General features: G+C 69.6%; 45 protein-coding genes (2 of these 45 running past the window's edge). 17 read left to right on the forward strand and 28 right to left on the reverse strand.

The window, feature by feature from the left end:
- The 9 genes in view from HUA74_RS09475 to HUA74_RS09515 are tightly spaced (at most 45 nt apart) and all read right to left on the reverse strand, a layout consistent with a single transcriptional unit that may run on beyond the window.
- Window positions 1-1,402: the 5' end (the start) of a glycoside hydrolase family 2 TIM barrel-domain containing protein gene (locus tag HUA74_RS09475; RefSeq protein WP_174454245.1), read on the reverse strand. 1,934 nt of this gene lie to the left of the window's left edge; only the first 1,402 of its 3,336 coding nucleotides appear in the window; the start codon lies at window positions 1,400-1,402; the stop codon falls past the left edge of the window.
- Window positions 1,399-2,769 carry a GH1 family beta-glucosidase gene (locus HUA74_RS09480; protein WP_174454246.1) on the reverse strand — a complete coding sequence of 457 codons (1,371 nt, stop codon included), beginning with the start codon at window positions 2,767-2,769 and terminating at the stop codon, window positions 1,399-1,401. The genes HUA74_RS09475 and HUA74_RS09480 overlap by 4 nt, the downstream gene beginning before the upstream one ends.
- Window positions 2,750-3,745, reverse strand: coding sequence for an ABC transporter ATP-binding protein (locus HUA74_RS09485; RefSeq protein WP_141644427.1), 996 nt, complete (start codon window positions 3,743-3,745; stop codon window positions 2,750-2,752). Before HUA74_RS09485 ends, HUA74_RS09480 begins: the two co-directional genes overlap by 20 nt.
- Complete coding sequence (locus HUA74_RS09490; protein ID WP_174454247.1) at window positions 3,742-5,511, reverse strand: dipeptide/oligopeptide/nickel ABC transporter permease/ATP-binding protein; 1,770 nt, start codon at window positions 5,509-5,511, stop codon at window positions 3,742-3,744. Before HUA74_RS09490 ends, HUA74_RS09485 begins: the two co-directional genes overlap by 4 nt.
- Window positions 5,504-6,484 (reverse strand): ABC transporter permease, encoded by a 981-nt coding sequence (locus HUA74_RS09495; RefSeq protein WP_141644429.1) that lies wholly within the window; start codon window positions 6,482-6,484, stop codon window positions 5,504-5,506. The genes HUA74_RS09490 and HUA74_RS09495 overlap by 8 nt, the downstream gene beginning before the upstream one ends.
- A 2-nt stretch (window positions 6,485-6,486) precedes the next feature.
- Window positions 6,487-8,142, reverse strand: coding sequence for an ABC transporter substrate-binding protein (locus HUA74_RS09500; protein WP_174454248.1), 1,656 nt, complete (start codon window positions 8,140-8,142; stop codon window positions 6,487-6,489).
- Complete coding sequence (locus HUA74_RS09505) at window positions 8,139-8,984, reverse strand: family 16 glycosylhydrolase (protein WP_174454249.1); 846 nt, start codon at window positions 8,982-8,984, stop codon at window positions 8,139-8,141. The genes HUA74_RS09500 and HUA74_RS09505 overlap by 4 nt, the downstream gene beginning before the upstream one ends.
- Window positions 8,981-10,207, reverse strand: a complete 1,227-nt coding sequence (locus HUA74_RS09510) for an ROK family transcriptional regulator (RefSeq protein ID WP_141644432.1) — start codon at window positions 10,205-10,207, stop codon at window positions 8,981-8,983. Before HUA74_RS09510 ends, HUA74_RS09505 begins: the two co-directional genes overlap by 4 nt.
- A gap of 45 nt (window positions 10,208-10,252) precedes the next feature.
- Complete coding sequence (locus tag HUA74_RS09515) at window positions 10,253-11,005, reverse strand: hypothetical protein (RefSeq protein ID WP_174454250.1); 753 nt, start codon at window positions 11,003-11,005, stop codon at window positions 10,253-10,255.
- Window positions 11,006-11,857: 852 nt separating this feature from the next.
- Here HUA74_RS09515 and HUA74_RS09520 point away from each other — a divergent pair.
- Window positions 11,858-12,412: an intradiol ring-cleavage dioxygenase gene (locus HUA74_RS09520; protein ID WP_174454251.1), complete on the forward strand. Its 555-nt coding sequence runs from the start codon at window positions 11,858-11,860 to the stop codon at window positions 12,410-12,412.
- Between the two features lie 18 nt (window positions 12,413-12,430).
- Here the strand turns inward: HUA74_RS09520 and HUA74_RS09525 are convergent, their stop codons facing one another.
- The 5 genes from HUA74_RS09525 to HUA74_RS09545 form a co-directional block, all read right to left on the reverse strand.
- Entirely contained in the window at window positions 12,431-13,168 is a 738-nt protein-coding gene (locus tag HUA74_RS09525; RefSeq protein WP_174454252.1) for a hypothetical protein, read from the reverse strand.
- 36 nt (window positions 13,169-13,204) lie between these two features.
- A complete protein-coding gene (locus HUA74_RS09530) occupies window positions 13,205-13,366 on the reverse strand; it encodes a hypothetical protein (RefSeq protein WP_174454253.1) in 162 nt (53 codons plus the stop codon).
- Between the two features lie 86 nt (window positions 13,367-13,452).
- Window positions 13,453-14,181 (reverse strand): hypothetical protein, encoded by a 729-nt coding sequence (locus HUA74_RS09535; protein ID WP_141644436.1) that lies wholly within the window; start codon window positions 14,179-14,181, stop codon window positions 13,453-13,455.
- A complete protein-coding gene (locus HUA74_RS09540; RefSeq protein ID WP_174454254.1) occupies window positions 14,178-19,364 on the reverse strand; it encodes a hypothetical protein in 5,187 nt (1,728 codons plus the stop codon). The genes HUA74_RS09535 and HUA74_RS09540 overlap by 4 nt, the downstream gene beginning before the upstream one ends.
- Window positions 19,361-19,732 (reverse strand): hypothetical protein, encoded by a 372-nt coding sequence (locus HUA74_RS09545; RefSeq protein ID WP_174454255.1) that lies wholly within the window; start codon window positions 19,730-19,732, stop codon window positions 19,361-19,363. Before HUA74_RS09545 ends, HUA74_RS09540 begins: the two co-directional genes overlap by 4 nt.
- Window positions 19,733-20,107: 375 nt before the next feature.
- On the opposite strand from HUA74_RS09545, the gene HUA74_RS09550 reads away from it, so the two are divergent.
- The 3 genes from HUA74_RS09550 to HUA74_RS45145 all read left to right on the forward strand — a co-directional run bounded on the left by HUA74_RS09550 (window position 20,108) and on the right by HUA74_RS45145 (window position 26,551).
- Entirely contained in the window at window positions 20,108-20,539 is a 432-nt protein-coding gene (locus HUA74_RS09550; RefSeq protein ID WP_174454256.1) for a hypothetical protein, read from the forward strand.
- A gap of 72 nt (window positions 20,540-20,611) precedes the next feature.
- Complete coding sequence (locus tag HUA74_RS09555; protein ID WP_217443380.1) at window positions 20,612-21,586, forward strand: peptidoglycan-binding protein; 975 nt, start codon at window positions 20,612-20,614, stop codon at window positions 21,584-21,586.
- Between the two features lie 48 nt (window positions 21,587-21,634).
- The gene (locus HUA74_RS45145; RefSeq protein ID WP_217443381.1) at window positions 21,635-26,551 is read left to right on the forward strand and encodes a hypothetical protein; all 4,917 of its coding nucleotides are present in this window, start codon (window positions 21,635-21,637) and stop codon (window positions 26,549-26,551) included.
- Between the two features lie 232 nt (window positions 26,552-26,783).
- Here HUA74_RS45145 and HUA74_RS09565 read toward each other — a convergent pair whose 3' ends face one another.
- The 5 genes from HUA74_RS09565 to HUA74_RS09585 all read right to left on the reverse strand — a co-directional run bounded on the left by HUA74_RS09565 (window position 26,784) and on the right by HUA74_RS09585 (window position 33,002).
- Window positions 26,784-28,856, reverse strand: coding sequence for a TonB-dependent siderophore receptor (locus HUA74_RS09565; RefSeq protein ID WP_174454257.1), 2,073 nt, complete (start codon window positions 28,854-28,856; stop codon window positions 26,784-26,786).
- Window positions 28,857-28,945: 89 nt separating this feature from the next.
- Window positions 28,946-29,998 carry a PEGA domain-containing protein gene (locus tag HUA74_RS09570; RefSeq protein WP_174454258.1) on the reverse strand — a complete coding sequence of 351 codons (1,053 nt, stop codon included), beginning with the start codon at window positions 29,996-29,998 and terminating at the stop codon, window positions 28,946-28,948.
- 57 nt (window positions 29,999-30,055) lie between these two features.
- Entirely contained in the window at window positions 30,056-31,198 is a 1,143-nt protein-coding gene (locus HUA74_RS09575) for a serine/threonine-protein kinase (protein WP_174454259.1), read from the reverse strand.
- Window positions 31,199-31,406: 208 nt separating this feature from the next.
- A complete protein-coding gene (locus HUA74_RS09580) occupies window positions 31,407-32,201 on the reverse strand; it encodes an imm11 family protein (protein WP_174454260.1) in 795 nt (264 codons plus the stop codon).
- Window positions 32,202-32,294: 93 nt separating this feature from the next.
- A complete protein-coding gene (locus HUA74_RS09585; RefSeq protein ID WP_174454261.1) occupies window positions 32,295-33,002 on the reverse strand; it encodes a metallophosphoesterase family protein in 708 nt (235 codons plus the stop codon).
- A gap of 497 nt (window positions 33,003-33,499) precedes the next feature.
- On the opposite strand from HUA74_RS09585, the gene HUA74_RS09590 reads away from it, so the two are divergent.
- The 3 genes from HUA74_RS09590 to HUA74_RS09600 all read left to right on the forward strand — a co-directional run bounded on the left by HUA74_RS09590 (window position 33,500) and on the right by HUA74_RS09600 (window position 36,634).
- Window positions 33,500-34,510: an SPFH domain-containing protein gene (locus HUA74_RS09590; RefSeq protein WP_174454262.1), complete on the forward strand. Its 1,011-nt coding sequence runs from the start codon at window positions 33,500-33,502 to the stop codon at window positions 34,508-34,510.
- A gap of 25 nt (window positions 34,511-34,535) precedes the next feature.
- Entirely contained in the window at window positions 34,536-35,456 is a 921-nt protein-coding gene (locus tag HUA74_RS09595) for an NAD+ kinase (RefSeq protein WP_141647105.1), read from the forward strand.
- A gap of 89 nt (window positions 35,457-35,545) precedes the next feature.
- Complete coding sequence (locus tag HUA74_RS09600) at window positions 35,546-36,634, forward strand: 6-phosphofructokinase (protein ID WP_141647104.1); 1,089 nt, start codon at window positions 35,546-35,548, stop codon at window positions 36,632-36,634.
- Between the two features lie 39 nt (window positions 36,635-36,673).
- Here the strand turns inward: HUA74_RS09600 and HUA74_RS09605 are convergent, their stop codons facing one another.
- From HUA74_RS09605 to HUA74_RS09615, 3 genes are all read right to left on the reverse strand, one after another.
- Window positions 36,674-37,240, reverse strand: coding sequence for a protease (locus tag HUA74_RS09605; RefSeq protein ID WP_174454263.1), 567 nt, complete (start codon window positions 37,238-37,240; stop codon window positions 36,674-36,676).
- A 121-nt stretch (window positions 37,241-37,361) separates the two neighbouring features.
- Window positions 37,362-38,468 (reverse strand): M35 family metallo-endopeptidase, encoded by a 1,107-nt coding sequence (locus tag HUA74_RS09610; protein ID WP_174454264.1) that lies wholly within the window; start codon window positions 38,466-38,468, stop codon window positions 37,362-37,364.
- A gap of 479 nt (window positions 38,469-38,947) precedes the next feature.
- Window positions 38,948-39,445, reverse strand: coding sequence for a peroxiredoxin (locus tag HUA74_RS09615; protein WP_141647101.1), 498 nt, complete (start codon window positions 39,443-39,445; stop codon window positions 38,948-38,950).
- A 417-nt stretch (window positions 39,446-39,862) separates the two neighbouring features.
- Between HUA74_RS09615 and HUA74_RS09620 the strand changes: the two genes are divergently transcribed.
- From HUA74_RS09620 to HUA74_RS09650, 7 genes are read left to right on the forward strand one after another with little or no spacing between them, the layout of a single operon-like run.
- Window positions 39,863-40,285 (forward strand): PTS sugar transporter subunit IIA, encoded by a 423-nt coding sequence (locus HUA74_RS09620; RefSeq protein WP_141647100.1) that lies wholly within the window; start codon window positions 39,863-39,865, stop codon window positions 40,283-40,285.
- Between the two features lie 33 nt (window positions 40,286-40,318).
- The gene (locus tag HUA74_RS09625) at window positions 40,319-40,804 is read left to right on the forward strand and encodes a PTS sugar transporter subunit IIB (protein WP_141647099.1); all 486 of its coding nucleotides are present in this window, start codon (window positions 40,319-40,321) and stop codon (window positions 40,802-40,804) included.
- A gap of 4 nt (window positions 40,805-40,808) precedes the next feature.
- On the forward strand, window positions 40,809-41,525 hold the full coding sequence (locus HUA74_RS09630; protein WP_174454265.1) for a PTS sugar transporter subunit IIC: 717 nt from the start codon (window positions 40,809-40,811) through the stop codon (window positions 41,523-41,525).
- Window positions 41,522-42,289 carry a PTS system mannose/fructose/sorbose family transporter subunit IID gene (locus tag HUA74_RS09635; protein ID WP_141647097.1) on the forward strand — a complete coding sequence of 256 codons (768 nt, stop codon included), beginning with the start codon at window positions 41,522-41,524 and terminating at the stop codon, window positions 42,287-42,289. The genes HUA74_RS09630 and HUA74_RS09635 overlap by 4 nt, the downstream gene beginning before the upstream one ends.
- Before the next feature lie 20 nt (window positions 42,290-42,309).
- Complete coding sequence (locus HUA74_RS09640) at window positions 42,310-42,588, forward strand: HPr family phosphocarrier protein (protein ID WP_141647096.1); 279 nt, start codon at window positions 42,310-42,312, stop codon at window positions 42,586-42,588.
- A gap of 46 nt (window positions 42,589-42,634) precedes the next feature.
- On the forward strand, window positions 42,635-44,449 hold the full coding sequence (gene ptsP / locus HUA74_RS09645) for a phosphoenolpyruvate--protein phosphotransferase (RefSeq protein WP_141647095.1): 1,815 nt from the start codon (window positions 42,635-42,637) through the stop codon (window positions 44,447-44,449).
- A 37-nt stretch (window positions 44,450-44,486) separates the two neighbouring features.
- Window positions 44,487-44,903, forward strand: coding sequence for a hypothetical protein (locus HUA74_RS09650; RefSeq protein ID WP_174454266.1), 417 nt, complete (start codon window positions 44,487-44,489; stop codon window positions 44,901-44,903).
- A gap of 7 nt (window positions 44,904-44,910) precedes the next feature.
- Here the strand turns inward: HUA74_RS09650 and HUA74_RS09655 are convergent, their stop codons facing one another.
- The 5 genes from HUA74_RS09655 to HUA74_RS09675 form a co-directional block, all read right to left on the reverse strand.
- The gene (locus tag HUA74_RS09655; RefSeq protein ID WP_174454267.1) at window positions 44,911-45,417 is read right to left on the reverse strand and encodes an MgtC/SapB family protein; all 507 of its coding nucleotides are present in this window, start codon (window positions 45,415-45,417) and stop codon (window positions 44,911-44,913) included.
- Window positions 45,418-45,428: 11 nt separating this feature from the next.
- Window positions 45,429-46,028: an MXAN_6521/LA_1396 family lipoprotein gene (locus tag HUA74_RS09660; protein WP_141647093.1), complete on the reverse strand. Its 600-nt coding sequence runs from the start codon at window positions 46,026-46,028 to the stop codon at window positions 45,429-45,431.
- A gap of 75 nt (window positions 46,029-46,103) precedes the next feature.
- Window positions 46,104-48,779 carry an RND family transporter gene (locus tag HUA74_RS09665; protein ID WP_174454268.1) on the reverse strand — a complete coding sequence of 892 codons (2,676 nt, stop codon included), beginning with the start codon at window positions 48,777-48,779 and terminating at the stop codon, window positions 46,104-46,106.
- Window positions 48,780-48,905: 126 nt separating this feature from the next.
- Complete coding sequence (locus HUA74_RS09670) at window positions 48,906-51,056, reverse strand: site-specific recombinase (protein ID WP_174454269.1); 2,151 nt, start codon at window positions 51,054-51,056, stop codon at window positions 48,906-48,908.
- Between the two features lie 106 nt (window positions 51,057-51,162).
- Window positions 51,163-51,738 (reverse strand): ABC transporter substrate-binding protein, encoded by a 576-nt coding sequence (locus HUA74_RS09675; protein ID WP_174454270.1) that lies wholly within the window; start codon window positions 51,736-51,738, stop codon window positions 51,163-51,165.
- Between the two features lie 228 nt (window positions 51,739-51,966).
- Between HUA74_RS09675 and metK the strand changes: the two genes are divergently transcribed.
- The gene (metK, locus tag HUA74_RS09680; protein ID WP_141640487.1) at window positions 51,967-53,148 is read left to right on the forward strand and encodes a methionine adenosyltransferase; all 1,182 of its coding nucleotides are present in this window, start codon (window positions 51,967-51,969) and stop codon (window positions 53,146-53,148) included.
- 84 nt (window positions 53,149-53,232) lie between these two features.
- On the opposite strand, the gene HUA74_RS09685 is transcribed toward metK, so the two are convergent.
- Window positions 53,233-54,051, reverse strand: coding sequence for a class D beta-lactamase (locus HUA74_RS09685; RefSeq protein ID WP_174454271.1), 819 nt, complete (start codon window positions 54,049-54,051; stop codon window positions 53,233-53,235).
- A 452-nt stretch (window positions 54,052-54,503) separates the two neighbouring features.
- Between HUA74_RS09685 and HUA74_RS09690 the strand changes: the two genes are divergently transcribed.
- Both HUA74_RS09690 and HUA74_RS09695 read left to right on the forward strand, forming a co-directional pair.
- Window positions 54,504-57,251 (forward strand): CHAT domain-containing protein, encoded by a 2,748-nt coding sequence (locus tag HUA74_RS09690; RefSeq protein WP_174454272.1) that lies wholly within the window; start codon window positions 54,504-54,506, stop codon window positions 57,249-57,251.
- A gap of 42 nt (window positions 57,252-57,293) precedes the next feature.
- Window positions 57,294-57,671, forward strand: the 5' portion of a protein-coding gene (locus tag HUA74_RS09695) for a hypothetical protein (RefSeq protein WP_141640490.1). The gene runs 261 nt beyond the window's last position; 378 of the gene's 639 nt are visible here — the first part of the coding sequence; it begins with the start codon at window positions 57,294-57,296; its stop codon lies off the right edge, out of view.

The following is a 57,671-nucleotide window of genomic DNA, read 5'->3' on the forward strand; positions in this document are numbered from 1 at the left end:
TGTCCTCCGCGTACGGGTCCAGGCGGAAGGCCGCCTGCAACACGTAGTAGGCCGTGCGCGGCTGGATGCGGGAGATGCCCGCGTCGTCCGGCGTGCCCAGGGCGCAGATGCCGAACCACTCCTCGTTCATGTTGTTCTGACCGGCCACGAAGTCCGCCGCGTAGCCGCCGTTGGGCCACGACGCCGTCGTGTCGTGCAGGGAGAGGTTGGCCTCCTGGCCCACCTTCCACCAGCCATCCACCCACTGGAAGACGAAGCCGCCCAGCGCGTTGCCCACGCGGCCCTGGCCGTACGTCTGCGTGTAGATTTCCTCCCACTGCTGGCGCAGGTACTCGGCCTGCGACAGGTGGTCCTCACGACCGTCCCGCGCGTTGAACGCATCCGCGCCGAACTCCGAGAAGAGCACCGGCTTGTCCACCTTGCGCAGCACCTCTTCGTACAGGTCCCGGACGCTGGGGCCTCGGTAGACGTTGGCGCCGAAGATGTCGATGTCGGTGGCGTGCATGGCGATGAGGTCGATGTACTGGAGGTCGCCGTTGGCCATCGCCACCGGGTGGTTGACGTCGCGGGCCTTGATGGTCCGCGCCGCCTCGCCCATCAGCGTGTAGAGGTGCACCGCGCGCGCGGCGTCCTCCTGGCCCGGCAGCGCCTCGATTTCATAGCTGGTCCAGTGCAGGCCGTAGTTGTTCTCGTTGCCGAGCAGCCACATCAACACGCCCGGAACGCCCCGGTACACCTCCACCTTCTTCGCCAGCTCCTCGAGCAGCGCCTTGCGGTGCGCGGCGTTGGAGTAGTCGATGTTGGGCACGAAGGCGCCGTTGACGGTGGCGCCATAGCGGCCCATCAGCGGGTTCACCACGGTGGTGATGCCGTAGTTCTTGAAGATGAACTCCACCCAGCGCGGGGGGATGTCGTCGAACTGGCGGATGGCGTTGACGCCCATGTCGCGCAGCAGCGTCATCTCCCGCGCCAGCACCGCGCGCACGAAGTCGTCGGGCTGGTTCCAGAGCGAATAGCGGTAGTTCTCTCCAATGGGCGTGTAGCCCCAGTTCATGCCGCGCAACAGGAAGTCGCGGCCGTCCACCTTCAGCTTGAAGCCCCGCTCGTCGCGCTGGAGCTTGACGACGGTGGCCTGCTCCGCGCCCGCGGTGACGTCCACGGGCTGCAGGGTGAGGGGCTGCGGCGCGGGAGACGGCGCCGGGCTCGGAGGACCCGAGGGCGTCGTGGTGGTGGCCGCGGGCGGCGCGCCACCGGGAGGAGCGGCGGCCGGCGGAGTTGCTTCCACCGGCGCCGTTTGAGGTTGCGCGCCGCCGGGTTGGACGGGCTGCGCGTCCTGCCCGGCGTGGACGGGGGCCTGGTACAGCGCCGCCGCGAGGAGGGGTGCGAGGAACAGGGCTCTCATGCGGCCAGCTCCACATCCAGCCCGTTCTGGGCCACCACGGCGCGGTACAGGTGCGCGCTGTCCTTGGGGATGCGCTTCTGGGTCGCGTAGTCCACGTAGACCATGCCGAAGCGCTTCTGATAGCCGTACGCCCACTCGAAGTTGTCCAGCAGCGACCACGCGAAGTAGCCCTTGAGCGGCACGCCCTGCTTGATGGCCTCCAGCGAGGCCTCCAGGTGCGTGCGCAGGTAGTGCACGCGCTTGGTGTCCCGCACGCGGCCGTCCGCGTCCGGCGTGGTGCCGTAGGCGGCCCCGTTCTCCGTGACGTAGAGGCGCCCGGGCTTGTAGTCCTGGTTCAGCCGCACGAGCAGCTGGGTGAGTCCGTGGGGCGACACCTCCCAGTCCATCTCCGTCTTCTCGGGGCTGACGTGGACGGTGCGCGGGGCGTTCTGCGCCTCGGGGATGCGGTCGCTGCGGATGACGCCTCGGTTGTAGTAGTTGACCCCGAGGAAATCGATGGGCGCGGCGATGTCCGTCATGTCCCCCTGTCGCACGAAGGGCAGCGTGTCCGACTTCAGTCGCCCCTCGGCGACATGGTCGTCAATCACGTCGCGCGGGTAGCCCTTCCCGTAGAGCGGGTCCAGGTACCAGCGGTTGAAGCCGCCGTCGAAGGAGCGGCACGCGTCATGGTCCTCCTTGCTGGGCGACGCGGGCTCCGCGGGCACCAGGTTGAGGGTGACGCCGACCTCCGCCCTGGGCACGTTGGCGCGGATGACGGGGACGGCCTGTCCATGCGACAGCAGCACATGGTGGGCCGTGGCCAGCGCCTGGCCCCAGTCCTTGATGCCGGGGGCGTGCTCGCCGTTGGCGTAGCCCAGGATGCTGATGCACCAGGGCTCGTTGTGCGTAATCCACCGCGACACCCGGTCCCCGAGCTTCTGGCTCATCACGTCCGCGTACTCGACGAACGCGCTCACCGTGTCGCGCGAGGCCCAGCCGCCCTTGTCCTGAAGCGCCTGCGGCAAATCCCAGTGGTACAGCGTGACGACAGGCTCGATTCCCACCTCCAGCAGTCCGTCGACCAGCCGCGAGTAGAAGTCGAGGCCAGCGGTGTTCACCTTGCCGCGCCCCATGGGGAACACGCGCGGCCAGGCGACGGAGAAGCGATACGCCTTCAATCCCATCCAGCGCATCAGCTCCACGTCTTCGCGCCAGCGGTGGTAGTGGTCGCAGGCGACGTTGCCGTTGGTTCCGTCGGCGATTTTACCGGGCGTGGCGGCGAACCGGTCCCAGATGGATTCACCGCGCCCGTCGGCGTCGGTGGCTCCTTCAATCTGGTACGAGGAGGTGGCCACACCCCACACGAAGTCATGAGGAAACTGCCGCATCGTCAGGGACTCCTTTCGAGGACTCGAGATGGCAGCGGACGTGGTGCTCCGCCGCGGGAAGGTGAAAGGGAGGAAGCGCCTCGTGGCACCGCACGTCGGCGTGAGGACAGCGGGGCGCGAAGGCACACCCCAGAGGAGGCGCGGGCACGGTCGCCACGCGCGCGGGCAGGGGCGTGCGCAGGAAGTCCACGCCATCCGGAACGGCCGACAACAACAGCCGTGTGTACGGGTGGCGAGGCGCCTGGAGCACGTCGCTGGTGCGGCCCGTCTCCACGACGGAGCCCGCGTAGAGCACCAGCACGCGGTCCGCCAGGTGACGGGCGCTCGCCAGATCATGGGTGATGAAGAGGATGCCGATGCCGCGCTCGCGCGTCAGGCCCTTGAGCAACTGGAGCACCCCCCGGCGCGTGGACACGTCCAGCATGGAGGTGGGTTCGTCCGCGATGATGACGTCGGGCTCCACCGCCAGCGCCCGCGCCACGGCCACGCGCTGACGCTGGCCTCCGGACAGCTCGTGCGGATAGCGCTTCGCCAGCTGCTCCGCCGGCGTCAGTCCCACCGACTCCAGCAGCGCGTGCACCCGTCGCGTCAGCTCCACGCCTCGCGCGCGCCCATGGCGCACCAGCGAGCGCTCCAGGTGATAGGCCACCGTGTGCACCGGATTGAGCGAGGCGAACGGGTCCTGGAACACCATCTGCACGCGGCCCCGGTAGGCCAGTGACGCGGCGCCGCCCTCGCGGGCGAGCACGTTCTCTCCGCCAAGGAGGATGTCGCCCGAGTCCGGGGTGTCCAGCCGCGCCAGCAGGCGGGCCAGCGTGGACTTGCCGCTGCCAGACTCGCCGACGAGCGCGAGGATTTCTCCGCGCTCCAGCGAGAAGGACACATCCGTCAGCACCTTGCGGCGCGCGTGGGACAGGAAGCCGCCCACGGGGAAGCTCCGATTCAGGCGCGAGGCTTCCAGCAGGGGAGGGCTCATCGACGACCTCCGGGGGACGCGGCGAGCGGCGGCTTGAGCGCGCTGGTGGCCTGCTCCAGCACGTCGGGTGACGGCGTCGGTGCGTCGGCCGCGCCCAGGTGAGGGAAGGACGACAGCAACAGGCGCGTGTATGGATGACGCGCGTCGGTGCGCAGTCGCTGCGCGGTGTCCACCTCCACCAGCTTGCCGGCCTGGAGGATGCCCACGCGGTCCGCCAGCGCGAGCAGCAGGGGCAGGTCATGCGTGATGAAGAGGACCGCGAAGCCCAGCCGCTCCTTCAGCTCCACCACGCGCTGGAGCAGCTCCTTCTGCACCACCACGTCGAGCGCGGTGGTGGGCTCGTCCATCACCACCAGCCGGGGCTCCAGGGCCAGGGCCAGGGCGATTCCCACGCGCTGGCGCATGCCACCGGAGAGCTGGTGCGGCCATGCGTCCACCAGCTCGGGCTTCAATCCCACCATGCTCAACAGCTCACGGGCCCGCGCGTACGAGGACGCGCGCGAGTTACCTCCGTGCGCCGCGAGCGTGTCGTGGAACTGCTCGCCCAGCGTGAGCACCGGGTTGAGCGCGCTCATCGCGCTCTGGAACACCATGGACACACGGCTCCACCGGAAGGCGCGCAGCGCCTCCGGCGACAACGCGGTGACGTCCGTTCCGTCGAAGAGGATGCGTCCGTGGGTGATGGCCGCCGACGAGGGCAACAGGCGCAACAGCGCGGAGCCCAGCGTGGACTTGCCGCTGCCGGACTCACCCGCGAGGCCGAACACCTCGCCGGGGGCGATGTCCAGGGACACCTGGTCCACCACGCGGGAGGGGCCCGCCTGCGTCATGTACTCGATGGACAGCTCACGCACGCTCAAGAGCGCGCCGGGCGTGGCGGTCTCCTGCGCAGGCGAGTCAACGGCGTGCACCGCCGCAGCGCTGGGCGCCTTCGGAGGGGCGCGCAGCGAGGGGTTGGTCAGCTCGTCGATGGCGGAGCTGAGCAGCGTGAGCGAGAAGCCCACCAGCGCGATGCAGATGCCCGTGGGGACGAAAATCCACCAGGAGCGCGTCAGGAGCGCCGCGTCGTTGCCGGCCCAGTAGAGGTTGGTGCCCCACGTCACCGAGCCCACGTCACCCAGGCCCAGGAACTCCAGGCCCACCTGCGCGCCCACGGCGTACAGCGTGTTGCCAATGAACGACGAGGCCACGAGCGAGGCCATGTTGGGCAACAGCTCGCGGGTGATGATGCGCAGGTGGCTCTCTCCGGCGACGACGGCCGCCGCGACGAAGTCCCGACCTCGCAGCGACAGCGCCTCCGCGCGGAAGACGCGCGCGTTCCACGCCCAGCCCGCGAAGGTGAGCACCACCACCATGCGGAACGGACCGGAGGGCAGGTAGGCGCCCAGGACGATGGCCAGCGGCAGGCCCGGGATGACCAGGAAGATGTTGGTGGTGAGCGTCAGCGCGTCATCCACGCGGCGGCCCAGGTAGCCGGCGGTGATGCCCACCAGCGCGCCCACCAGCGTGACGAGCGCGCCCACCGCGAAGCCGATGGCCAGCGTCTCCCGCGCGCCCACCACCGTCTGCGCGAGCACGTCCTGACCCTGGCCCGTCGTGCCGAACCAGTGGGCACTCGAAGGCGGCTGGTGGGGCTGGCCCATCAGCTCCGTCGGGTCCATCACGAACCACGGGCCCACCAGCGCGACGAGGAGGAAGCCCAAGAGGAGGGTGCCTCCCACCGCCGCCTTGCGCTGGCGGAGCAAGCGTCGAAGGGTGTCACGCATGGGCGCGGGTCCTCGGGTCCAGCCAGAGGCAGAGCAGGTCCACGGCGAAGTTCGCGGCAAGCACCGCCAGCGTGATGACCAGGAAGAGCCCCTGCATCAGCGGGTAGTCCTGGTTGCGCACCGCGAGGATGAGCAGGTAGCCGGTGCCCGGATACGAGAAGACGATTTCCGTCAGCAGCGAGCCGCTCAGCACGAAGCCCAGCGCCATGCCGAAGCCGGTGACGTTGGGCAAGAGCGCGTTGCGCGCCGCATAGCGCAGCATCACCTGGCGGGGCGGCAGGCCCTTCGCGTGCGCCAGCCGCAGCGTGTCCGTGCCCAGCACCGCCACCATGGTGTTGCGCATGCTCAGCATCCACCCGCCGAGCGTGGCCACGACGATGGACGTCGCCGGCAGCACCGCGTGCCGTCCCACGTCCGCGAGGAAGGTGAGCGTCGCCCCGGGCTCCACGTCGTGCGAGTACGCATGGCGCAGCGGGAACCAGCCCAGCCCGAAGCCGAAGAGGTACAGGGCCAGCATGGCCAGCCAGAAGTAGGGAAAGGCCCCCAGGAAGGCGAGCGCGGGCGCCAGCGCCGAGTCCAGCCAGCCGCCCCGGTTCCACGCGGCCAGCACGCCCAGCATCGTCCCCACCGCGAAGCTGATGATGACCGCGCACCCGGCCAGCCCCAGCGTCCACAACAGGCCCGTGCCGATGACCTCCGACACGGGCGACGGGTAGTACGCGTACGACAGGCCCAAATCCCCGGTCAGCAGGTGCTTCAGGTACGTGAAGTACTGCACGTGCCACGGCGCATCCGTGAAGCCGAACGCCGTCTTCAGGGCTACCAGCGCCTCGGGGGAGATGCGGCCCTCGAAGCGGGCGAACATCGCCGTGGCCGGGTCTCCCGGCGCGAGCCTCGGGATGACGAAGTTCATCGTCAGCGAGGCCCACGCGGCGAGCAGGTAGAAGCCGAGCCTGCGGAGCACGTAGCGCATGGTCAGGGCGCCTCCCTCGGGGCGAGCGCCGTCAGCACCAGCAGGCTGTCGGGCTCGGCGTGGGGCGAAAGCCGGGCGTAGGGGTTCGCCTCGGTGGGAAAGCCCGTGAAGCGCTTGGAGTTGGACTCGCCCCAGGACGGGTTCGGGAACAACGGAATCGCCGGCGCCGTCTCGGAGAAGCGCCGCTGCACCTGCGCCATCAGCACCTGCTGCTCCTCGCGCGAGTCGGTGACTTCGAAGCGCTCCAGCAGCGCGTCCGTCTCCTTGTCGCCGTAGCGCTGCCAGTTGGCGGGAGCCACCTCGCCCACCGGACGCACCGTCGCGGACGACAGCATCCACTTGTAGAAGGTGTACGGCGTGGGTCCGTCCAGCGACCAGGAGATGGCCAGCTGGAACTCCCCCTTCTGGAGTCGCGCCTGCCACGCGCTGAACTCGTACGTGCGCAGCTGCGCCTGGAGGCCCAGCTTGCGCAAGTCCCGCGCGACGACCTGCCCCGCGCGCACCCAGTCCGACCAGCCGCCCACCACCTCGATGTCCAGCGTCAGCGGGCTGCCGTCCGCCTGGCGGCGCAGCCCGTCGGGCCCCCGCGTGAGCCCCGCCTCGTCCAGGAGTCGCGCGGCCTCCTTCGCGTCGTGGCGCACCCACGCGTCGTCCGCGACGTCCGCGTCCCGCCAGCCGGTGTACGCGTCGTTGAGGCCCGTGGCGTCCGCCGGCCGCGTGTAGCCATACATGGCGATTTCGACCAGCCGCTCCCGGTCCAACGCCATGCTCAGCGCCTTGCGCACGCGCACGTCGTTCAGCGGGGGCTGGGTGGTGTTGGGGTAGAGGAAGACGGTGCTGCCGAAGAGCGGGAACCAGCGCGCGTGGTGCTTCGGGTCCCTGGCGACGAAGGTGCGGTCCACCGCGGGGACGAAGTTGCCCGCCCAGTCCACCTCGCCCTCCACCAGCGCCAGGTTCGCCTGGTCATTGGTGGGGAAGGCCAGGAAGCGCAGCGCCCTGACGGCGGGCTTGCCGGGCTGCCAGTAGTACGGGTTGCGGCTCAGTTCGTACACCTGATTGCGGAAGACACTCACCTGCGTGAACGGACCGGTGGCCACGGGGTTGGGATTCGTGAACGTCACCGGGTCCGCCACCCGCTCCCAGATGTGGCGCGGGACGATGGGCTGCGCGGCCAGGTCCCCGAAGCCGGGGATGAACGTGCGCGAGAACTGGAAGGCCACCGTGTGCGGCCCTTCGGCGCGCACGTCCGCCAGGAAGCGCCACACGCCGCCCGCGTCCAGGGCTGCGTGCTTGCGCAGCAACTGGAAGGTGTAGGCCACGTCCTCGGCGGTGAAGGGCTTTCCGTCGGACCAGCGCACGCCCTCGCGCAGCGTGAAGCGCAGGGTGCGGCGGTCCTCGGACCACGCGTGCCCCGTGGCCAGCCACGGCTGGTAGTCACCCTTGGACGGTGTGTAGAGCTCCAGGCACTCGTAGACGCCCGCGCGCGTGGGCCAGCGAGAGCCCGCGCCCGGGAAGAGCGGGTTGAAGTTGCGCACCCACGCGCTCTGCTGCTCCACGGAGACGAACAGGGTCCCCGGCGGACGCGGACGGGGCTCGTTCGAGCACGCCGCGCACAGAAGCAGGAGGAGGGCGGAGGTGACGAGGCCCGCGGGCCTCATTCCACCCTCGAGTAGGCGCGCACATAGTCCACCCGCATCTGCTGGGGGAACTGCGTGGTGCCGTCCACAGGGCCCACGAAGCCGCCTCCCACCGCGACGTTGAGGATGAGGAAGTGCGGATGGTCGAACACCCAGCGGGCGTTGCCCGGCAGGTCCCTGGGTGTCACCTCCATGAAGGCGATGTCATCCACGAACCAGCGGATGCGGTCGGGGTCCCACTCCACCGCGAAGACGTGGAAGTCCTCGTAGAGCCTGCCGCCCGCGACGACGTGCTCCTGGCCCACGTTCTCCCCGCCCGAATACCCTGGCCCGTGCAGCGAGCCCCGGACGATGGCGGGCAGCTGGCCCCGGTGCTCCATGATGTCGATTTCGCCGCACGTGGGCCAACCCACCTGGTTGAAGTTCGCGCCCAGCATCCAGAAGGCGGGCCAGATGCCCTTGCCCGTGGGCAGCTGGATGCGCGCCTCGAAGCGCCCGTACGTCCGCTCGAACTTGCCGCGCGTGGTGAGGCGCGCGGAGGTGTAGTCGTTGCCCTGGTATCGCTCGCGCCGCGCGGTGATGACCAGGCGGCCCTCGCCGTCCAGCGACGCGTTCTCCGGCCGCGCGGTGTTGTGCTCGTACTGGCCGTTGCCCCAGCCGTCTCCTCCGACGTCCGCGCTCCACCGCTCGGTGGAAGGAGGCGTGCCCGCCGGTCCGTCGAACTCGTCCTGCCACACCAGCTTCCAATCCTGATGCGAGGGCTGGACGGTGGTGGGGGGCGGGTCGGTGCGTCCTGAGCGGGCCGGGTCACAGGCCATGCATCCCAGGAGCGCGAACCACGGGAGGAGTCGGCTGGGCGTCATGCGGTTTTTCCGACGTGTTGGAGGGGAAATAACGTGCGGTCCCGGAGGGCCGCCTGGAGCACGAGTGTGGCCGCGCCCACCGCGATGGACTTGTCGCCCAGCGCGGACGTGACGATGCGCGTCTCCGCCATGGACGTGGACAGCGCGCGCTTGCGCACCGACGCCCGCAACGGGTCCAACAAGAGGTCGCCCACGGAGGAGATTTCCCCGCCGAGCACGACGATGGCGGGGTTGAGCAGGTTGAGCAGGCCCGCGACGGCGACGCCCAGGTACTGGCCCAGCCCATCGATGATTTGCCGCGCCGCCGGGTCGCCCGCGCGCGCGCCTTCGACAATCTCGCGAATCGTCGGAGCCTTTCGGCCCTTGGTGCCCATCAGCTCCCGCGCGCGCTCCACCAGCGCCCCGGAGCCGATGAGGGTGACGAGGCAGCCGCGCAGTCCGCACAGGCACGGGGGCCCCGCGGAGTCGACGGCGATGTGGCCAATCTCTCCGGCCGTGCCTCCGGCGCCGCGGTACACGTCGCCGTGGATGATGTGGCCGGAGCCGATGCCCGTGGCCAGCTTGATGTACGTCAGGTCCTCGCCGCTGGTGCCCGCGCCCCAGTAGCACTCCGACAGCGCGCCGAGGTTCGCGTCGTTGTCCACGAACACCGGCAGGTCGAACGTGGTGCTCAAGGCCTCCCGCACGTCGTAGCCGCGCCACGCCGGCAGGATGAGCGGGGACATCTTCCCGGGCGCGGACGGGTGCACCGGGCTGGGCGCGGCCACGCCCAGGCCCACGACGGAGCGCCGGGGAACGCGCTCGGCGTCCAGGCACTCCTGCACCAATGTCCGCACCGTCTTCAGTGTGCCCTCCGGGTCGTTGCGAACCTGCTGTGCGGCGCTGCGGTGGGTGCGCACCCGGCCCCGCAGGTCCGTGAGCACCACGGAGACGTGGGTGGCGCCCATCTCCACGCCGAGGATGCTGAAGGCGTCATCCCGGAAGCCGATGAGGGTGGGGCGACGGCCGCCTCGGGAGACGCCGGCGCCGATGCTGCGCACCAGCCCCGAGTGCTCCAGGTCCGCGACGATGGCCGACACGGTGGACGGGCTCAGCTCCGTCCTCCGGGCAATCTCCGCCCGGGAAATCTGGCGCTCGCGCCAGATCATGTTGAGCAGCAGGCTGCTGTTCTGCGCCCGCATGCCCGCCGCGTCGACCGTCAGTGCCGCCGTTCCCACTTTCATCGTCCCCTTACGCTCCATTCCGCCGCGCGGAAGGCGCGGTGGGTGTCATCTCCACTGGATGTCGTCGACGTAGAAGACGACCGGGGTCGGCTTGCCCCCCGCTACCCAGCCGAAACCACCCACCACCTTCCGGTATCGGACGCGGCTGACGTCGATTGTGTACTCCTTTGGCTCCGCCGTGAGCGTCTGGTCTCCGGTATCGAGGCTGAAGCCGTCGGCCGTAGTACTCAGACCCACCAGGAACTTGACGACCTCGCCTCCCGTGGCTCCCCACGCATAGAAGGACAGGACGGACGCGCCCTCGGGGACCTCGAAGCCGGGCAGGTCACCCCAATTGCTCTCGGGGTACTGCCACCACACGCCACCCCAGTTGCCGCCGCCCGCCGTATAGGTGAACTTGTGGCAGTCGCCCTTGCCCGTGCCCGGCCGCGTCGCGGCGCACTCGGGCGCGGAGACGATGCCGCCCGACGCGCCGTCGCCCATGTAGCCGCTGGGCGCCCACGTTCCGTCCACCGTCAGGGGAAGCGCCGTGGTGGGGCCCGCGTCAGGAGGCCCCGCGTCCGGCTCGCCCGCGTCGGGAGTCCCGGAGTCTGGCGGACCCGCGTCCGGCACCCCCGAGTCCACGGGCCCCGCGTCCGGCTGTCCTGCGTCTGGAGTTCCCGAGTCGGGCTTCGTCCCCGCGTCAGTCTGGGGGTCGGGCGTCTTGTCGTCCTCCTCCGGGTCACACGCACCGAGCAGGCTCATCGCGGCGAGCAACCCCGCCGCGGCACACGTCCAGGCGAAACGCTTGTGTTGCATGGGCTTCCCCTCCCTGCTGGAAAACTTCGTTCGCACTGCGAAGAAACCAGACGACGCAAGGAACCGACGCTCGCGTGGTGCGATGCGTCAAGAAAGGCGCTCTGCTTCAGAGGAGAGTGAGGTGAATCACGCCGTGCCCATCCGCCCACACCCCCGGGGCTCACCGTCACTCCGTCACGAACCGTGCTTCATTCGTTCGAGTGACGAAGAAAGTACCAGCGACGTTGGTTGGATTGCAAGCCGCCGCGTGACAGGGCCTTGACGCCAAACCCAGACACGGCGCCGCACGCGGCCCGTCCCATTGCCTGACGCGTCGCGGCGACGGTGACGTGAGAGGGATAAGGGGGCACGAGGGGCGCCTCGAGCCCGCCGAGTGTGGCCACGCGCGGCGAGAACGCCGCCTGGAGGGGCGCTCGAAACTTTGTTCGGACGGCGAACAAAGTTCAGGGTGGGAGGTGCCGGGTCACCCAGGTGGGGCGCTGGACGGGGTGAGGCTCACGTCCGGCTCCGAGTGGAATGACGACAGCGGCTGCCACCATAGCGTGGGCCCGCCGCCTTGAACAGTTTCATCCAGCGCGAGAAGGAAGGGCTCCGCGCCCTCGGCTGGCGGGCGCGTCATGGAGAGGGCCAGGAGCGCGCCGGCCCGCGTCACCAGGCTGGTCGTGTCGATGCACCGGGTTGAACGGAGCCAGGTCCGCGCGGGACGTCCGAGGGGATTGGAATCCGGAGGTGCGCCGCCTGTTGTGAGGCTTCATGCGAGAGCTGAGTCGGCGTTCCGTCGTGCTGGGGCTGGGGTCCTGCGCCGTGAGTGTGGTGGCTTGCACCTGCGCGGTCCCAGCGGAAGCCGTCCCCGTGGCGCCCCGCGTCAGGGCCCAGCTCTACGCCTGCGAGGGATGTGAAGCCGTCGCGGAGCGGGTACCAGAGCGGCTGGTTCCCACCGTTCGGCTGGCGAGCGCCGAGGAGGCCGGAGAGCGGATGACGCTGACGGGACGGGTGTTGAGCGCTCAGTCACGCGAGCCCGTCGCGGGTGTCGTCATCTACGCGCATCACACCAACGCGGCCGGGCTCTATGCGAATGGTACGCGGGAGTCCGAGTGGAGCCGTCGCCATGGTCGGTTGCGCGGGTGGGCGAGGACGGGTGGGGACGGCGTCTATGCGTTCGAAACCATCAAGCCCGCGCCCTATCCGAACGACACCCTGCCGGCGCACGTACACCTGTTCATTGGCGAGCCGGGGCGGCCCGCGTACCACGTCGATGACGTCGTGTTCGACGGCGAGTTTGGCGTGACGCCGCGCTACCGCGAGAAGCAGGAGCTTCGCGGTGGAAGTGGCATCGTGAAGCTGTCGCGCACGGCCTCTGGCGTGTGGCTCGCGCGCCGGGACATCGTCCTGGAGCGTCACCCTTGAGTCGCGTGCGCGGGGTGCTCAGAACGGCGCCAGGCGGAAGGCTTCCATGAGGAGCGGCAAGGGGCGCGCGCTCCACAGCACGGCCCACTGTCGTTCGTTCACGCCTCGCATGTAGACGTCGCCCAGGTACAGCGCGACGGCGGCGCGGGCCTCCAGGTCGATGAGGAGCGCGCCCGGCTCACCCGATATCGAGAAGGGCCGGTCATCCGTGGCCGTGACGAGCACTTCTTGTCCGTCCTCGCCCACGGAGATGATGCGGCCGCGATGCAGGCCTCCCCGGGAGGTGTACTTCATCACGGTGCTGCCCACGCGGGGCGCCGCCACCCGGGGCACCCAGGACACGGGTGGGTACTCGCCCGTGCCACGCTCCGCCGGGTCCAGGGGCGCGGCGATGCAGGCGTCGAGCAGGCCCGAGGGGCTCCACTGCCTGGCTTCCGTGGCCATCACCTGGGCGACCCGGGTCTGGGTGATGACGTGGCGGAGCCAGCGCCCCTCGGGACGGCGGTCCACGATGCCGTCCTCTCTCCGCGAATCCGGTGGAGGTTGTGGCACCAGTCCTCCTCCCATCGTGAGGCCGCCGGGCGCCGGTGGGAGGACGGGTGGTCCCAGCCGGTGCTCCACGGTGAGCAGCACGGGGTCGCCGGATTCACGCAGGCGGAACCAGCCTCCGAGGGAGGTCTCGTAGGGGCTGCCCTCCTCACTCAGCGGCTCTCCGGCGATGAGCCGGGGGCCTTTGCCGTGGCCGTGCGTGCTCATGGTCGGGCGAGACTCCAGAGGGAAGACCTGGCGTGGCTACAGCTCGCTCAGGCCAGGGTCGAACAGGGCGGTGAGCGTGACGAGGAACTCGTGGGAGAACACGGGCATGGGCGCGTGGCCGCCATTGTACGGCTGGGCGCTGCGGAAGTTCTCGCCGAGCAGGCTGTCCCTGCCACCCCACCGCGACCCTCGGGCCACGGACGTGGGTGGGGCAGGACGGCGCAGGCACCTTGAAGCCCGTGTGTCCTTCGCGACGGAGTCCCCGGTGCGCGTGTAAGGGCTGTTCAGTAGGGCCGCAGGTGAAAGGCCTTCATCAGGAGCGGCAGTGGACGGGCCCGCCACAACACGGCCCACTGACGCTCCTTTACGTAGCGCATGTAGACCTCACCCACGTGCAGCCCGATGGCGGCACGGGCCTCCACGTCGATGAGGAGCGCGCCCGAGTCGCCTTCCACCGCGAAGGGCTGCTCACTGGTGGAGGTGACGAGCACCTCGTCTCCAGACTCGCTCACGCAGAGGATGCGGCCGTGACGCAGTCCGCCCCGCCGGGTGAACTTGAGCACGGTGCTGCCCTCGCGAGGCTCCGCGACGCGGGGCACCCAGGGCAGCGGCGGGTACTCGTCCGAGCCGAGCGACGGGGCCACGGGCGCGGCGATGCAGGCGTCGAGCGGACCCTGGTGTCCCGTCTCGGGTCGGACTCCCGAGGCCAGCACCCGGGCGACGCGCTCGCCCGACGTGGCGTGGCACAGCCAGCGCCCCTCGGGACGGCGGTTCACGATGGCGTCTTCCCCCTGCCAGCGCAGGCGCGGCGGCGGGCCTCCTACCGCGAGGCACGCGGACGCGGCCCTGATGGGGTCCGGCGTCAACAGGTGCTCCACGGTGAGCAGCACGGGGGCGCCGGACTCGCTCAGGCGGAACCACCCGCCGAGCGTCGCCTGGAGGTAGCTGCCCTCTTCACATAACGGCTCGCCGGAGAGCAGCCGTCGGCCTTCGTTGTCCGCGTGGGTGCTCATGCCTGGGTGAGATTGGTGAAGTCGCAGGCGGCGGGAAGGCATGAGACCGGCGCGGCGTTCGCGGGGGCCAGGTGGATGACGCGCTCGTGGGGATTCGAGTGCTCCAGGGTGCCCACCCCCGCGCCGTCGTCCGCGAGGTAGGCGGTGCGCCCATTGGCCTTCAGCTTGACGGTCCTCACCACCCCCGACACCGGGAGGGTGATGTCGTAGGAGTCGTCGTCGGTGACGCCCGCAACGGCATACAGGCCATTATAGGCATACGTGCCTCCGACGTGGTTGCCGTCGGTGATGGTGACCGTGCCCGCGCCCAGGTCGTGGTTCACCGCGTGGGTCACCGTGCAGGAGGTGCCGTCATCATCCAGGGTGATGGCCACGGGGCCCGCCCCCATGCCGGTGTCCGCCATTCCGGCGACGCCGAGGTGGACGGCGCCGGTGGTGATGGCCAACTCGTAGCTCGTCTCATCGATGACCTGAGCGGTCTGGTGGTGCCCGTTCAGCGCCGCGATTCCCATCACGCTGAGGGTGACGCCATGCCTGGGGGTTCCCTGGGCGGGAGCCGCCGGTCCGGCGATGGCCAGCGGGGTTCGCGTCACCTGCGAGGTGATGTTCTGGACTGCGGCGGCGGGAGCGCCCAGGGGCAGGGCATAGTGGTTGGAGTCCACCACGGTGGCGGCATGCGCCGCGTTCAGCGCGATGACCGCGGCGCCGTTGATGGTGACGATGGGCGCGCCCTTGAGGCCATGGTTGGGGTGACGCGCCACCGCCTGGTTGCCCATGTGGTCCACCACCGTCACCGGGACGAAGAGGTCCACCTCATCCTTGCGATAGACCTTCTCGTTGCGCGGAAGCGTGCGCAGCGAGGGGGTGCCGCCCACGTTCGCGAGCGTGCGCTCGCCGTCGTGGAAGTGGCCGGTGGAGCCCACCAACTCCACCTGGGCCGTGCCCCAGAAGCCGTCGGCTTGCGTCTGGCGCAGGAGGCTTTCGGTGGGGGCCTTGTCCAGCAGCGTGACGTTGTTGCCGGCGACCTGCCCGGTGACTTCCGCCGCCGCACCCTGGGACACGTCCAGGAGGGACCAGTCCGCGTCCAGGTTCCGGGCGACAGGGTGGGCGCCGTCGTAGGCGGGCACGCTGGCGCCCTGGAGCTTCACCATTCGCAGCCCTCGTCCATGGTTCGCGTGGGTGACGACACTTCCCGTGAGGTCCGCGTCCAGGACGACATCCACCCCGCCCAGCTTCGCCGTCGCATGCACGTTCACCGGGCTCGTCTTGTCCGTGCGGTAGGTGTTCGCGTCGACAATCTCGACGACCCGCTGAGGCCCGTCGAGTGATGGGTCCGTGCTCTCCGTGACGACCACCGGACCCAGCCCGCGTCCATGGGCCAGGTGGGTGACGATGGTGTCGGTGCCGTCATCGTCCAGCGTCACCGCCGTGCCGTCCACCTGGGCGGCCTCGCCGTTGGCCACCGCGCTGGTGAAGCGCAGCTTGTAGTGGTCCACGTCGATGATTTCCGTCACCTCGTGGTCGCCATCCCACGCGCCGGCCGAGGAGCCGTCGACGTGGACGCAGCCCAGCGTGGCGCCCTGGCCGGGGTGGTGAAGCAGGCACTGGCCCTCGGGGAAGTCCATCAGCGTCACGCGCACGCCCACGCTCGGCAGCGTGTGCACGTGGTTCGCTCCCGCGCTGGCATCCAGCCGGTAGTGATGGGCGTCGACGACGGTGGCGTTGCGCGCGCCATCCAGGAGTGCCACGCCCGTGCCACGCAGCCTCACCTGCTTCGTCCCCACGAGCCCATGGGCCGGGTGGTGCACCAGGCATTCGCCCGCGGGGAAGGTGAGCAACTCGGTGGCCTCGACGACGGGAGCGCCGCCGCCCGGGGGCATGGAGGTCCCCGTGGCGCGTGGCCCCACGCCGAGCACGGGCTCCGGGACGGGCTTCGCGGCCACGGGATGTTGGGACGCGGGCGGCTTCTGGCAATGCACGAGTTGGAGCGGCAGCGGGCCTCCGTTCGTGTGGACCACCTGCACGGACGCGCGGGCCTGTCGCTCCGCTTCCTGGCTGGCCAGGATGGCGGGCTGCCGCAGCCGCTGCACGATGCCGTTGATGAGGCGAGAGGCCGCGCTGCGATTGGGCTCGCCGCGCGCCGCGAGAATCGCGTCGCGGAGGGCCGTCTTGGTCGCCGCCGTGGGATGGAGGTTCACGAAGGCCGCGCCCGTCATTTCCGTCTCGGCCTCGTCCGCCACGTCGGCCGCGGAGTTGCCGGTCACCTTGCTCGCGGCCTCCGCCGCGCCCCCGACGAGCGTCGCCGCCTGGGCCTGGGCGTAGCAGTGGGAGACACGCGCGGCGGCCTGCTCATACGCCGTGGTGGCCGCCTGGATGTTCGTCGCGGCGAGCCCTACGGGCGGCGTCCCGGGTCCCCTCCAGCCCAGCAGGCAGTGGCGACGCTGGCCCACCACGCCGTTGAGCTCCATGCGCATGGGGGAGGAGTCATTCTTGTGATGGCATTGATTGACGGTGTAGTAGCCGGTGACGCCAGGGACGGGCTGCAGCGGCATCTGCGTCAGCGCCGCGGGGAAGCCGCCACCGTCGTACTTGCGCAGGCGGACCTGGATGCCGGGTGTGCGCGCGGGGCCCGGGTCCACGACCAGCGCGTCGCCGGTGGGCACCGCGATGAGCGTCACGGTGACGCCCGCGGTGGCGACCTTGTTCACGGTGGGCGTCGCCGTGGCGTTGGTGGACAGGGGCCAGATGTAGTGGTCCTCGTCCAGCACGGTGACAGGGTTCAGGCCCACGCCGTTCAGGTTGACCTGGGGCGCGCCGTGGGCGTCCAGGCCGTGCCGCTCGTGGCGGACGAGGCAGTGGTTGGCGGGCAGGTGGTAGACGGCGGCTGGCGCTCCATTCAGGGTGCCATCCGCGTCCAACTGGCTGGCCAGGACGGAGAGCGGCGCCGCGACGTAGTTCTTGTCACACCGGTGGATGGCGATGGCCGGGTTGTCGTTGGACGTCCCGGCGATGGCCACGATGTCTCCATCCGAGAGGCCGTGCCCGGGCTTGCGAATGAAGCACCAGGTGTTCGGACCCGCGTCGAAGACGCGCACGGCGCAGGTGGACAGGATGCCCGCTTCGACCCTCGGCGTGCCGTCGCGAGGCACCGGGAAGGTGTAGTGGTCCTCGTCCAGCTTGTGGATGGGGTGCGGCCCCGCGTTGTAGACCGCATGCGCGGCCCCGCTCAGGGTGACGTTGTCGTTGTGTTCCTTTCCATGGCGGGGGTGGACCACGAGGACGTTCGTGTTCGTGTTGATGAGGGTGACGTCGATGTCCTCCGCCGTCTTCTGGACGTAGTGGTAGCCGCGCACGCGGTACATGTCGACGGCTTCGGGGAAGGGGTGTCCCGCGCCGCCGTTCTTCGCGTAGCCGTGCTTGCCGACCTTGTTCTTGAGGCTCCCCGTGAAGAAGATGCCGTAGGAGTACACCACCGTGGGCGGCAGGCCGTGCAGCGGCGGCGCGGCGAGCGGGATGTACTTCTCCTCCAGGCCGTCCTTGGCGCCATGGTGGGCCGCGAGGATGCCGACCACCTTGCCGTCCAGGTCTCCCGCGCGACACGAGGCGATGTGCTGGAACATCGCATCGCCAGTGAGCAGGACGTAGCGCTCTTCCGGGAACAGCTCTGGCCGCGTGCCGCCCGCGTCGAGCGCCCGGCGCTGGCCGATGGGCGGCGCGTTGCTGTCGTCCTGCACGCGCACCAGCGCCGCGAGGCCAATCTCGTTCTTGTCGATCTCCCTGTTGTGGTGGCCCGGCCAGTCCGCGCGCAGCACGAAGCCCCAGGGGTATTCCTCGAAGCAGAGCTGGTTGTTGGAGATGACGCGGACGTGGGTCAGCGCGTTGAAGAAGTTCCTGTCACTGGTGACGGGCTTGTTCTCGATGACCAGCCAGGGCAGGTGCATGGCCTGCGGCTTCTCCACCGCGAGCTGCCGGTGGTCCGTGTCGAAGTGCGACAGGATGACCACGGGGTTGCCGGCCATGCAGGGCTGGTAGTTCGTCGGGCGCGTGTACTTGTGGGACTTGTCGTCCCCCAGGCCGAAGTCGAAGTAGGCGAACGGGTGGCCATTCGCGTCGAAGAGGGCGTTGCAGTTGCCCTGACCGATGTCGAACACGCCGACATAGGACACGTGCTGGTTGAGGCTGGTGCTCTGCTGGCCCGTGCTGTCCTCGGGGCGGATGGAATAGATGCGCGCCAGCTCCTTGCCCTGGTCCCCAATCGCCTCCAGCTCCAGCACCCACCGGGTCTGCTCGGGCCCGAACTTCAGCGAGGGGAACTGCCGGTAGCACGACACCTCCAGGGGGCCGTTGTCGACGTCCATGGTGGGACGGGTGGACGAAACCCTGACCCGGAACCAGATGCCTTCCTGGATGTGGAACTTGCTGTTCCCCACGACGACGGTGACGGTGGGGACTCCCGCCTCATGGCGGTAGCCGTCCGCCTGGAACTCCAGCTCCCAGAGGGGCGTCCACCGGTTCTGGCGATGGAAATCCTGTCGCTCCAGCTCCGCGCGCTCGTCGAACCACTCCTCCTCGACGAGGTCCAACCACACCAGGGCGCGCTCCCCTGTGTCATCGGGTTCATACTTGCTGGCGGTGGCATAGAACCAGCCCTCCGTCTCCTCGGGGCCCTCGTCCTCCTCCATCTCAGGGACGAAGGGGGGCGGTGAAGGGGGGTCGCAGGGGAGGACCACCAGGTCGACGTCCATCGAGGACGACGCCCGCGGAGGGAAGAATGGGTACTCGGGCTCTCCTGTCCGCGCGTACCTGTACCGAGTGCGTTTCTTGTCGTGGATGATGGGGGACTGGGAGTCGTCCCCACTGTCGTCATCACTGTCGTCGTCGCTGTCGTCGCTTTCCGAGCCCGAAGGCGGATCCCAGTTCCCGTGAACGCGCTTCTGTCCACCGTCCAGGGCCTTGGGCCCCTTCAGTCGGGTGGAGGGGCGCCACTCTCCTGGGACGACGGCCTCGGTCTCGGAGTCGCTGTCGTCCGTCAGGTTCGGCTCGTCCTCCAACGGGGGCGGGAAGGTGCCACTCGCGGGGGTCCTCTGCTTGTGGGGCGGCTCTCCATGGGGGGGCTTCGAGGACGAAGGGGCGGGACGAAACGGGGGTCTGGAGCGCGGGTCATCGTCGAAGGTGTCGCTCATCGTCCGGCCCCCTCTCCGGCGGGCACGCCCGCGCCCAACTCGTGGAGCAGGTCCTCGAGCATCGCCTCGCGCTCAGAGGGGAACGTGTCGCGGCCGAAGATGGGCCGCTTTCCTCCGCGCAACCGCAGGTCGAAGCCGTCACCCAGATGCCAGGCGGCCGCCACGAACAGCGCCGCGCCGCGCCGGCTCACCAGCCCATAGGGCCCGGCCTTGCTGACCTGCGTGTGGACGAACCCGGAGAGCAGCTCGGGTGCCATGCGGCGGGCCGCGGGGTAGTGCTCTCGCAGGAAGTCGGCGAGGAGGACCTCGAACCGTCGACGCGACTCCTGTTGGAAGACCTGCTTCTGCTCGTCACGGATGATCAACAAAGGGGTGCCTTATCGAGCCTGAATTCCTGGCCCCCCGCGCAACCGTGCTTCCAGGACTGAGGCGAAACGATAAAGCGTCCCTCACGAGTCCCGCAACGGAGGCGGCGCGTCCTTCCGCCTCGTGTTCCGGTGAAACCCACGAGGTCAGATTGCTCGACCGCTCGTGGGCAACTCCTCCACCGCCGAGGCGGCGTTCCGGTGAAGGCGTTGGCGTGCCCGGGCACCTGGTCGTCCGCCACGCGGAGGCCTGTCTTCACCTGCCCCGTCGCGGAGGACTCGTCGCCGGATGAATCCGTCCGAGACGCCTCCGTACCTTGCTTTCCTCTGATGTCCTGGAAATAATCCTGCGTCACTTCACCGGCGTGGGTGTCTCCGTTGTTGCGGATTCGTGAGTCGCAGATCACCACGTTGCGGCTCTCCGCGGAGGATGCGCGGGTCGAGCAGCGGGTCGGGGACCTTCTCGCGGAGCAGGCTCTTGTCGTGCCCGGGCCTGCTCGTGTGGAGCCGACGTGGACGCGGGAGCGGCTGCGGCCCGTGGTTCGCCGGGCGGTGGACCGGGGCATCCTCGCGCTCGAGGACGTGCGGCTCTACGTCAGCCTCGCCGAGTCGCTGGGCGCGGACTTCGAGGAGCAACGCCCTCATGCCTGGATGCGAACCTGGTTGGATGACGCGGGCGTCTCGGACCCTGTCGCGCGCCTTCGCAGGGTGGTGAACGAGCGCCGCCGCCGCGAGGACGTGGTCCTCCAGAACCGACGGAAGGAAGAGGCATTTCGCCTCCTCCATGCTCCGCCTGGGACCGACACCTGACCGGAGTCGCACGGGCATGTCGCCGCCGCCCAGGCCGACCCGACACGCACGCCTGAGCGAGGACCCACTGCCATGCCACTCCCCACGTCCGGGACGGATGCCGCCATTGCCCCCTGTCCACTCGAGTCCAGGAAGGGCCAGGTGGAGGTGGTCGTCGTCGATGACCGGGAGGCGCCGCTGTCGGGCGTGGCGCTCGAGCTGACGCGGCTGACAGGGGATGAAGCCCTGCGCACGCGCACGGATGAGCAGGGCGTCGCGCTGTTCGAGGGGTTGGAGGAAGGCCGCTATCGCCTGCGGTTGCTCGACGTGGAGCCCGCGCTGTGGCGGGTGCTCGGCGCGTTGGAGCTGCCACCTCGCGAGGCGGGGGCCAGCGCGCGATGGGGGCCGGCGTCCCGGCCCAAGGCGCTCACCTGGACGTGCGAGGGGACCGAGTCTCTCACGGTCCTCGCCGCGAGGTGGGGAGTGCGCCCATCGCGCCTCGTGGATGCGCGAACGGGACAAGCGCTCGCGTCCGACGTGGCACCCGCGCCGGGGACTCGCGTCGTGGCGCGGCCCTTCGCCCGGGAGTGGGTCACCGTGGAGACAGGTTACCGGCAGGTGGTGCACCGGATTGGCATTCCCCTGGCCCTGGTGCTGGTGCTGCGCGACGGCGCGCACCAACCCCGCGCGCACCAGCCCTATCTGCTGAAGGTGTGGCTGGATGACGAGGAGGAGCTGCCCGCGCAGGAGGGCGTGACGGATGACGAGGGGCGCGTCGTGCAGGTGCTGCCGGAGCGCGCGGTGAGGGGCGAGGTGACGGTGGCGCCCGGTCGCCCCGATGAGCGCCGCCTGACGCTGCGCTTCGTCGCGCTGCGGTCGACGAGCGCGCCGGAGGGGCTGCGGGAGCGCCTGGAGAACCTGGGGTTCTCCTGCGGAGGCGAGCAGGGGGAGTTGGGGCCCAAGACGCGTCTGGCCGTCGAGTGGTTTCAGTACGCGCTCGGGCTGCCTCCGAGCGGTGACGTGGACGAGGCGACCCGCGCCGCGCTGGGCCTGCTTCACCGTTCGTAATCCAGGGAGCCTTTCGCGATGCGATGCCCGAACTGCCGCGCTGAAGTCATGGACGACGGAGCGGAGGCCGCTCCCCGGTGCGCCGCCTGTGGCACTCCCCTGCCTGTCGTCCCCGCCGAGGGGAATGACAACGACTGGGCCGCCGCCGACGGTGACGATTGGGATGATGTGGACGATGAGGTCCAGCCGGTCGACGACGATGACGACGCGGACCTCCAGCCGCTCGGCGATGATGACGAACTCCCACCCATCGACGTGGAGGCCCAGGCGGTCTCCGATGACGATGAAACCCTCGCTTCGCTCATGGGGGATGAGTACGACAAGGTGCTGGAGAGCCTTGACTCAACGGACTCGCACCGGCTGTCGAACGAGCAGATGCATGCGCAGATGCTCGATGTGTCCTCCTCCGAAGTCGTCATCCCGCCCCTGGAGTCGCCACCCGAAGCGCTGAGGGACGCGCGGTCCGAGGTCCGGAGTGTCCCGCTCGGCGCGGAGACCACCGTGGCTGACGCGCCCGTGCTCGACCGGAGCTTCCCGCTCCGGGTGCTCCTGTGGAACATCGCGGACCTGGGAGGAGGGCCGAGCGGAACCCCCGCGGTCCGCAAGCAGTGGACCATCGACGCCCTGGCGCACGTCATCCGGGCGGCGAACCCGGACCTCGTCACCATCCTGGAGCTGAAGAAGAAGGGGGGCCAGCGTCTGGTTGAGCCCAAGCCACCGGTGCCGCCACCGCCGAATCGCGTGCGCGGCGATTCGTTGACCGCGCTGTGGGAGCGCTTCCCGGTGCCCAAGCGCTATAGAAAGAAGGCCGCCGCGAGCGCCGTCAGGAACGTCGCCCCCCAGGATGCCGAGGATGCCGCTGTCCGGGAGTGGCAATCGGAGTTCGCCAATGACCTGGCGAAAATCTTCGCCACGAGAGTGCGCAGAGCCATCTGGCCGGGCGTCACGGCCGAATCAGCACCTGACCCGGATTGGAGCGAAACGACGCAAGAACTCGATGCCGAGAGGCTCGACGAACTCAATGAGAGCATCGAAACCGCATGGGAGGCTTGCGAGCCCCTGCTCATCGATCGCTTCGGTGGGCCGGATGATGATGATGATGATGATGCCCCTGCCGCGCGGCTCGTCGCGACCGAAATCGATGTGAAGCGCAAGACCCCGAAGCTCATCGCGGAGTTTCACCCGTACTGTGTGCGGTTGCTCGTGGAAGAGGAGTACTACGATTGGCTCCAGCCCTTCGCGCCGCGCTACTCAACCACCGAGAGAGAGGATGCGGAACTCGGAGCTGAGCGGACTGCCCGCGACAAGCTCGCGAAGTTCGCCGTCGAACAGCTCCTCGCGTACTGCGGAGAACTCTTCAAGGGGTTCATCTTCAGCATCGCGAAGGAGGAGGTGCCGCGTTCCAGGAAGCAGGGGCGCGAGTTCGAGTTCGAACAAATCCTGTCTCGTTCAAATACCGAGCATCTCAATCGGCTCTATCAGTCGAAGCTCGCGGCCTATGCCCGGCGCAAGAACGAGACCGAAGACGGGCCGTCGACCCATGCGGGGTTGCGCGAGTTCTTGCGCATCCGTGATGCGCTGAACGCCCAGTGCCGGGCCCGTCATGTGGAGGTCTACGAGTCGTGGCCCCGAGAGGTGCCCGAAGGGGCCGTCAAGGGGCTCTATACGCAGGATGAGGCGTACGGTGTCCTGTGGCGCGCCTCCAAGGTGAGCATCGACCAGGAGGCCGTCTCCTACGTCAGCACCTATCTGGCGCGTGGAGAGAAGGAGGCCGGGAGCCTCTTCAGCAAGCGAGAGCCCCTGCGGATTCCGGTGCGGCTCGCCAAGGTGAAAGCGGCTCCGGAGATAGGCGTCATCGCGTGGCATCCGCCCTCGCCCAAGGCTGACAATGGGCCTGCCCGGGGCAAGGACTTTTCAGCCTTCCTCGAGTACTGCAAGGCCGAGCGCCAGGCCAAGGCCCTGGGCATCGTCCTGTCCGACTTGAACATCGACACCGCGAGGCCCAAAAAAGGCCTCGCGCCCGATGGCACCCCGTACATCGCCGACTGCAAGCCGAAGCTCTCGTTCCACCGGTTCTTCGATACGCTGCTGGGGCCCGGCGCGAATGCCAGTCATCTCTACGCACTGGCCGATGAGCGCTCCACCCTCGCGGTGAGTGATTTCACGGCCTGGGCGTCCGATGCGGACCACGACTTTGGCAGTGGCTCCAAGCAGTCCCTGCGCGCGCTGCTGAACACGGCGGTGAAGGCCCTTCCGTTCAACCCCTCCACGACGGAGCGCGGCGAGCCGGTATCGTTGCTCAACTCCGTCGAGGATGTGTTGGGGCTCATCGAGTCGTTCGCGACTTCGCCCCAGCAACGTTATGGCGCGAGTGGCTATGACAAGATTCTCGTGTACTCGCCGCGCACGGATGGCTGGAGGCTGGAGCAGGCCTCGGTCTTCGTCATCCCGTTCCCGATGGTCCTCGCCACTGACAAGGAGCGAAAGCTCTTTCGCATCCACGGCGAGCTCCTGCCCGAGCACCTGAGACCTTTCTGGCAGCTCATCCAGAGGGAGGATGCGCGGCTGGAGGAGGAGGAGCGCATCTTCGGGCAGCTGCGCGGCGCGGGTGTCACGCTGAAGGGCAGCGACGACGCGCGTTGGGTCGACCTGATGGCGGACGCGAAGAAGATGAGCGACCACATGCCGCTCGTCTCTGATTTGAGGCTGGTCTACGACGGGCGCGAAAAGCTGGTCGTCGAGGAGACCGCCCTGCCCCCCGAGGTCCCGGAGGCGCCCAGGGGCTCCGAGGAGATGCGGAGGCTGGAGGCGTTGTGTCTCGCCTACCAGAAGTCCACGGAGTCCGACGAGGTGGCGGCCAGGGCGCTCGACCAGATTCTGGAGGCGGCGGCCCAGGTCGGTGAGGCCGAGCACGAGCGTTCCGGCAGCCTGGTGGCGGATGCCATGCAAGTGCGTCTGACGCTCGTCGCGCTCCGGGCGGAGGGCTTCGACACGGCGGCCTATTGGGGCAAGCGGCCGACCCTGGAGTCGGATGGAGGGCGCAGGAGCGCCGTCCGGACCATCTCGATGGATGAACACCTGACGTCCCTCCATCAGCGGCGCGAGCCGAACGCAGGGGGAGGTGACTGCCTCTTCCGCTCACTGGCTCAGCTTCTCTTCGGCGACGAGCGGCACCACGGCACGGTGCGCCAGTTGGCGGTCAATCACCTGGACGACCTGCTCGCCGGGCGGGGAGGGGGCGGTGGAGCACGGGTGGGGCCCGTGTCGGTGGAGACGTTCCGGCGGGACATGGGTTTGCTGCTCGACTGGCATCGGGCGGGCTGGCCGAACGAGCCGGCATACCGGCGCGTCAACGGGGTGGATGCCTGGAGTCAGTACCTGCGGGCGATGAGCCGGGACGGTGTGTGGGGAGACCATGTGGTGCTGGCGGCGGTCTCCAACCTGTTCCGCGTGCGTTTCCAGACCTTCGCCAGGACGAGCGCCCGCGCATATTGGAGCGACGAGGTGGACTTCGTGCCCCGTGAGGAGGGGCATGAGGCGGCGCCCCTGCTGCGGCTCGCCAACCTGAGGAACGCGCACTACGAGGCGGTATGCCCGGAGGAGGGGTTGGGGCCCGCGGTGGCGGGGTCGCCCGAGCGGTACGCCGCCCTCGCCGTGCGGCGCCGCCGAGGTGGAGAAGGGGCGCTGAGGGCCCTCGCGCAGTCAGCGGCCACGTCTTCGTCCAGCACGGCTTCGAGCGCGGGGGGCTCCTCGACGGACCCGGCGATGACCGGTCCCGTGTGCCTCTGGCCGAGCACGAACCACTTCAAGCACGACACGCCGACCCGACATCCACGGGGGCTCTTTCTCTTCGGTGAGAACGACGCGTCGAAGAAGAACAAACACTTCCAGAGCAGTACGCAGGCCATCATCCGCATGAACCCGAACGCGCTCGGGGTGCGCACGTGCTGGGTGCCCGGCGTGGGCATGGTCGACACGGACTTCGCCAGGAACCAGCAGGCCATCGACGACGACTGCGCAGAGGCACTCCGGCTCCTGACGCAGGGCCTGTACACGACGCTCGTCGTGCCGTGGAACCTCGCGTCCAACACGCTGGATATCGGCACGGGGGTCGCCAACCTGCCGAAGGGCGCGCCCAGGACGTGGGCTCATTTGCAGAAGAAGGTCCAGGAACTCATCGACTGGGCGAACGCCCAGCTGGGGAAGGTGCGGGTCGTCCCCCGGTTGACCCTGCTCGTGCCGTCGGTGGTGACGCGCAATCAGGAGGACCTCTACGTGCAGGAGGTTTCGGAGGCGATGCAGCGGGCTCCGTCCGTCCTTGAGGACTCCAGCACGAGCGTCGTGGGTGTTCCCAATGTCGTCCCCCTGCGGACGCTGCGCATCTCGGGCGGGACGTCACCGGCGATGGGGCGCTGGTCCGATGCCACCTATGCGCAGAACACGGCGATTCTCGACGAGGACCTGCGGGCGCTGATTGACCGCGTGGAGAGTCGCCAGTTCCGCAGGGTCGTGCTCCCGCGGAACAGCGACGGCGAGATTCTCCTGGGAACAGAGCTGGGCCAACTGGACGTGTACGCGCCGAAGACGTTGGCCTATCTGCGCGGGCGGCTCGAGGGGCTGTGTCAGCGCTGCAAGGAGGTGCAAGTCGCCAGCTCCTCGAGTTCCCTGTCCTCTTCCACCACCGCTGGAGAGGGCGTGGCCCGGGGGCGCGCGCGCACCAAGCGCAGGCGCGACGTGAACCACGACGAAGCCCCTGTCGAAGACGGCACGGCCCCTGTCGAAGACGACGCGGCGCCTGTCGAAGACGACGCGGCTCCTGTCGAAGACGACGCGGCGCCTGTCGAAGACGACGCGGCTCCTGTCGAAGACGACGCGAGTCAAGACGAGCAGGAGAGGGAGTCCGCTCCCGTCGCGAGGCGCCCCCACAAGTTCCCGAGAATGGGACCGAAGAGACCCGATCAATGACGATGAACTGGCGTCGCGATGGTGTGGGCGCCCTCGCGAGTCCGGCCCCTCTCGCGAGGTGTTCATGCCTGTGTTCTCCCGTGAGTTCCCGAGACGCTGACGCCCACCGTTCAACAGGCCAGCGGCTCGGAGTCTGGGGAGCGACATGCCTGACGGCCTCGCGCGGGCTGCTTCCGAGCTCGGGGCGGCGTCCGGGGGCCGGGCCCGCGTGGGACCCGGCTCGGGGGCGTGACTACAGCTCGCTCAGGCCCGGGTCGAACAGGTAGCTGAGCTTGACGAGGAACTCGCGGGAGAACACGGGCAGCGGTGCGTGGCCGCCATTGTACGGCTGGGCGATGCGGAAGTTCGTGCCGAGCAGGTTGTAGACGCCCGCGCCAATCTCCAGCCCCTTCGTGCCCACGTCCTCCGCGCGCACGTAGAGGTTGAGCAAGAGCTGCGTGGGCAGCTCCTCCACCGCCGAGTCGCCGTTGTCGTCGGGCACGTCCACCGCGAAGCGCCGGCCCACGAGCACCGCCGTGGGATTCACGGACAGCCATGGCTGCACCTTGAGACTGCCCGACAGCGAGGCCTTGTGCGTGGGCATGCCGGTGAAGGCGTTGGAGTGCCCGGGCACCTGGTAGTCCGCCACGTCGTTGCGGCCCGACGGCGCGTAGAACGAGTAGTTGAGCGCGACGCGGCCCCAGCTCCCCTTGACGTGGTAGTCCAGCTCGACGCCCCGGCTGCCCAGCCGTCCCAGGTTGCGGTACGCCTCCTCGTTCGTCGCCGCGTCGTACGAGTAGATGATGGGGTCCGACACGCCCACGTCGAAGGCGTTGGCGCTCAGCGCGTGGCCGTCACCGAAGCGCAGCGTGCCCTCCAACTCGTACACCGTGGTGCGCTCGGGCTTCACGTCCGCGCCCAGGCTGATGTTCTCGATGCCCGGCGCGCGGAACGCGCGGCTGAAGAGCGCCTTGGCGCTGAACGGACCGAAGCCGCGCAAGAGCACCAGCCGGGGGACGAACGAGCTGCCGAAGTCGCTGTGGTTCTCATACCGCGCGCCCGCCACCACCGTGACGATGGGGTTCTCCGAGAACGCCTCCACGAAGCCCGCGACGTTGAGGTACGAGACGCTGGTGGCGCCGTCCTCGCCGAAGGCCGTCTGGAGCCCCACGTCCGCGGGACCCCTGAGCTTGCCCTGGTCCGACGCCACGTCCACGCCGCCGGTGAGCTGCAGGACGTCCAGCGCCGCCCAGCGCGCCATCGTCCGGCCGCGCAGCCGCATCACCTGCTTCTCGTAATAGAACTCGGAGGCCTGGTCCGCGTCGCGGAACGGCTCGGAGAGTGTCAGGTTGAGGCGGGGGATGATTTCCACCCGCTCACTCGGACGGAACCGGTTGCTCAGCTCCGCGTGGAAGGACTCGAAGTCGGTGGCCGCGGGGGCGTCCAGCACCTCGTCGAAGGCGATGATGGCCGACGTGGCGAAGCGCTGGTACAGCACGCTCAGTTGGAGGTCCCGGTAGCCCACGCCCGCCTGCACCGTCGTCGGGTTGAGCTTGGTGTTGCCGCCCATCTCCGCCGTGTTGCCGAAGAAGTCCTGGAACAGGGCATCGCTGCGCTGGCCCTGGCCCAGCGACGCGGACGCGAAGACGCTCAGGCCTGGCGCGGACTCGAAGACCTTGCGTCCCGACAGCGTCAGGCTCCGTCGTCCGTTGACCTTCTCCATCTGCCCGTACGTGCCGGACACCATCAAGTCGGTGCTGCCCTGCACGCCCCGGGTGATGACGTTGATGACGGCCAGCTCCGCGTTGCCGCCGTAGATGACCGAGCCGGGGCCGCGTACGACTTCGATGCGCTCAATCAGCTCGATGGGCAGTTCGTTGCCCAACTGCATCGTCGAGTAGAGCTGTTCGTTGAGCTCCTTGCCATCGACGACGAGCAGCACCTTGCCCTCGTAGCCCCACAGCCCTCGGAAGCCCGGGCCGACGGCGCCCTGCACGTCCACGCCGAAGAAGAAGCCCGGCACCTGGAGCAGCAGGTCCATCAAGTCGCGCGCGCCCGAGTTGCGAATCTCCTCCGTCGTCATCGACGTCACCACGGCGGGCGAGTCGCGCAGCTTGGTTATCGCGAACGAGGCCACCTGGCTGTGCACGTCCGACTCTTCGTCGAGCGGCAGCTCCTCTTGTCCCGACGCGGGCGGCGGGGGAGCGACTTCGGCCTCGGTGGTGGGCTCGGAGGTCTCCGGCTCCCACTGGGCGAGGGCGGAGGGCGTGGCGGAGAGCAGCAGCGAGAGCAGGACGGGGCGGGGCCAGCGAGGGCGGAACGGCATGGGGGGCGGACCTCTGGGCAAGGACGGGGCGTGGGCGGCCAGGGCCCGCGTCTGAAAAGGAATGGGAGACAGCGGTGCGCGGCGGGGCTTCAGCGCACCCGGACGGCCGTGCGACGACCCGGCTCGACCTCGACGCTCATGCGACGCTTCACCTCGCCGTTGACGCGGACCTCCACGCGGGCGGGGCCTGCGGGGAGGTTCTGGGCGACGAGCGGGGGAAAGCCATAGGGACGGTTGTTGACCCAGACCTCGCCGTAGAGGGACGGAGAGGTGATGTCGAGCTCACCCCTGCCCGTCGCGGCGCTCTTCGCGACCGCGGCGGTGGCCACGGACGTGGGCGGAGGCTCCACGGCGGCGGCGGGCGCGGCGACGGGGGGAGCGGGCGCTGCGGGCTTCGCGGCGACGGGCGGTGGTGGGGCCAGCTGCTCGCTGAGGTCGCGGTTGATGGAGCGCACACCGTCCTCCTCCAGCTCCACCGTCTCCTCCACCAGCCGGCGGTCGCCCTGTGCGAGCGCCACGCGGTACGTCCCCGCGCGCAGGGGCAGTCGCGCGGGCGTCAGGTCCACGGCTTTCCCATCCACCTGCACCACGAGGCCCGGCGGCGTGGACGTCACCAGCAGAAGACCGCCGCGAGGCTCCTCCAGCACGGTGGTTTCTTCCCTGGGTTGCTGCTGCTGCGCGCGAGCGGCGGCGGCCCTGGAGGCGCGCGAGCGGGCGGTCTGCCGCGTCGGGGGCTCCCGGGTCGCCTTGGCCTGCTCTCCGCGTCCCCGGCTGCGCTCGCGCGACTGGAGGTCGGTGGCGATGCGCAACAGCTCGACCAGGTCTCCGCCGGGCGTCTTGCGCAGGCTCAGCGCCTCGGTGAACTCGCTGACGGCGGTGTCGTAGTCGCGGTCTTCCAGGGCGGCGAGTCCGGCGGCCCGGCGCGCGCGGGCCAGTCCCTCGCTCGCGTCATCCACCGGCGGGGCGGTGACGGGGTCGGGCGGTGGCGGCGCGGTCGTCGCTGACGGAGGCCGGGGCGGCGTGACAGAGGCGGTGGCGGGAATGGCCTCCGTCGCGCGGCGTTTGCGCATCACGACGTACGCCATGGCGTTGACGGCGAGTGTTCCGACGACGATGACGGCAATCCAGGTCTTCTGTTTCATCCGCTTCTCGGTCTCACCGCATGCGCCACGTCAGCCCGGGCACGAAGGCCGTCATTCTCAGGCGACGAAGTACCAGAACAAGGCGCTGGCGCAGGCCGCGGCTCCCGCGGTCAACACGATGGGCCAGGGGAACGGCGGCTCTGCCAGGTCCACGGGGATGGCCAGCGCGGCGTCCGCGACCGGGCCGCGCGTGGTGGGAGAGGTCCGCTCCTCCACGGGAGGTCCAAGCCGCACGCTGGGGTTCGGCGTGCGCTCCAATGGCACGCCGCCGCTGGACATGCCGCTGGTGGATGACGAGCCGAACGCGGACAGCGCGGTGTTGTGGTGGCCCGTCTTGTCGGCGGGGAACAGCGACGTCACCAGCGTGGCCAGCTCGCGCCCGCCCGACGTCCAGTTCTGCGCGGCGCGGAAGCGCTCCAGGTCCATGGCCAGCTCCCGGGCGCTCTGGTATCGCGCGTCGGGTTCCTTCTCGAGCAGGCGCAGGATGATGCGCTCCAGCTCCGGCATGAAACCCGGTGACACCTGTGAAGGCGGTGTCACCTGCACCTGGGTGGCGGCGATGATGGTCTGCTCCACGGTCTCGCGCTTGAACAGCCGGCGTCCGGTGGACGCTTCGTAGAGGACGATGCCCAGGGAGTAGAGGTCCGAGCGGTGGTCCAACTCCCGGTTGGTGATTTGCTCCGGGGACATGTACGCGTACTTGCCCTTCACCACGCCCACGCTGGTGCGCTCGACGTTCACCGCGCTCTTCACGATGCCGAAGTCGGCCAGCTTGACGATGCCGTCGCGCGACACCAGCACGTTGCCCGGCGTGACGTCGCGGTGCACCAGCTTCAGGGGCGTGCCGTCCGGCAGCGTCTTCGAGTGCGCATACGCCAGCGCGTCCGCCACGGCGATGCCCACGTCCACCGCCACCCGCTGGCCCAGCGGGAAGTGCGACTTCCACGCGTGCCGCAGCACCCGGTCCAACGCCTGGCCCTGAATCCACTCCATGGCCAGGTAGTACTGGCCATCAATCTTCCCGAAGTCGAAGACCTGCACGATGTTCGGATGGGTCAGCAGCGCGGCGACCTTCGCCTCGTCCGCGAACATCCGGCTGAACGCCTCCAGGTTCGCGTACTCCGGCAGCACCCGCTTGATGACGCACGGCTTGGAGAAGCCGTCCGGCCCGTCGATGGAGGCCAGGAAGATGTGCGCCATCCCACCCGCCGCGAGCCGTTGCAGAATTCTGTATTTCCCGAAGTAAACGTCCTCTGCGGGAACCGGCACTGGCGCGTCGAGCCTGTCCAACTTTCGCCTCAGGAATTAGCTGTAAGGCGAGAAAGATACAGTTGGTTTACCTACCCCACAAGTTCACGACCCCTCGGTGTCAAGCACTTTGGGCATCAAACTCTGGAAGTCGGGTGGGTCAGCCCCGGCGCGGCTTGCTCCGGGACTTGCGGCGGCGTTTGCGGGGGGCGGCTGGAGGGGTGACTTCGGCGAAGCGGACGCCGGAGACGCCGGCGTGCTCCAGGGCCTCCTTGATTCCCTCGGAGACGATGAGGCTGACGGGCCAGCCCCACGTGCGCAGCACCCGGGCGCCCTCGGTCTTCACGGGGTCGATGCGCAGGCCGCGAACGGTGCGGTAGTGACCCACGCGCTCGGGGGGGCCGTCCTCGGCGGTGTAGTGGGAGACCTCCGCGCAGGCGGTCTCGTCCAGGCAGCGGACCAGGCGGGTGGCGACGAGGATGAAGAACGACTCCGGCTCGCGCTCGACTTCCACGGGGATGAGCTGCACGTCGTCGGGGGCGAGCTCCCTGAAGATGGCGGCCACGGAGGCGTGGACGACGGGGGTGAGGCCCGCGCCCGCCAGGGAGAAGTCGAGGGGGCGGCCGGGGGGCTCGGCGGTCAGCTTCAGCCGGCCCCGGTGCGGCACGGCGGCGCCGGAGGTGAAGAACCAGACGGAGTTCATCTTCCGCCCGTCCAGGGACACCGGGTCGCTCAGCTCGCGCCGGTCCGGGGGGCGGAAGTCGTCGTGCAGGTCGAAGTAGCGGGCCGCGCGGTCCGGAGCTTGCGAGGCGCGGCGGGCGGCGGGTGCTCGGCGGGCGCGGTCCGGAGCCTCCTCGGAAGGTACCTCGCCGCCGCGTGGAGACCCTTCGTCGGAGCTCGGACCCGGGATGCTCCGCGCGAGAAGCCGGAGCGCTTGGGTGAGCCGCCTGAACATCCGGCGATGTTACTTCGCCCGTCCCGGGTGGGAGCGAGCGGAACGTGAGGGGGCCCGGCCCGTCGCCCCCTCCGCGTCCGGCCGGCCTGTGCACTACCAGGTGGTGTGCAGCGCGTACTGGCCGGCGCGGGTGTCCAGGCTGAGGAAGGAGAACTGGCCCTCCGAGCAGGTTCCGCTGTTGAGAAACAGCCGGCTGCCGTGCTCCACGCGCATGCCCAGGTGGGTGTGCCCGGTGACGACGATGTCCGCGGCGCTGTCGCTGGCGCGAGCCAGGGCCCACTGCTGGAAGGTGCAGCGCGCCGGGTCCGGCACCGCGTGCATCAGGCGCGCGTCCATGGCCTGGAACATGCGGAACATCGCGCGCAGGTGCATGCGCCGCAGCCACGCGCCCGTCCACACCGCGGCCTCCGAGAACCAGCGCGCCTTGCGGATGACCCAGTCGTGGTGGTGCCCATGGGTGAACAACATCCTGACGCCGTCGGCCTCGAGCACCAGCTGCTCGGGCGCGCCGAGCACCGCGCCGGCCACCAGGTCATGGTTGCCGTGGATGTAGTGGTACCTCGGCTCGGCGAAGCGGCGCACCAGCTCCGGATGGGCGGCGCGCGCGGCGGCCAGCTCGGCCGCATGGTGGCCAGGAGCCCGGGACGTGAGCGTCTCGAAGATGTCGCCCAGCAGGACGATGCGCTCGAAGTTGCCTTCCAGCACGCGCAGGAAGCGGGCGAAGGCGGAGTCCTCGTGGCCGAAATGGTCCGCCACGTCGCGCCTGCCCAGGTGGAGGTCCGAAATCACCGCGATGTGCATGGCATGTCCCCTCCCGTGGATTTGCAAGGGCGGGGCCGGGGGCGGCGGGCCGCGAGCGGCATGATTCGCCCGAGCGGGTGTGTCGCGTGGCTTCCCAGCCTGGGGCGTCGAGTCGTCCCTTGGTGTCGAGGCATGCTGCTCCTGGCGATTTCACCGCCGACTTCGTCCCGAAGGAACCGGACCAGGGCTTCCCCGCAACCCTGCGCACGCGCGCCCCATTCGTCCACGACTGAAGACCTTCTTTTGTCGCCCCCGGATTTTCAGCGGCTCGGGAATCGACCCTGACGCGGTGATGACGTGCCGGGCCGGGAGTGGGGTGGCCGAGCAGCGCATCCTCGCCCTGGACCCCTGTCGAGGCGACGCACGGCCTCCCGCTTCGCGGTGACGGGCGCCGACCGCGCGTGGGCCGGTGGACCGCTCCGTCGCTTTGATTTGATTTTGTGTTAATTGGACACTAAGTATGTGTCGAAGGTACACGAAGCAGCGAGGGCGGGCGCATGGTCATCGGGTACATGAAGGCGGCACCGACGTCGTATGTGATGCAGTTCGAGGGGGGACAGGTGGTGCGAGAGGGGGCGGGGCTCTCGTTCTTCTACTGGAAGCCGTCCGCGACGCTGGTGAGCGTGCCGCTGTCGAGCGTGGACGTGCCCTTCGCGTTCAACGAAATCACGCGGGACTTCCAGGCGGTGACGCTGCAGGGGCAGCTCACGTACCGGGTGGCGGACGCGCGCAAGCTGTCGTCGCTCCTGGACTACTCGCTGGGGCCGTCGGGGCGGTATCGCTCGGAGGACCCGGAGAAGTTGCCGGAGCGGCTGGTGCAGGTGGCGCAGGTGCGGGCGCGCACGGTGGTGCAGGGGATGGCGCTGCGCGAGGTGCTGGTGGGGGCGCAGACGATTGAAGCCCAGGTGCTGGCGTCGCTTTCGGCGGCGGAGCCCATCCGGGCGCTGGGGGTGGAGGTGATGGCGTTCTCGCTCCTGTCCGCGAAGCCGACGCCGGAGATGGCGCGGGCGCTGGAGGCCGATGCGCGCGAGGGCCTGCAGCGCCAGGCGGACGAGGCCATCTACGCGCGGCGCAACGCGGCGGTGGAGCAGGAGCGCCGCATCAAGGAAAGCGAGCTGGCGACGGAGCTGGCCGTGCAGGAGCGGCAGCGGCAGATTCGCGAGGCGAAGATGGCGGGGGACATCGCGGTGGAGGAGCAGCGCTCGGCGCTGATGGAGCGCTGGGCGCAGAACGAGAAGCAGGCCGCCGACGCGCGGGCCTACGCGCTGGAGAAGACGCTGGCGCCGGTGCGCGGGGTGGACTGGAAGACGTTGATGGCCACGTCCGCGAGCGGCGGGGACCCTGCGCTGAACATCGCGCTCGCCTTCCGGGAGATGGCGGAGAACGCGCACCGCATCGGCGAGCTGAACGTGTCTCCGGACCTCTTGAACTCGCTGATGAACGCGGGTGCGAAGCCGCCGAGGGACACCCCTCGGAATGCCACGCAGGGGCCTGCCCGCGAGCGCTGAGTCACCACGAGGGGAGGGCCGGGCCATGTTCGAGAAAATCCTGCTCGTCACCCGCCGCACACGGCTGGCGGGGCTGGTGGAGCGCTTCAACACGAAGAAGCAGGCGAAGTTCTACGTGGAGCACGCCGGGCAGGACTTCGAGGAGTTCGAGCGCGAGGACGAAGCCTACGTGCGCGCGGTGGACCGGCTCCGCGACTCGCTGGACGTGGGGCTTCCCGTGCAGCACGTGGACCGGGGCCTGGTGCCCACCTTCCTCTTCAGCGGGAAGGAAATCGTGGTGGTCGCCGGGCAGGACGGGCTGGTGGCGAACGTGGCCAAGTACGTGGGGGAGCAGCCGCTGGTGGGCGTGAATCCGGACCCGGAGCGCTTCGACGGCGTGCTCCTGCCCTACGAAGTCGCGGGGGCGCGTGGCGCGGTGCGCAAGGTGCTCGAGGGCAAGGCCCGGCTGCGCGGCGTCACGCTGGCGGAGGCCCGGCTGGAGGATGGGCAGCGGCTGTTGGCCTTCAATGACTTGTTCATCGGCGCCCGGACGCACGTGTCGGCGCGCTACAGGTTGAGCCATGGCGGACAGGAGGAGTCGCAGTCGTCCAGTGGCGTGCTGGTGTCCACGGGGGCGGGCTCCAGCGGGTGGCTGTCCTCAATCTTCACCCTGGCCCGGAGCCTCACCGCGCAGACGGGCGGCGTGCCGGGCGCGCCGTGGCGGCTGGGGTGGGAGGAGCCCCGGCTGGCCTTCGTGGTGCGCGAGCCCTTCGTGAGTCGTCACTCGGGCGCGGAGGTGGTGGGCGGCTTCGTGACGGAGGAGCAGGAGCTGGTGCTGGAGTCGAGGATGCCGTCGGGGGGCGTCATCTTCAGTGACGGGATGGAAGAGGACTTCCTGGTTTTCGGCGCGGGGGCGCGGGCGCACATCCGTCCGGCGCGGCAGCGCGCGCGGCTGGTGGTGGGCTGAGCTTCACGGGGGCCGTGTTCCTCGCGCTATGGTGAGGCCTCACGGACGCTCGCGGCGTCCCGCGCTGGAACACGCACGAGGAGAGGCTCATGGCCAGGACACTCGCGGTGATGACGTCTGGCGGGGATTCGCCGGGGATGAACACGGCGCTGCGCGCCCTGGTGCGCGTGGCGGCGGTGCGCGGCGTGCGCGTGCTGGGCGTGGAGTTCGGCTACGAGGGGTTGATGGAGGGCCGCTTCCGAGAGCTGACCCGGCCCGACGGCGAGGGTGGCCCGCTGGTGCCGGAGCCGGAGCTGGATGCGAGCGGCCAGTTGGGCGGGACCATCCTGGGCAGCGCCCGCAGCCAGCGCTTCATGACGCCGGAGGGACGCGCGGACGCGGCTCGGAGGCTGGAGGATTTGTCGGGCCTCGTCGTCATCGGCGGCAACGGCAGCCTCACCGGCGCGCACCTGCTGGCGCGCGAGTGCAAGACGCCCATCGTCGGAATCCCCGCCTCCATCGACAACGACATCGGCTGCAGCGCGTCCGCCATCGGCGTGGACACCGCGCTCAACACGATTGTGGAGGCGTGCGACCGCATCTCCGACACCGCGCGCGCCCACCGTCGGGCCTTCATCGTCGAGGTGATGGGCAGGCACTGCGGCTACCTGGCGATGGCGGCGGCCGTCTCCGCGGGCGCCGACGCGGTGCTGTTCCGGGAGCAGGGCAGGGGCGAGGCGGACATCCTCCAGGCGCTGGAGGACCTGGTGCGGCGCAACCTCGCGGAGGGGCGCACCAAGCGCCGGGTGCTCGTGCTGAAGGCGGAGGGCGTGGAGCTGCCCACGCCGCTGCTCGTCTCGCGGCTCCAGGAGCGCTTGAAGGACCTGAAGGGCGTGGAGGCGCGCGGCATGGTGCTGGGCCACCTGGTGCGCGGCGGCAGTCCCACCCACCATGACCGGATGATTGCGGGCCGGCTCGCGTTCGCCGCCGTGGAGGCCGCGCTGGAGGGCGCCACTGACTTGATGGTGGGCTGGCAGTCCACGGTGCCCGGCGGCCAGACGACGCCGGACCCGTACGTGAAGCGCTATCCGCTGGAGCAGGTGCTGGCGGAGACGGCGGCGCTGCTGGATGGCAGCAGCCCCGTCACCCAGCGGCGCGTGCGGATGATGGAGTCCGTGCAGGGCGTGCTCGCGCTGTAGCCCGCGCGCGAGCGCCCCGTCGCGCCTCCACCTCGCGACCTACGTGACAGTCACGACGACCTCGGGGCACTTCAGCGCCACGTCGTGGTATTCGCCCGCGAGGGCGGGGACCTTCGCCTGGTCGGAGGTGACGTCCATCAGCGGTCCCCGGAAGGTGATGCGGTAGGTGCCCGGCTCCTGGAGCCCGTATGCGAGCGCCGCGTCCACCGTGCCCTCCACCGACTCCCCGGGGGCGATGGTCGCGTAGGAGGACGCATCCGGTGGCCCGCGCTTCATCATCGGACCTCCGTAGGAGAACTCCGCCGCCGAGTCCGCGCGTGTCACCGTGAAGATGTCGTTGCGGATGCCTTCCAGTGGCGTGTGCCACTTGAGCACGTACAGGGGCTCTTTCGTGGGGTTGGTGAGCTTGAACACCAGCTCCACCGGCTCACCCGCCTTCACCTGCGCGGGGCCGCTCAGCGAGCACTCCAGCGTCTTCGCCACGGCTGCCTCCTCCTGTTGCCGCGCGTCCGCTGGCGGCGCTGTCTCTTCCTTGCGCGACGCACAGCCCGCCCCGGTGATGGCCAGGGTCAGCAGCGCGATGCGGCCCACATGTCCACGCGTCATGGTTTGCTCCGCCCTCGGAAGACGGCGTGGGGCACAAGGCCTCGCGCCGCCCGGAAAACAAAACGGGGGCGCCCGGCCGCGCCCCCGCTTCGCGTCACATCATGTCACTGGAGGCCCGTCACTACTGCGCGGGCGTGTTCTCCGCGAAGTACTCGTGGCTGTCCGCGTTGTCGCGCGCGTTCGTCGGGCTGGAGTTCGCCAGGTTCTTGCAGGCGCTCTGTCCGTAGGCGTGGTCGTCCGTGTCCGCCACCACGGTGAAGTGGCTGATTTCGTGAATCAGCGTGCCGGCCTTGGAGTCCGTGCCCGTCGCGGGCGCGGGCCAGAAGGCGTTGCACACGTAGATGCGGTAGGGACGGTTCTTGTAGACGTACGCGTAGGCGCTGTCCGTGCAGCCACAATCGACGATGACCGACTGGTTGTTGAAGCCGCTCAGGATGGCGTTGAAGTGGTTCTGGACGATGGTCTTGTTGGCCGCGCTGTACGTCCCGAACCACGTGGTGTACCGGAGGTACGGCGGCACTCCATTGACGAGGTAGTTGATGGAGTTCGTGGACATCGTCTTCGCGTTGGCGAACGCCGTCGTCACCTGGGTCGTCCGCGCGGCCGTGCAGTTCGCGGTGGACAGCGCCATGGAGGAGACGGTGCCGTCCTGGTCGGCGCCCAGGTCGACGAAGGGGCGGCCCTCGACGAAGAGGTTCAGGCTGTCCGAGCGCAGCTGGGAGATGCCCTCGTGGCCCACGGTGGAGTCGTGCGCGTCCGAGTCGTAGCGCAGGCTGTAGTTGCCCGTGCGCGAGAAGTCATACGTCTCGCCCAGGTCCACCGTGTACGAGACGCTCTCGCCCGCGGCCATGCGCAGGAAGTCGCTCTCCACCGGCGTGGCCCACTTGTAGTGCCGGCCCTGGTACTCCACCGCCGCGCCGTCCACGGTGATGGCGAACAGGTCCTCCTTCAGCCCCTCCGTGGGCGTGTGCCACTTGAGCAGGCGCACCGTGTCCTTCGACACGTTGGTGAGCGTCACCGTCACGCTCACGCCCTCACGCGCGGCCAGCGACTGGCGCGGCGTGGACAACTTCACGGCGACATCTCCGGCGACCGCGTCTCGCGCCGTCTCGCCCTCGACGGGAACCTCTCCCGCCCGCTCCTCTGGCGAACCACAGGCACCCAGCAGCGAGACACTGACAACTGCACCCATCCACCAATTGAGGCGACCACCTGAGCTGAAGCTCATGTCGGACTTCCTTTCGGGGAATGCTTGGGAGTGACTTCGCGGAGTGCGCGGCGGCCCTCATTCAGAGAATGCGGTCCTGTCGCGGTATTCTGCTTATATCTCTTCCCAAGGAATCCCGTCCAGGCCCCGACACGTGGGCGTGGTTAGGGGCGCGCGTACGACACGAGCAGCGCCACCATGCACGCGGCGTAGCCGAGGACGACGGGGCCGAGCGCGAAGAGGACCGTGTCGTAGAAGCTTTCGGGTTGGGTGTTCATGGCCGTGTTCCTTGCGTCGTGCCGCGCGGTCATCGCGTGGCATCCGGACACAAGAGCAAGGCATGGGCCACGGGCTTTACGCGGGCGGAAACCCAGGCGCTTCGCGGGGTTGGCGCGGTGGAGCGGGGGTGCGCTGCCCCGGGGGCCGCGCAACGTGTTCGCGCATGGGACGCGCCCGTGCGGCCGCGACATTCCGAGGCGCGCACCCGCGCATCCACCCCATCACTTCCCTGTGGCGGGAGCGGCTTCACCGGCGAGCGAGCGGACGAGCTCCAGGGAGCGCCGCACGTGTTCGCCCACGCGAATCTGGGATTCGAAGCTGTCGCGAATGACTCCGGCGCGGTCCACGACGAACGTCACGCGGCCGGGGAGCATGCCCAGGAAGGAGGTGCCAACGCCGAAGGCCTGGCGCGCCTCGCCCTTCTCGTCGCTGAGCAGCACGAAGGGCAGGCGGTGCTTGGCGGCGAAGCCCTGGTGGGACGCGGAGGAGTCACCGCTGATGCCCACCACTTCCGCGCCCGCCGCGACGAAGTCCTCGTACTGGTCTCTCAAGCCGCACGCCTGCACCGTGCAACCCGGCGAGTCGTCCCTCGGATAGAAGTAGACGACGAGCACCTTCTGCCCGGCCAGGTCGCGCAGGCGCACCGGCTGGTTGCCCGCTCCCGGCAGCGTCACGTCCGGCAGCGCATCCCCGGCCTTCAGCAGCTTCTGGTTCGCCACGCAGTCCTCCCGCATCGCCGGAGGTGGGGCCCGGCGTGCCCCAGGTGTGGCAGTCAACCATGCCCCGAGGGGAGGGGCGAGCTTGCGGACGAGCCCTCCCACTGAGTGGGGTGCCTGCACCCTCGCTGCCCGAGGGTGTGGGGGGCGTGGGCGCGCGCTTGTTGGCGCGAAGCATCTCCACCACCCCCTCCGCATCTCATGAACGTGGGGGATGCGACGGCGCTCCCCCGTCCGGCAGGCGACAGCCCTGCGCGAGGCCGGACCCGAAATTTCGGGCACGGGAGGCAATGGCGTCTTACCTTTCGAGACAAGACGTGAGAGCTTATCTAGGGTACAGGGCGGAAACTTTCGCCGGAGTTGCGCAACGTCGTGTTCAGGCGTAGGACGCGATCTCCGGGGGGTTGGTCAGGAGTGAACATGGTCGGCCTCGTCGTCGCATCGCACGGGCGTTTGGCGGAGGAGCTGGTCTCCACCGCGGAACAGATCGTGGGGAAACTCCCCGCGGTGGCAACCTGCAACATCGAGCCGGGGACTCCTGTCGAGGACATCCGCGCGAAGATGAAGCAGGCAGTGTCGCGCGTGGACACCGGTGACGGTGTCATCATCCTCGCGGACCTGTTCGGAGGTACGCCTTGTAAGGAGTCGCTGATGATGTGTCAGCGCATGAACCTGGAGGTCCTGGCGGGCGTCAACCTGCCCATGCTCCTCAAGGCCAACTCGCTTCGTTCCGAGCAGCTCACCCTCCCTGAGATGGCCAACCAGCTGGCATCCCATGGTCAGCGCAACATCACCTGTGCATCCGCCCTGCTTCGCGAGGCCCAGCAGCAACCGCGAACTTGACGGACCCGCGCGGGTCGGCGATTCGAGACTGCCGTGATCACCCTGGTCCGCGTCGACAACCGCCTCATCCACGGCCAGGTCGTCGAGGCCTGGCTGCCCCACCTCAAGGTGTCCCGCGTCGTGGTCGCGGATGACGAGGCTGCTTCCAGCCCGCTCATCCGCGCCGCCATGGCGCTGGCGGTGCAGAGCGCCATCGAGGTGCAGATTCTCCCCCTGTCCCAGGTGGACTTCGCGGCCCTGTCCAAGGACGGGGTGCGCACGCTGGTGCTCCTGCGCGACGTGGCCTCCGTTCCCTTCGCGTACGCGCACGGGCTGAACCTGGGAGAGCTCAACCTGGGCAACGTCCACTTCGGCACCGGCCGGCGGCAGGTGTCCCCGTCCGTGTTCCTGGCGGAGGCGGAGCTGCGCACCCTCCAGCAGCTGGCGGAGCAGGGCGTGCGCGTGGAAGCGCGCGCGGTGCCGGCGGAGAAGCCGGTGGAGCTGCCGGACCTGTCCGAGCGGTGGGCGAAGGCCGGGTGAGCGCGTGAGCGTCGTCTGGACCCAGGTGGCGCTGGCGGGAGTGTGGGGCGGACTGGTGGCCGTGGAGCGCAAGGCGTTCCTCCAGGCCATGCTGTCCCGGCCGCTCGTGGCCGCCACCGTCATGGGGCTGCTCCTCAATGACGTGCCCTCCGGGCTGGGCGTGGGCCTCTTGCTGGAGCTGTTCTTCCTGGGCACCGCCAACCTGGGCGCGGCGCTGCCGGAGAACGACACGCTGGCGGCCACCGCCACCAGCGCCGCCGCGGGCACCATCACCCTGGCCTCCGGCGCGGGCTCCACGCCGGCCATCTGGTCCCTGGCGGTGCTGCTCTTCATCGGCATGGGCCGGGTGGGGCGGCGCGCGGACCGGCTGCTGGAGGGGTATACGGCGAGGCTCGCGCGCGTGGCCCTGTCGTCCGCGGAGGCCGGCGACCTCACGCGCGCCATGCGGCAGAACCTGTGGGGCATGTGGCCGCACTTCGTGGTGTACGGCGTGCTGACGTCGCTGTGCGCGCTCGCCGGCTTCTTCGTGGAGCCGCTGCTCCAGGCGATGCCCCCCATGCTCGTGCGCGGGCTGGCGTGGGCGTGGCCCGCCATGGCCTCCGTGGCGGCGGCCATCGCCGCGCAGGGCAGCCACGCCAGGCGCGCTCCGCTCTACGCGGCGCTGGGCGCGGCGGCCGTGACGGTGACGGTCGTCTTCTTCCTGCTCCAGGAGCGCACGTGAGCGCTCCCGACGCCCCGCTGCCCTGGACGGTGCTGCTGCGCGTCTTCATGCGCTCGCTCTTCCTCCAGGCCTCGTGGAACCCCAAGGGCATGCAGAACCTGGGGTTGGCCTACGCCGTCTTCCCCGCACTGGAGCGGCTGTACGCGTCCGGCGCCGCGCGCGAGGAGGCCGTCCGCCGGCACCTGGTCTTCTTCAACACCCACCCCTACGTGGCCGCGGCCATCGTCGGCGGAGTCGTCTTCCACGAGGAGCGAATCGCCCGGGGCGAGGAGACCCCGGACAAGGTCGTGGCCTTCAAGGCGGCGCTGATGGGGCCGCTGGCCGCGCTGGGGGACGGCTTCTTCTGGCTGTCGCTCAAGCCCGCGGCCGGGGCGGTGGGCGCCGCGCTGGTGCCGCTCATGGGGCTGTGGGCGGTGCCGGTGTTCCTGGTGTTCTACAATCTGGTGCACCTGCTCCTGCGGGTGCGGCTGTACTGGCTGGGGCTCACCCTGGGAGACCGGCTGGTGGAGGCGGTGGCGCGGGCGAACCTGCCAGCCCGGGGGGCGCGGCTCAGGACGGTGGCGGCGCTGTGCGCTGGCGGGCTCGCGGCCTGGCTGGCGGTGTCCTTTGGGGCCAACGCGGGTGGGGCGCATGCGCCCCTGCTGGCGGCCGGGTGCCTGGCCCTGGGGGTTGCATCCTACGTGCTGGTCAGCCGTCGGGTGCCCAACTACGTGGTGCTCTACCTCGCGGCGATATTGGCCGGCGCGGCGGGTGCCTTCCTTTAAGACGAGAGGTAGGAGTCGCGATGGCAACCGAGGCTGTAGGAACATACGAGATCATCAACGAGCTGGGGCTCCATGCCCGGGCGGCGGCGCAGATGGTCAAGGTGGCCAACCGCTTCAAGAGCGACGTCCTCATCGAGGCCCAGGGTCAGCGGGCCAACGCCAAGTCCATCATGGGCGTGCTGATGCTGGCGGCGGCCCAGGGGGTCCAGGTGAAGCTGACGTGTAAGGGAGACGACGCCGAGGCGTGTCTCCAGGAGCTGGCAAAGCTCATCGCCGACCGTTTTGGCGAGTCGAAGTGACGGGTGAGAATGAAAATGCGGTAGGACTCGGAGGGAAGAAAGACACGTGAGCAGCCAGGCCACTCCCACACTGAGGTTGATGGGCATCGGCGCCTCACCCGGCGTGGCGGTAGGCCACGCCTTCATCCTGGACCGCAAACGCATCCGCACGCCGAAGCTGAGGCTGGCGGAGGCGGAAGTCGAGCCCGAGCGGATGCGGATGAAGACGGCGGTGGACTTGTCCGACCGCCAGCTCGCCGAGCTCAAGGATCAAATCACGCGCACCGAGGGCTCCGACCACGCCCTCATCCTGGAGGCGCATCGGCTGATGCTCCACGACCCGATGCTGGTGGACGCCGTCAACCAGCTCATCGTCGAGGACCGCATCAACGCCGAGTGGGCCGTCCGCCGCGTGGCCCGCAAAATCAAGCACCTCTTCGACAACATCCCGGACGAGTACTTCCGCGAGCGGCGCTCCGACGTGGACTACGTCGCCGACCGCATCATCCGCAACCTGATGGGCCAGGTGGTGGACGAGGAAGTGGAAGTCCCCGCGGAGGCCATCGTCGTCGCACATGACCTGCCCCCGGCCGACGCCGCCATGATGGCGCGCAGCGGTCGGGTGGCGGGTTTCGTGACGGACCTGGGCGGCCAGACGAGCCACACGGCCATCGTCGCCCGTGCGCGCGAGACGCCCGCGGTGGTGGGCGCTGGAAGGGCCAGCGAGCAGATCTCCCCCGGGGACCTGGTGGCCATGGATGGCACCCGGGGCATCATCCTGGTCAACCCCACGGAGGAGCAGCTCCAGAGCTTCCGCGAGGAGCAGCGCCGTCACCAGGAAGCCGAGCAGGTCGCGCTGGCGACGAAGGATTTGGAGGCCATCAGCACCGACAGCTTCCGCATCCGGCTCAACGGGAACATGGAGTTCCTGGAGGAGATTCCGTCGCTCCTGGCGCACGGCGCGGAGGGCATTGGCCTGTACCGCACCGAGTTCATGTTCCTGGACCGGAAGACGGCGCCGACGGAGGAGGAGCACTACCGCGCCTACCGTCAGGTGCTGGAGGCCATGGGCGGGCGCCCCGTCACCATCCGCACGCTGGATTTGGGCGGCGACAAGGTGCCGGGCAAGACGAAGCACGAGAAGGAGCCCAACCCGGCGATGGGCCTGAGGGCCATCCGCTACTGCCTGTCCAACCGCGAGCTGTTCCGCACGCAGTTGCGCGCGCTCCTGCGCGCCAGCGTGCACGGCAACCTGCGGCTGATGTTCCCCCTCATCTGCGGGGTGAGCGAGCTGCGCGAGGCCCGGAGCGAGCTGGAGGCGTGCCGCACCGAGCTGGGCCGCGCGGGGTTGCCCGTGGGCAAGCGCTTCCCGGTGGGCATCATGGTGGAGACGCCGAGCGCGGCCATCATCGCGGACCGGCTCGCGCAGGAGGCCGACTTCTTCTCGGTGGGGACCAACGACCTCATCCAGTACTCGCTGGCCATCGACCGCCAGAACCGGGAGGTCGCCTACCTCTACCGGCCGCTGCACCTGTCCGTGTTGCGCATGCTGGAGACCATCGTCGGCGCGGCGAAGGCCGCCAACATCCCCGTGTCCATGTGCGGGGAGATGGCGGGAGACCCGCTCTACACGCTGGTGCTGCTGGCGCTCGGCTTCGACGAGCTGTCGATGACGTCCGGGCAGATTCCGGCCGTGAAGCGCTTCATCCGCCGGGTGAGCCGCGTGGACGCGGCGGAGCTGCTGCGCGAGGCGATGGAGCTGACCACCGCCGAGGAAATCGAGCGCTTCATGCGCACGGAGATGGACCGGCGCTTCGTCGACACGCCGGACCGCGCGCCGGAGCTGACCGGTGACGCGCCTTCCGGGCGCACCACGGGCTGAAACCCCCACGCCCTCGGCCGGGGCGTGGTGCGGGGGCTTGCCCGTCTGGCTGCCCGGCGGGTGGCCCATGCCGGAGCGCGCGGGCCATGCCCAGCTTTCAAGTCAGCAGGTCGAACACCTGACCTGGGAGGCGGGCGTGTTCAATCCAGCGGACATCCAGAAGGGCATGACGGCGCGGGACAGGGACGGGGAGAACCTGGGCCTCATCGTCTCCGTCGACGAGATGGGCTTCCTCATCGAGAAAGGCAGCTACTTCCCGAGAGATCACCGGGTGGCCTTCTCGGACGTGTCGGACATCGACCGGGACGACGTGTACCTGCGCGAGGACCTGGCGAGCCTGCCAGGGGTCCGCCCGGACGTGCTGGAGGCGCGCGGAGAGGCGGCCCGCCACGCCGTCCTCCACCATGACGCGACGGGCGCGCTGGGCGTCATACCCGGAGACCTGGACCGGTAACCGCGCTTCAGTCCGGGCCCTCCTCGTCGGGGCGGTCGGAAATCCCGCCCTCCACCTTCAGCCCCTTGCGGACACGATGTCGTCGGATGGCGCGCTCCAGGGGGCGCAGGCCCGCGAGCGCCAGGAACGCGATGACCACCGTGGTGCCGGCCGCCCAGTGGAAGCCCATGCCGGTGGCCAGCCCCACGGACGCGGTGAGCCACAGGTTCGCCGCCGTCGTCAGGCCCTTCACCTGGCCCTGGTCGCGGATGATGGCGCCCGCGCCCAGAAAGCCGATGCCCACCACCACCTGGCTGGCGATGCGGCTGACGTCCGCGCGCGAGCCGTCCGGGGAGTCGCCGCCCAGCGTCCACTCGACGAAGACGCTGGCCAGCGTGAAGAGACAGGCGCCCAGGGAGACGAGGATGTGCGTGCGCAGCCCGGCGGCCTGCCCCCGCAGCTCCCGCTCCAGGCCGAGCACGGCGCCGAGCAGCGCCGCGACGCAGAGCCGCAGGGCGATGAGTGTCTCGTCCACGAGGGACGAGCCTACTCACCCAGCTCGATTTTCTCGTCCTTGTCCGCTTCCGTCAGTTCGGGATTGGGCAGCGTCTCCAGCGTGGCCGCCAACAGCTTCGTGGTGGGCACGACGTAGGGGGCCACTTCCTCGCCCAGCTCCTCGCTGAACTTCGTCACGCGCGCCGCGTAGTCCTCGTCGCGAGAGCTCCAGCTCCCCGCCGCCTCCGCCGCCCAGACCTCCTGGCCGTCGGTGCACCGCAACAGCTGGGCCTTCACCTCGGCCTCCGCGCCGTCGCCCTTGAGGCTGACACTCGGGTCCAGCCAGAGCACGCCCTCCACGCCCTCCACGCACAGCCCCTTGAACGTGGTGTCCGAGGGCCGGCCCGGCAGCGCGACGTTGTCCTTCACGATGAAGTCGCGGTTCTGGTTCACCCATTGGCGGGCGATGAGGCTCCACAGCTCACCCACCGCGGGCTTTTCGTCCGGGAGCGGCTGCGCCACCACCACCAGTCGCTTTGTCGCCTTGCGGTCCACCTGCGCGTAGTCGCCTCGTACGCGGTGCGTCTTCACCGCGGAGCAACCCGCCAACAGCCCCAGCCCGAGCAGGGGCGCCCATCGCATCATCCTCATGATGTCCCTCTCCCGGCCCCCTTCGGGTGAAGGGGGCCTCGTTACCGCGCCGTTGCGTGACGCGTACCGCGTGCTTCAGGCCGCCCGCGTCGAGCTGTCCTCGCCGCCGCCGGCCTGGGGCGCATCTCCCCCCGGGGCCGACTCGCGCCGCCGCCGGTCATGCATGAGCTGCATCACCGCGGCCAGCACCGTGAAGGACACCACCAGCGTGGTGATGAGGCCGATGCAGGCCACCATGCCCATGGAGCGCAGGCCGTTGTGCTTGGCGGCCAGCAGCGCCGCGAAGCCCGCCACCGCCGTCAGCGTGGAGGACGCCACCGCCGCGCCCACGCTGCGCAGGGCGACGAGCGGCGAGGTGCCTTCCAGGAAGCGATGCAGGAGGTACAGGCCGTGACTCACCCCGAAGCCCAGGAGGATGGGCAGGATGATGATGTTCATGAAGTTCAGCCGCAGGCCCGTCAGAGACATGATGCCGAGCATCATCGCCACGCCCACGCCCAGCGGAATCACCGACGCCAGCGCCAGCTTCGCGTTGCGGAAGTCCAGGAAGTGCATGGCCAGAATCCACAGCGCCGTGAGCACCACCGTCACCTTGCCGTCCCAGAGGACGATGCGCGCCAGCTTCGCGTAGAGCTGGGTGGCGCCCGCGGCGCGGAACTCCTTCTGCGCGGTGGGGCCCGGCGGGTCGAAGTCGTCCTTGTCGAAGCGGCCCGGGTTGTACGTGACGGGGATGCCGCGCGTCTCGTCCGCGAACTGCATCATCTTCTGGCCGTCGAACAGGTCCACGCTCGAGTAGATGAACGTGAGGTAGCCCTTGTTCTGCGCGGTGGGCAGGTTCTTGAACTGGGCCTTGTAGTTGTCCGGCACGCCGTGCACGTCGAAGGGCTTCGCATCCAGCACCTTCATGAAGAAGGTGGCCTTGTCCTGCATGTCCGGCGGGAGCGCGGAGATGGAGAAGCCGCGCGCCTCCAGGTTGGCCATGTCCTGCTTCCACTCCTGGAGCACCTTCTCGTTCGCCTTCGCCGTCGCCTCGGGCGGCACGAAGGTGAAGATGCTCACCACCTGGTCGATGGACGGGTACTTGTGCGCGTTCTGCGTCAGCTCCCGGTACACGCCCTCCGCCTCGTCCAGGTCCTTCGTATAGACGGCCATCGGGTCGCTGGAGATGTTGAAGCGGACGTTGATTTCGTCCTGCAGCAGCACCGACGACATGCCGTCCGGGATGAGCGCGCGGGTGTTGTAGTTGAAGCCCACGCCGTGCTTCACGCGGTCGAAGAAGCTCAGTGCGCCCTCGGGCGGCTCGCCCGTGCCCGCCCAGGGGACGGCGGCGGCGCAGATGAGCGCGACGATGGCGGTGCTCACGCCCAGCACCAGGCCGGGACGGGGGATGCGCAGCTCCTGGCCGCTGATGGAGGAGTTGACCGGCGGCGGCTTCATCTCGCCGATGAGCTTCTTGGGCCACTCCGGGTTGATGCGGCCGACCAGCGCCAGCAGCGACGCGCTCCACACGAAGAGCGTCAGACCCAGGATGAGCGTGCCGCAGCCGGCCAGGAAGCCGAACTGGGAGAAGCCGCGGAACTCGCTCACCATCAGCACGAAGAAGGAGCCACCCGTCACGATGGCGGCCACCGCCGCGGGGCGGCCCGCGTTGACGAAGGCGTCGATGATGGCCACGTCGTACGGCTTGCCCGCGCCCAGCTCCAACCTCGTGCGGAAGGTGAAGTGGATGCCGTAGTCGATGCCGAACCCCATCAGGATGCCGCCCAGGATGGACGTAATCATGTTGAGTTCGCCAATCGTCGCGTAGGTGAAGCCCAGCGTATAAATCGTCCCAATCACCGTGCCGCTGACGACGATGAAGGTCGGCGCCAGCTTGCGGAAGAAGAGGATGGTGATGGCGAAGATGGTCACCAGCGCGATGACGGTGACGGGCTGCAGCGACTCCTCAATGGCGAAGGAGTCGTCCACCGTCGTCTTGTACGAGCCGGTGTAGCCGTAGGCGATGAGGTTCGAGTCGCCCATCAGCTTGTAGTCTTCGACCAGCTTCACCTTGCCCGCCTGCGTGGAGTACGCGGCCAGGTCCTTGTTGAGCTTGTCGAGGTAGTCCTTCGTCTTGCCAATCTCCGTGGTGTCCCACATCGGCTTGACGAGGATGAGCACCATCTTCTTGTCGCTGGAGATGTTGTAGTCGTCGCGGATGCTCTTCTTTCCGACGGACGAGTACTTGTCGACCAGGTCCTGCATGTTCAGCTCCACCGGCTTGGTGGCGCCCATGTCGATGTAGAAGGGGTTGCTGCGTCGCAGCTTGTCCTCGAGGAAGGCCATGATGCGGCGCTTGCCCTCGACCAGGTCCTCCGTCTTCACGAAGAGGACCATGTTCTGCTGGATGAACTCGACGGGCAGCTTGTAGGAGACGGTGCGGACGTTCTCCTTGTCGGCCTCGAGCATGCCGGCGATGTCGTCGGCGGTCCGCTTCATCGCGGCCTCGTCCGTCGAGCGCAGGGCGAGCATCAAGAAGCCGCTGCCCCCCACCATGTCGATGACCTGCTTGACGTCCTTCACCTCCGGCAAATCCTGGGAGATGAGGTCGAGCTGGTTGGAGTTGATGCGCAGCTTCAGCGTGGCCCACGTGGACACGGCGAGCAGGGTCAGCAGTACGGCCAGGATGGTGCCTGGACGACGGACCAGCAGCTCGGCGAAGGCGTAGGCGAAGCGAGAATGCGAGTTCGGGTTTCGAGGAGCGCCGCTCATTCGCGGGCGACCCTACCGACAAACGCGCTGCCCCGGAAGCACGGCCCACCTGCCCGGCTGGCTTCCTGGCCACGGGGAAGCCCGCCAGGCGGCTTCGGGAATATTTGACAGGGTGCCGACGAGCCCTCAGCGCCCCTCTTCCACGGGGAGGGCGGCGGGCAGCGGCTCGGGCGGGGCGCGGGGGGGCAGGAAGAACGAGCGGGGGTCGGCGAGGAAGCGGACCCCCACCGCCCGCAGGAAGGGCAGGGCCTCTCCCAGGGGGACGTCACGGGCCCGGACGGCCACGCCCAGGGCCAGCGAGAACGACACGGTGAAGTTCATGACCCCGATGAGCCCCACGCCCACCAGGGCCATGAGGAAGTCGGGTTGGAGCACCGCCTGGGGGCCGAGCGCGCCCCCGGCCATGGCCAGCGAGCCGAGCGCGAAGGTGACGTGGCGGACGTCCAGGGGCAGCCCGAAGAAGCGCCCGAGCACGCTCATCAGCGCCAGCAGGAAGCCCAGCGTCACGTTGACGCCCAGGCCCGACGCCGCGTGGACCAGCCCGTCCGCGAGCCGCTGCGCGCCGCCCACCCCCAGGACGCGGCGCAGCATGCGGTGGTGGGCCAGGGCCTCCGGCAGCCGCCGGTACACCACGAAGTTCTCCATCCACCCGCCCGCCACGCTGGACAGCCAGAGCAGCACGCCGGTGAGGGCCGCGTATGGGAGCGCGCCGCTGCGCCAGGGGTGCATGGAGGCCACCGTGGCCTGGGCCTTGGCGGGGGAGAGGAAGGGCGTGCCCCGCGCGGCCTGCCACGCCAGGGCCAGGGCCACCGCGGCGGGCAGCACGCAGCCCAGGTTGCCGGTGAAGGCGGCGAGCTGCGAGCGGGTGATGCGGGGGATGATGTCCACCAGGCTCGACAGCCGGTCTCCCCGGGCGCCCTCGCCCACCGCGCCCGCCAGCGTGGCCGCCGTGACGGAGGGCTGCTTGGTGGCCAGCGTGAAGCCCAGGGCCTGGATGAGCAGGAAGGCCACCGCGTAGTTGAGGCCCACGGCCAGAAACGAGAAGAACGGCGCGAGCGCCAGCGCGGTGAGGGCGAACTTGAGGGCCACGGCGATGGCCGTCACCAGCCCGCCGCCCGCCGCCGAGTGCACCATGGCGTGGAATTCCGAGCGGGTGCTGGTGATGTAGTGCTCGCCGGAGTGACCCGCGCGCTCGATGATTTTACGCGCCAGCATCCGCACGTTGCGCCGCACCAGCTCGCCCACGGAGCGGTCCGCGTGCGCGCGCCGCAAGAGGTCCGACAGGAGCCCCAGCGCCTCGCGCCAGCGCGGCTCACCCCGGGGCGCGCCCAGCACGCGGGCGATGGCCTCCATGCGCTCCAGGCTCCGGCGGATGCGCTCCAGCCGGTACACCAGGTCCACGCTGACGCCCGAGGCCTCCAGGTGCCGTGACACGCTGCCCACCACGAGGCGGCAGTCGTCCACGCACGTGGCCAGGTCCCTCATCGTGTCCGCCGCCGCGTCGCGCGCCAGCACCGCGTCGCACACCATCCGCAGCCGCAGGAAGGGCGAGGCGCGGAAGGCCGTCTCCGGGGCGCGCTCCCTCACGTCCTCCATGGTCCCCAGCGCCGCCGTCTGCACCGCCAGCAACATCAGGGCGTCCAGCAGGTCCGCGCGCACGCGGGCGGCGGGCATCGGGTCCGGCGGCCGGGGCTCGCCCACCAGTGACGCGAGCTTCGCCAGCAGTGCGGGCGACAGCAGCGCCAGCCACACCGCGTCCTCCGGTACGGGGAACAGCCGCAGCAGGAGCTCCGACAGCTTGCCGGGCTCCGGCGGGGAGGGGAGCAGCGTGCGGGCCAGCCGGTCGGACGCCTCCGACAAGAAGCCCTGGCCCGCGGGCAGGCCCACCTGCGCGAAGAGCTTCAGGCCCCGGCTGCCATCGCAGACTGCGGAGACCAGGTGCGTCACCGCGGCCCGCATGGCCGGCTCGCCCTCCATGATGCGCACCATCAGCGTCAGGCGGGTGTCGGTGGGGGGCGCTTCCGGCTCGGTGGCGTCCACCAGCCCGTGGGCGGGGATGCGCTCGCGCAGCCACGCCATCCAGCGCTCCACCCAGTCCAGCCGCGACTCCAGGCCGTCCTCGGGCACGTCGCGCAGGAGCCGGTACAAGTCCCTCACCGCGGGGTGCCCGGGCGCGCGCGGCGCGTACTGCACGCAGAACGCGTCCACCTCCCGCTCGGAAGGAGCGTGGGAGGTGCGGCTCACGGAGAGCTGAGCGGAGGAGGAGGTGGTGGTCATCGACCCGACGAGAGGGGAGGGCGAGACTACGCCATGCGTCGCCCCCTCGGAACCCCTCCGACGGCCGAGGGCCTGGTGGCCCGGCCGTCGGGAGTGGGCGCGGCGACTACTTCTTCGCCAGCTCCTGCCGCATGCGCCCCAGCAGCAGGTCCCATCCGCCCTGGGCCAGCAGCGGCTGCACCTGCGTGTCGCGGATGTCCTGGAGCATGGAGGAGCCGAGCACCGTCACGTCCACGACCTTCCACGCGGCCGCGTCCTTCACCAGCCGGTACTTGAGCTTCATCTCCTGCGTCTTCAGCGGGTGCTTGATGAAGACGACCGAGTCCACCGTGGCCTCGTTGCCCGTCACCTCGGCGGGGGAGTAGACGATGTCCTCCAGCGACTTGAAGTTCTCCCGCACGCGCGGGAAGGCGATCTTCGCGAACAGGCCGTGGAAGAGGGTGACGAACTCCTTGCGCTGCTCGTCGGTGCCCTTGGCCCACGCGTCGCCAAGCAGGTACTTCCCCTGCTCCTCACCCCCGAAGAGCTTGAGGGCCGCCGCGTCGCGCTCGTAGCGCACGGACGACACCACCGTCTTCACCGGCTTGACGACAGGGTCGTCCTTCTTCGGGGCCGCGGCGAGCGCGGGCATGGACAGGGTGAAGGCGACCAGGAGGGAGAGGGTACGGAAGCGGGCGTTCATGTCGGGCGAGTCCTCCACAGGGAATGCTCGGCGTTCTGTTAGCCCAGGAGAACGCTGGGCGCTTCGCGAAATTCAACCCCAGACGCCTGGCGGGCGGGCACCATGCCCGGTCGCCCTGCATGTCGGACACCCGAATGAAGCGGCCCGGATGTCTGTTTGACTCCCTTGGGACCACACTTTAGTGTCCGCCCGCGCGCGCGGTATGCGCCCCCCTTGCACTGAGACGACATGCCTACCGACTACCTGTTCACGTCCGAATCCGTCACCGAGGGCCACCCGGACAAGATCGCCGACCAGATCTCCGACGGTGTCCTCGACGCCATCATCGCCAAGGACCCGCAGGCGCGGGTCGCCGTGGAGACGCTCGTCAAGACGGGCCTCGCCATCGTCGCCGGTGAGGTGACGACGAACACCTACGTGGACATCCCCAAGATTGTCCGCAGCACCATCTGCCGGATTGGCTACACCGACAGCTCCATGGGCTACGACGGCAACACCTGCGGCGTCATGGTGGCCATCGAAGGGCAGAGCCAGGACATCGCCCGCGGCGTGGACAACAAGAAGGAGCAGGGCGCCGGTGACCAGGGCATGATGTTCGGCTTCGCGTGCGACGAGACGCCGGAGCTGATGCCCGCCCCGCTGCACTACGCCCACGCGCTGACCCGCAAGCTGGCGGACGTGCGCCGCAAGCAGCACGACTGGCTTCGTCCCGACGGCAAGAGCCAGGTGACGGTGGAGTACCGCGAGGGCCGCCCGGTGCGCATCGACGCGGTGGTGGTGTCCACCCAGCACTCGGACGACGTCTCCAACAAGAAGATCCAGGAGGCCATCCGCGAGGACGTCATCGCGAAGGCGCTCCCCAAGAAGCTCATCGACAACAAGACCAAGTTCTACATCAACCCCACGGGCCGCTTCGTGGTGGGTGGCCCCATGGGCGACTCGGGCCTCACCGGCCGGAAGATCATCGTCGACACCTACGGCGGCATGGGCCGTCACGGTGGCGGCGCCTTCAGCGGCAAGGACCCGTCCAAGGTGGACCGCTCCGCCGCGTACATGGGGCGCCACATCGCGAAGACCGTCGTGGCCGCGGGCCTGGCGACTCGCTGCGAGGTGCAGGTCTCCTACGCCATCGGCGTGGCCGAGCCCGTCAGCGTCATGGTGGAGACCTTCGGCACCGCCACGGTTCCCGAGGAGCGCATCGCCAAGGCCATCCGCAACACGTTCGGCCTGAAGCCGCGCGAAATCACGGAGCACCTGGACCTGCTGCGGCCCATCTACCAGAAGACCGCCGCGTACGGGCACTTCGGCCGCACGGAGAAGGAGTTCACCTGGGAGCGCACGGACAAGAAGGACGCGCTCCGGGATGCGGCGAACAGCACCTCCACGGGTCGTCGCCTGAAGGTGGTCTGAAACCCGCGCCTTCGCCCCGCTGATGGGGGCTGACGCGGGACCGAGATGGGCCGCTTCCCACCATGGGGGCGGCCCATCGTCGTTTCAGAGCAGCCCGTGCGCCTTGAGCGCGTCGATGGCCGACGCGATTGCCGGCGAGCGCGACGGGGCCTTGCCCGCGGGAGAGCGCACGGCGCTGACGAAGACGTGGCGTCCCTTGGGCGAGGCCACGTGGCCCACCAGCCAGGTGACGTCACCGGATTTGTTCGGGTACCAGCCCGTCTTGGCGCTCAGCACCGCGCCGTCCTTCCAGGGGCCGCCCAGGTTGATGCCGTCGCGGACGCTGGCCACGGTGTCCGGCCCGTGCGTCATCGTGCCCTTCACCTGCTCCAGCACCTTCGGGCTGACGGGGAGCTGGCCCCGGAACATGCGCGCGAGGAAGTCGAGCTGCTCGTCGGGAGAGATGCGCAGCGGGCCTCCCAGCCAGAAGAGGGTGATGTCGCCGGAGGCGTCCCTCGTGCCGTAGTCGAAGCGGCCGAGCCAGTCCTCCATGCGCTCGCGGCCCAGCTGCTTCGCCGTGCCCTGGAAGAACCACACCGCGGAGCGGCGCATGGCCGTGTCCAGCGTCTGGTCCTGGTTCCACATCGCGATGGAGTGCTTGGTGCCATCCCACTTGTGCACCTCGTCCACGCTCGCCACGACGCCGGTCTCCAGGGCGATGAGCGCGTGCGGCACCTTGAAGGTGGAGGCGGGCGGCAGCCGCGTGGCGCACTTCACCGCGTCGTTGCGAGTGACCTTGCCTGTCTCCAGGTCCATCAACAGGAAACAGCCCGGGTGGGCCGCTGGAGCCTTCGGCGCGGCGGCGAGCGCGCTCGTGGTGGCGAGGGTGATGAGGGCGAGCAGTGTCGAGGGGCTGCGGGACATGGGGCTCCGGTTCCGCGCGACGTGGGCCGAGCTTCGCGCGTTGGGGCCGGGGCGAGAGCAAGGCTCGCGCCAGGGCTCGTTGCGAGGCGCGTGAGAGGGGACCTGCAGGTCGCGTGGTCCTCCGGACACGAAGCCGTGGCGCCCCGTCCACGGGCTCGTGGCTCGAAGCCCGCGTCGTGCGCCCACCTGGGGTGCGCTCCTTCGTGCGCGTCTTGTTCGGCCCGTTCCTCCTCGCACCCGGGCCGGGGCCACGGGCTTGGGCACGCGGCGCAGGTGACGTCAGCCCTGAAGCGTCGCCCGCGCTCGTCTACGTCGACCGCGCATGTGGAGCCTCACGTCGCGGCGGCATCGCGATGACGAAAGAAGCGGCGTAGCGTCCCGGCGGGAAGATTCTGGCGACCCGCCGTTGGGTGGGCATGGGCTGCCAGGGCACATACGCGGGGAGTACGGCGGTGGATGACGGGTCCTGGTCCTGGATTCCGCGGCCGAGGTGGGCCGCGCTCGTGGTGGTGGTGGGTGTCGCGGGAGCCGCCGCTGTCGTGGCCGGCGTGCGCTCGCGGCAACGTTCCGAGCCTGTGTCGCCGGAGCTGTTCCTGACGGGCGCTCCAGTGCGCACGCTGGAGGCGCGGGTGAGTTATCCCGGCGCGGATGTACACCGTCCCTACGGACCGCTGCGCTCGGGGGATGCCGGCGGGCCGACTCCCGCGCCGCTGCGTGAGCTGGCGCGGCTGGAGGCCGAGGGCGACATGCAGGGGCTCGCGGCGGCCTATCTGGTGCGCCGCGACACGGAGCTGGCGGCGCCCTATCTGGCGAAGGCGGGGACGTCTCCGGACGTGGCCAGTGACAGGGCCATCATGGCGTTGGACCAGGGAGACTCCGCCACGGCGCTGGCGCTGTTGGAGGGCGTGCTGACGGCGCGGCCGACGCATGCGCAGGCACTGTGGAATCGGGCGCTCGTGCTGCGAGACCTGGAGCTGTGGGCACTCGCCGCGCTGTCTTTCGACGCCGTCGCCGCGCTGGGGGAGCCGGGCTGGGCGGTGGAGGCGAGGACCCGCGCGGACGCGGCGCGCGCTCGGCTGATGAGCACGGAGGACTGGCGCAAGCCGTCGGCGCTAGGACAGGCGCTGGTGACTCAGGGCGAGCCCGTGTCCGCCGAGGTCCTCCAGGCGCATCCCGGCATCTTCCGCATGTTCCTGTACGAGGCCATCCGCGCGGCGCCCTCGCTGGAGCGGCTGCGCGCCCTGGAGTCGGCGGCCACGGTCCTGGATGCACGCGACGGTGGCACGGTGCTGCGAGATGCCCTCCGCTGGGCGAGCGGACGGGACTTCCACGTCCGCGCGCCCCTGGCCCGTCGCTACCTGGAGCTGTACCGCACGCACGAGGTCGCCGGAGGGCTCGCCGCGTTCCTGGACGAGCTGCGGCGCGCCGGCGAGCTGGACCTGTACCTGGGTGCCTTGGTGCGCGAGGGGAAGGTGGCGGAGCGCCTGGACGAGCTCACCCCGCTCGTCGCGCGATTGGGGGACCCGTGGTTCACGCTCCTGCTGGAGCACGAGCGCGCCAGGGTGGCCATCTCCCGAGGAGACCTGCTCCAGGCGGAGCAACACCTCCTGGCCGCTGCCGCGCTCTGCCAGGAACATCCATTGGGTTACCGCTGCATCCCGATTGAGTCGGACCTGGGCGACCTCTATCGCCAGCTCCACCGGCTGGCGGAGTCCCATCGTCACCTGCAGGCCGCGCGCGCCCTGTACCGCACGGACCCGAGGTGGGGCGAGGCGCAACTGCTGCTCCATCTAGGACAGCTCGCCCGCTACCAGGGTGATGGCGCGCAGGCACGGGCCTATCTGGAGGAGGCGCTCGCGCAGCGTCCCGAGGACTGCACCATCCGCCACTTCGTCCGCTCGAACGACGCGCTGGCCTTGCTGGGGAATCTGTCCGTGGCGCCGGCCCGGGAGCGCATGCGTGAGGCGCTCTCCTGCAAGACGCCCCTGCTGCTCTCGGGCGCGAAGACGCTCGCGGACCTGGCGCGGTTGCGGCCGGACCCGGAACAGGATGCTCGGCTCGTGGCGGGGATGTCGGAGCGGCGCCAGCAGGGGACGCTCACCCCGGGCGAGGCGGCGTTGCTCACGCACATCGAAGGGCGCTTCCTCGTGGAGCAGGACAGGGTGCGGGGCGAGGCGTTGCTGCGGCGGTCCATCGCCGAGGCGCAGCGCCTTCCCTCCACCAGCGTCGATGCGCGCAAGGCCCGCGCCTACAGCTACACGTCCCTGCTCTTCGCGGCGGCCCGGGCCGGTGAGTCCGAACAGGCGTTCCGACTCTTCGGCGAGGAGTTGGGCGGCCCGCTTCCCGAGCGGTGTGTCCTGGCCGTCACCGTGGATGTCGAGCGGACCCTCGTGCTGGCGCGAGGACCGGAGGGGCAGCTCGTGGAGCATCACGATGCCAGCCGCCGCGCGCCCCTGGATGAGGAGCTTCAGGGACTCGTGCCCGAGTCGGTGACGACGATGCTGCGAGCCTGCCCGGCGGTGGAGGTGGTGGCGCGTCCTCCGCTTCATGGCCGAGCGGGGCTGCTGCCCGAGGATGTGGCGTGGGCCTACCATGTTGTCAGGCCAGGGCCGGCCGAACCGGCACCGAGCACGGGACGTCGGTTGGTGGTGGCGGAGGTGCAGGCGCCCGCGTCGCTGGGGCTGCCAGCGCTCGGCGGGTGGGCGGGGCTGCCCGGGGATGACGCCACGATGTTGCTGGGACGGCAGGCCACACCTTCACGCGTGTTGGAGGCGATGGCGGACGCCACGCAAATCGAGGTCCATGCCCACGGGCTGATGAACCCGGATGTGTCCGAGGCGTCGTTGCTGGTGCTGTCGCCCGAGTCGAACGGTCGCTATGCGCTCACCGCGGGCGAAGTGCGTGCGACGAAGCTGCGAGGCCAGCCCCTGGTCATCCTGGCGGCGTGCCGGGCTGCGCATGGCGCCACCTGGACGTATGAGCGCTTCAGCCTGCCCGTCGCCTTCCTGGATGCAGGGGCGCGCACCGTGCTCGCGGCGACCGTGGACGTGCCCGATGCGGAAGCAGGACCTTTCTTCAATGCGGTGCGCGAGCGGATTCAGCGTGGAGAGCGCGCGGCCAATGCCCTGCGAGATGTGCGGATGACGTGGATGCGGCGAGACCCTCGCAGTTGGGTGCGCTCCGTCCTGGTTTTTGAATGAAGGCGGGATGGGCCCGCCTGGTTCGAGTGGAGGGGGAAGACAATGAAGAACATGAACAAGTGGATGATGTGCCTGGTGCTGGTGGGTGCGGTGACGGGGTGCCGCACGATGGGCTCGCGACCGACGCCGAGTCCGTGCCCCGAGCCCGGCCCGATGCCGAAGACTCCCAAGGTCCAGCCGCTGCCGCCCAACGCGCAGCTGCCCGAGGGCGCCACCCAGATGGTCGTCGGGCTGTGCCCCCGCACGGGCAAGTTCCTCGCGCTGGGCGTCAACCCCGGCGGGAAGACCTTCGCGTACGCGGTGTCGGGTGACCGTGCCTCCAGCGACGCGTTCTTCGCGAACGTCCGCCGCAAGGGCATCCCCACGACGACGTTCACCGCGCCGGTGAGGGTCCGGAGCGGGGGCTCCGTGGGGACGGAC

Source organism: Myxococcus sp. CA051A (assembly GCF_013336705.1).
Lineage (GTDB): Bacteria > Myxococcota > Myxococcia > Myxococcales > Myxococcaceae > Myxococcus > Myxococcus llanfairpwllgwyngyllgogerychwyrndrobwllllantysiliogogogochensis.

Bases quoted from the DNA above. Each gene is read 5' to 3' on its own strand.
- HUA74_RS09485 (WP_141644427.1), bottom strand. From the start codon at position 3,745: ATGAGCCCTCCCCTGCTGGAAGCCTCGCGCCTGAATCGGAGCTTCCCC.
- HUA74_RS09675 (WP_174454270.1), bottom strand. From the start codon at position 51,738: ATGAACGCCCGCTTCCGTACCCTCTCCCTCCTGGTCGCCTTCACCCTG.
- HUA74_RS09555 (WP_217443380.1), top strand. From the start codon at position 20,612: ATGCCACTCCCCACGTCCGGGACGGATGCCGCCATTGCCCCCTGTCCA.
- HUA74_RS09605 (WP_174454263.1), bottom strand. From the start codon at position 37,240: ATGACGCGTGGACATGTGGGCCGCATCGCGCTGCTGACCCTGGCCATC.
- HUA74_RS09580 (WP_174454260.1), bottom strand. From the start codon at position 32,201: ATGTTCAGGCGGCTCACCCAAGCGCTCCGGCTTCTCGCGCGGAGCATC.
- HUA74_RS09535 (WP_141644436.1), bottom strand. From the start codon at position 14,181: ATGAGCACCCACGCGGACAACGAAGGCCGACGGCTGCTCTCCGGCGAG.
- HUA74_RS09525 (WP_174454252.1), bottom strand. From the start codon at position 13,168: ATGAGCACGCACGGCCACGGCAAAGGCCCCCGGCTCATCGCCGGAGAG.
- HUA74_RS09515 (WP_174454250.1), bottom strand. From the start codon at position 11,005: ATGCAACACAAGCGTTTCGCCTGGACGTGTGCCGCGGCGGGGTTGCTC.
- HUA74_RS09595 (WP_141647105.1), top strand. From the start codon at position 34,536: ATGTTCGAGAAAATCCTGCTCGTCACCCGCCGCACACGGCTGGCGGGG.
- HUA74_RS09480 (WP_174454246.1), bottom strand. From the start codon at position 2,769: ATGCGGCAGTTTCCTCATGACTTCGTGTGGGGTGTGGCCACCTCCTCG.
- HUA74_RS45145 (WP_217443381.1), top strand. From the start codon at position 21,635: ATGGACGACGGAGCGGAGGCCGCTCCCCGGTGCGCCGCCTGTGGCACT.
- HUA74_RS09585 (WP_174454261.1), bottom strand. From the start codon at position 33,002: ATGCACATCGCGGTGATTTCGGACCTCCACCTGGGCAGGCGCGACGTG.
- HUA74_RS09500 (WP_174454248.1), bottom strand. From the start codon at position 8,142: ATGAGGCCCGCGGGCCTCGTCACCTCCGCCCTCCTCCTGCTTCTGTGC.
- HUA74_RS09505 (WP_174454249.1), bottom strand. From the start codon at position 8,984: ATGACGCCCAGCCGACTCCTCCCGTGGTTCGCGCTCCTGGGATGCATG.
- HUA74_RS09660 (WP_141647093.1), bottom strand. From the start codon at position 46,028: ATGAGGATGATGCGATGGGCGCCCCTGCTCGGGCTGGGGCTGTTGGCG.
- HUA74_RS09495 (WP_141644429.1), bottom strand. From the start codon at position 6,484: ATGCGCTACGTGCTCCGCAGGCTCGGCTTCTACCTGCTCGCCGCGTGG.
- HUA74_RS09685 (WP_174454271.1), bottom strand. From the start codon at position 54,051: ATGTCCCGCAGCCCCTCGACACTGCTCGCCCTCATCACCCTCGCCACC.
- HUA74_RS09565 (WP_174454257.1), bottom strand. From the start codon at position 28,856: ATGCCGTTCCGCCCTCGCTGGCCCCGCCCCGTCCTGCTCTCGCTGCTG.
- metK (WP_141640487.1), top strand. From the start codon at position 51,967: ATGCCTACCGACTACCTGTTCACGTCCGAATCCGTCACCGAGGGCCAC.
- HUA74_RS09590 (WP_174454262.1), top strand. From the start codon at position 33,500: ATGGTCATCGGGTACATGAAGGCGGCACCGACGTCGTATGTGATGCAG.
- HUA74_RS09665 (WP_174454268.1), bottom strand. From the start codon at position 48,779: ATGAGCGGCGCTCCTCGAAACCCGAACTCGCATTCTCGCTTCGCCTAC.
- HUA74_RS09540 (WP_174454254.1), bottom strand. From the start codon at position 19,364: ATGAGCGACACCTTCGACGATGACCCGCGCTCCAGACCCCCGTTTCGT.
- HUA74_RS09575 (WP_174454259.1), bottom strand. From the start codon at position 31,198: ATGGCGCACATCTTCCTGGCCTCCATCGACGGGCCGGACGGCTTCTCC.
- HUA74_RS09640 (WP_141647096.1), top strand. From the start codon at position 42,310: ATGGCAACCGAGGCTGTAGGAACATACGAGATCATCAACGAGCTGGGG.
- HUA74_RS09570 (WP_174454258.1), bottom strand. From the start codon at position 29,998: ATGAAACAGAAGACCTGGATTGCCGTCATCGTCGTCGGAACACTCGCC.
- HUA74_RS09610 (WP_174454264.1), bottom strand. From the start codon at position 38,468: ATGAGCTTCAGCTCAGGTGGTCGCCTCAATTGGTGGATGGGTGCAGTT.
- HUA74_RS09490 (WP_174454247.1), bottom strand. From the start codon at position 5,511: ATGCGTGACACCCTTCGACGCTTGCTCCGCCAGCGCAAGGCGGCGGTG.
- HUA74_RS09670 (WP_174454269.1), bottom strand. From the start codon at position 51,056: ATGACCACCACCTCCTCCTCCGCTCAGCTCTCCGTGAGCCGCACCTCC.
- HUA74_RS09510 (WP_141644432.1), bottom strand. From the start codon at position 10,207: ATGAAAGTGGGAACGGCGGCACTGACGGTCGACGCGGCGGGCATGCGG.
- HUA74_RS09620 (WP_141647100.1), top strand. From the start codon at position 39,863: ATGGTCGGCCTCGTCGTCGCATCGCACGGGCGTTTGGCGGAGGAGCTG.
- HUA74_RS09600 (WP_141647104.1), top strand. From the start codon at position 35,546: ATGGCCAGGACACTCGCGGTGATGACGTCTGGCGGGGATTCGCCGGGG.